Genomic DNA, 56,432 nt, shown 5'->3' with positions numbered 1-56,432 from the left:
CGGCCAGCTGTTGCCCCAAAACAACAGCCAAGCGCTCTTCGGTCGCCGTCACGCGCACCTGGCCCTCGTCGGGCAGGGCGTCGGCGCCCTTGCCGCGGCCGTAACGGTAATTGAGAATACTGAGCAGCACCTTGCGCTCGATGGCGAAGGACAGGTTGCCGGCCGGGGCCGAGAAATTGAGCCAGCGGCGCGCGGCCTCGCTACCGTCGAGACGGCTGAACGCCACGTCGCTGACCTGCATGCTGCCCCAGTAGCGCCGGTTCATGGCCAGGCGCATGGCCTGCACCAGATCCTCGCGCAACTGGCCGGCAAACACGGGCAGGCGGTGGACGGGGCGCCCAAGCAGGCAAGGGTCCAGTACCTGATGTTGCACTGTCGTTTTTGTGTTTGTCATATTCTGGTCAAGTCGGAACTCTGTATGCACCCTGTTTCCCGGCTCGGTCCCCGCCAGCGCAGGCGGATGCGGCCTGCATGCTACATCCTAGCGTAAAAGTCTGGCGGGTAGGACGATCTCGGTAGCGTAGAATACATCATATTCGGTGTTATTGCCATGAATCAATATTCCCTCCCTAAATAAGCCTTTACAGGAAAGTTGCCAACAGGTAAGCTTCAATCTGTTGCGCTGGCCCTGTTGCTGCTGAGCAGCACCATGAAAAGCAAGCGCTTAGTGCATGATTTGTAAGAGCTTTTGTCATTCATGCAGTGTTCCGCGCAGCCCCGTGCCGAGCGGCGCACCGTATCATTTTCTAGCGCAATTAATTTCGTTGAAGTAATATTTCGCGCGGCCGCCTGCGTAAGCGGCCACCGAAAGTTGTCCGGGTTTGACCGACAGCCGCCCCCGCCGCGGCGCCGACAGCCCGGGCGCATAACCAGTATCAACGCTGCATGAAAGTGGAGGTGACAAGATGGCAAATGAAATCGCTGGCCTGATCAAGGCCGATCTGGCGTCGCTGGCCAATGCGGCCGCCGACCTCGCGCACCAGGCCGCGCCCGTGGCGCCGGCCGCCCAATTCGGCCCCGCCGCCGCCCAACCCGCTTCCTTCGCCCAATCGATGCAAGACGCCGTCGCCGGCGTCAATGCGGCCGACCAGGCCGCCGGTGCCGCCATGGCCGACGTCGATGCCGGCCGTTCCAACGATCTGGTGGGCGCCATGCTCGCCAGCCAGGAAGCCAGCCTGTCCTTCTCGATGTTGATGCAAGTGCGCAACAAGGTGATGGGCGCGGTTGATGAACTGATCAAGCTCCCGCTGTAAGCTAGCCTTTCTCCCCGTATCCCGCGAAAGCCCCCAACGTGATCAACACCCTCAAGTCCGCTTTCGGACGCTGGCGCTCCCCTAACCCGGAGGCGGCGCCCGCGCTCTCCCCTGCCCTGCTGAAAACCCTGTATCCGCTGCTGGTCCTGGCCATCGGCATCACCGCCCTGGTCCTGATGTTCCTCTGGAAAGACCAGTCGGCCTACAAGCCCGTCTTCGGCGCGCGCGAAAAGGTGGCGGCGGCCGATATGATGCACGTGCTCGATGCCGAGGCCATCCCCTACCGCGTCCACCCCGACAGCGGCCAGGTGATGGTGCCCGAAGCCATGCTGGGCAAGGTGCGCATGCTGCTCGCCGCCAAGGGCGTGACGGCGCAGCTGCCGGCCGGCCTGGAATTGATGGACAAGAATGACCCGCTGGGCGTCTCCCAGTTCGTCCAGGACGTGCGCTTCCGGCGCGGCCTGGAAGGCGAGCTGGCGCAATCGATCATGACCCTGGACGCCATCGCCCACGCGCGCGTCCACCTGTCGATCGCCAAATCGACCTCCTTCGTCTCCAGCGACGGCGACAAATCCTCCGCTTCGGTGGTGGTGGCCACCAAGCCGGGCCGCCAGCTCAGCCCCGAAACCATCGCCGCCGTCGTGAACATGGTGGCCGGCAGCGTGGCCAGCCTGAACCCGGCGCGCGTGAGCCTGGTCGACCAGGCCGGCAACCTGCTGTCCTCCCACGTCGACCTGGCCGACGGTTACGACGCCAACGCCGCCAATAGCGAAAGCGGCAAGCGCATCCAGGATGAAATCCGCGGCAATATCAAGGGCTTGCTCGGCCCGATCGTGGGCGACGACAATTTCCGCATCAGCGTCACGGCCGCCGTCGACAACGACAAGGTGGAAGAAACGGTGGAGAAATACGGCGAAACGCCGAAAGTCACCAGCGAAGCCATGCGCGACGAGCAGGACCGCAACCGCATGGTGATGGGCGTGCCGGGCACCCTGTCCAACCGGCCGCCGCAGCAAGCCGCCGCCGATGCCGCCAATCCGGCGCCGGCGGCCGCCCCCGGTGCCGCTGGCGCCGCCGGCGCCGCGGCCGGCGCCGCCCTGCCCGACGGCACGGCGCGCAAGAACGCCACCACGCGCCAATACGCGTATGACCGCAGCATCACCCAGACCAAGCGCGCGCGCGGCCGCCTGGAGCGCCAGAGCGTGGCCGTGGTGCTGGCCCACGCCGCGGCGCCGACGCCGAAAACCGGCTGGAGCGCCAATGAGCTGGCCAATATCGACAAGGTGCTGCGCAATGGCCTGGGCATCAACACCGAACGCGGCGACACCCTGGTGGTGACGGCCATGAACTTCCCGCCCAAAGCGGCCGCCGTGCCATGGTGGCAGGAACGCGACAATGTGGTCGACTTCAGCGCCTGGATCGGCTACGCCGTGGCCGCCCTGCTCGGCTATCTGCTGCTGGCCCGTCCACTGCTGCGCCTGCTCAGCGCCCGCTTCGCGCCGGCCAAGCCGCGCACGGCCGCCGAACGCCGCGCCCTCAACGCCACCACCGTGGGCGCCACGGCCGGCGAAGGGGCTGCCCTGCCGGGCGCGGCCGGCGCCGCCAGCGCGCCGGCCGGCGCCGCCGCCCTCGGCGCGCCCGAAGGCGCGGCCGGCGAGAAGGCCGGCGAACTCGACGGCGCCGGCATGCCGGTGGTGCCGCTGCTGGAAAATTACGATCTGCCGCCTACCGGCTCGTCGGTCGACGTCATGGTCGACCACCTGAAGGTGCTGGCAGAGAAAGAGCCCGAACGCGTGGCAGAAGTCGTCAAACAATGGATGCAGAAAAATGGCCGAACTCACTCACCTCAATGATGACGCCGCCGATGGCTTGCTGAGCCCGGTGGAACAGGCAGCCATCGTGCTGCTGAGCATAGGCGAAGAGCCGGCCGCGGCCGTGCTGCGCTGCCTGTCGCGCGAAGAACTGCTGGAAGTGACGCAGGTGATGTCGCGCATGAGCGGCATCAAGGTCGAATCGGTGAAGCTGGCCATGCAGACCTTCTTCGACGATTACCGCCAGCAGTCGGGCGTGCATGGCGCTTCGCGCAGCTACCTCAAGCGCTCGCTCGACCTGGCGCTGGGCGGCGATATCGCGAACACCGTGCTCAACAATATCTACGGCGACGAGCTGCGCCCGAAAATGGCGCGCCTGCAATGGGCCTCGGCCAAATGGCTGGCCGACTACATCGCCAACGAACACGTGCGCATGCAAGCGGTGTTCCTGGCCTTCCTGCCGCCCACCCTGGCCGGCCAGATCCTCGACGCGCTGCCGCTCGAAGGGCGCGACCTGGTGCTGCTGAACCTGGCGCGCCTGGACGAGATCGACCGCGATCTGCTGGCCGAGCTCGACGAACTGGTCAACCGCTGCCTGAGCAGCTTCGACATGCAGAGCACCAGCGTGGAAGGCGTGCGCCAGGTGGCCGAGATCCTCAACCGCCTGCCCGGCAACCGCGCCCAGATCGTCGAACTGCTGCGCGCCCATGATCCGGAAGTGGTGGAACAGATCGAGCTGTCGATGTACGACTTCCTCATCCTCTCGACCCAGACCGAAGTCACGCTCACCCGCATCATCGAGGAAGTGCCGCTCGAGCAGTGGGCCATCGCGCTCAAGGGCGCCGAGCTGTCGATCCGCGACGCCGTGCTGCGCACCATGCCGAAACGCCAGGCCCAGGCCTTCGAGGACATGATGCGGCGCGCCGGTCCGGTGCCGCTGTCGCGCATCGAATCGACGCGCCAGGAAATCATGGCCACCGTCAAGGCCCTGGCCGACGCCGGCGAAGTCGAAGTCCAGCTGTTCGCCGAAACGGTGGTCGAATGAAGCAATTCCGTCCCTACCGCTTCCCGCCGCTGGCCCAGTTCACGCCGCCGCCCTCGCTGCGCAATGGCGCCCATGGCGGCGTGCAAGTCGATTCGGCCCAGTGGCAAGCCTCGCTCAGCGAAGGTTTCGAGCAGGGCCAGCGCGAAGGCTATGAAGCCGGCTTGCAGCGCGGCCAGGACGACGGTTTCGAAGCGGGCCGCAGCGCGGGCACCGAACAGGGCCGCGAAGAAGGCCGGCAGGAAGTGCTGGCCGGCTTCGAACACGCCGCGCGGCCGGTCGACGCCATGCTCAAAAGCCTGAAAAAGCTGCGCGCCGATTACCGCGCCGCCCAGCGCAAGGAAGTGGTGGACCTGGTGGCCAAGGTGGCGCGCCAGGTGATCCGCGCCGAACTGGCGCTGCAGCCGGTGCAGATCATGGCCCTGGTCGACGAGACCCTGGCCTCGATGCCGCCCACGCGCGAAGAAATCGATGTGTTCCTCAATCCAGAAGAGATGCGCCGCATCAACGAACTCGACCCCAAGCGCGCCAAGCGCTGGAACTTGATCGCCGACGCCCGCCTGGAAGTGGGCGAATGCCGCATCAAGGCGGGCGACAGCGAAGTCGATGCCGGATGTCATCAGCGGCTTGCCGCGGTCATGGAACAGGTCGATAATCAACTCCAGGCCGCCGATACCGGCGATGAAGCCGAGAGCGAAGAATGATAGCCGATGCCTTGCGCAAGCTGGAGCTGGACGAAGTCCCGCTGGCGACCCCGACGGGCCGCCTGGTGGGCGCGTCCGGCTTGCTGCTCGAGGCCGTCGGTTGCCCGCTCTACACGGGCCAGCGTTGCCAGATCGAGACAGTCGACGGCAGCTGGCTCGACGCCCAAGTGGTGGGGTTCCGCGACAAGCTCTCGTTCTTAATGCCGTTCAAGAAGGCGGCGGGCCTGACCACCGGCGCCCGCGTGCTGCCCGGCTCGGACAAGCTCAGCCTGCAAATCGGCGCCGGCTGGCTCGGTCGCATGGTCAATGGCCTGGGTGAACCGATCGACGGCCTGGGCAAGCTGGGCGGCGACTTCCCGCTCGAGATGCAACCGCCGCGCGTGCATCCGCTGAAGAAAAAACCCGTCACCGCACCGCTCGACGTGGGCGTGCGCGCCATCAATGCCATGCTGACCCTGGGCCAGGGCCAGCGCGTGGGCTTGATGGCCGGCTCCGGCGTCGGCAAATCCGTCCTGCTGGGCTTGATCACGCGCCAGACCGTGGCCGATGTGGTGGTGGTCGGCCTGATCGGCGAACGGTCGCGCGAGGTGCGCGAATTCGTCGAGATGTCGCTCGGGCCGGACGGCTTGCGCAAGGCCGTGCTGGTGATCGCGCCGGCCGACGAATCGCCGCTGATGCGCATCATGGCCACCGAGTTGTGCCATTCGATCGCGGCCCATTTCCGCGACCAGGGCAAGAATGTCTTGCTGCTGGTCGATTCCCTGACCCGTTACGCCATGGCCTTGCGCGAAGTGGCGCTGGCCCTGGGCGAGCCGCCCGCCACCAAGGGCTATCCGCCCTCGGTGTTTTCCAACCTGCCGCAGCTGGTGGAATCGGCCGGCAACGGCGAAAACCCGGACGGCAGCATGAGCGCCATCTACACCGTGCTGGCCGAAGGCGACGACCAGCAAGACCCGGTGGTCGATACCGCGCGCGCCATCCTCGACGGCCACATCGTGCTCACGCGCGAGCTGGCCGAACGGGGCCACTACCCGGCCATCGACGTCGCCGCCTCGATCAGCCGCTGCATGAACCATGTGATCAGCAAGGAACATATGCAGGCGGCGCGCGCGCTGAAAGCGACGATGGCGCGCCACGAACGGGTGCGCGACCTGATTCCGCTGGGCGCCTACGTGCCCGGCGCCGACCCGGTGACCGACCGGGCCGTCAACCTGCATCCCCACATCGAAGAATTCCTGTGCCAGGGCACCAAGGAAGCGGCGCCCTATCTCCCCTGCGTGGAAGAACTTGAAAGGCTGATGGCATGAAACACCACAACACCATTCGGAGTCTGAATACCCTGGTCTCGCTGCGCAATACGGAAGTGGAAAAGCTGCAGGCGGAAATGGCGGAAAAAAACAGCGTGCGCGAGCGCTACCAGAAGAGCCTGGAGCGTCTGACCAGCCTCTACACCAATAGCGGCGCCAGCGGCAGCCTGCCGCTGGCGCTGTCGGTCAATTGCGGCAATTACAAGGAAGCCGTGATGCAGATGGTCGATACCCACCGCCTCGACCTGTCCATGCATGAAGCCGATATGGCCGTCTCCCAGCGCGCCCTGAACGCGGCCTACGTCAAGCGCGAAGTCTTGGGCCAGGTGCTGGAAAAGACCCAGCAGACCGTGCGCCGCGCGCAAGACCAGCAGGAGCGCAAAAAGAATGATGAACTGGCAACGCAACTGTGGTTGCGCGGGCAAAAAACGCTCTGATACGAAATAAATTTCATAGGAACACTACTTAGGTCGCCCCTTACCAGAGTACACTTCCCATATATTTCCACGGAGCACGAAAATGGCAATCACCAGCCCGGTTTACGATCCAGTCCCCACCGCCACCAAAATGGCGAACAAATACATGGCCGGCGCCGTGGACCGACAGAATGCGGCCGTCAAAGACCTGCAATCGGACTCCACCGGCCTGAGCAAGGTCAGCAGCGCGATCAAGGCCTTCGAGGCCGCCCTGTCCGCGATGAGCACGAAAAAGAGCGTGATCGCCAATGCGGCCACGTTCAGCTCGGCCGTCGGCACCGCCACGGCGAATGCCACCGCCAGCCCGGGCAGCTATTCCTTCTATGTGGAAAAGCTGGCCACGGCCGGCCAGGTGTCTTACGGCGGCATCACCGACACCACGGCCGCGGGCAGCGGCACGCTCAAGCTGGTGCTGGGCGACGGCAGCAATTTCACGGTCGACCTGGCCAGCGCCGACAAGGACATGAACGGCACCCTGACGGCCAAGGAAATCGCGGCCGCGATCAATGTGGCCGCCAGCAATAATTCGCGCATCACGGCCTCGACCCTGACCATCAATGGCCAGTCCACGCTGGTGCTGAGTTCGAACGCCACGGGCGCCGCCAACGGCGTCGCCAGCCTCGACGTCAGCGCCGTCAACGATCCGGCCCTGAAAGCGGCCCTGGGCGCGCCCAAGGTGCTGCAGGGCGCGCAGGACGCCGAAGTCTGGGTCGGCCCCCAGGGCACCGGCCAGAAAATCGTCCAGGCCTCGAATACCTTCAGCGGCATGATCGATGGCGTGACGATGACCTTCACCAAGGCCCAGGGCGCCGGCGAAGCGCCGGTGACGCTGACGGTGGGCAGCGATAGCGCGGGCACCAATGCCAATGTGCAAGCTTTCGTCGATGCCTACAACAAGCTCGACGCGGTGCTGCGCGACGTCACCAATCCGGGCGACCCGAAAAGCGGCCTGCCGGCCGGTCCCTTTGCCGGCGACTCCGGCCTGCTCTCGCTGCGCAACGGCATGAAAGCGGTCATGCGCCAGGCGCTCGGCACGCAAAGCCTGGTCACCTATGGCATCAAGGGCACGCTCAACGGCAGCATCGAACTCGATACCAGCCGCCTGGCCAAGGCGCTGGCCGCCGACCCCACCTCGCTCGACAAGCTGTTCGGCAGCGCCAGCCTGGTCAGCCCGAGCGGCGTGCTCGGCAGCATGGACAAGCTGATGGACCAGTGGACCGATCTGAGCAAGGGCCAGCTGGTCACCCGCCGCGGCGCGCTCGACAAGCTGCAGATCAAGCTCACGGCCAAGCAGGCCGACCTCGACCGGCAGTACGACGGCGTCTACAAACGCTATCTGGACCAGTACACCAAGCTGCAGACCCTGCAGGCCCAGATGACCGGCAGCTCCAGCCTGTTCGATGCGCTGTTCGGCAATAAGAGCAGCAACTGATTTTCAACGCAATTAACGCAAGACGGTGACAATAATGATGAACCAGGATGCCTACAGCAGCTACCACTCGGTCAATCTGGACGCGCAGACGGCCCGCGCCACCCCGGTCGAGCTGGTGCTGGTACTGACCGACGGCCTGCTGGAAGAGCTGGCCCGCGCGCGCGCGCACATCGTGGCGCGCCGCTACGAATTGAAGGCGGCAAGCCTGAACAAGTGCACGCAGATCATCAATGGCATGGCCAGCTCCCTCGACTTCGACCATGGCGGCGAAGTGGTGGTCAATCTGAGCCGTCTCTACGACTACTGCGCCGCCCGCCTGTACCGCGCCGGCATCGATATGAATCCCGACATCATCGATGAAGTCGTGACCCTGCAAACCACCATCAAGCAGGGCTGGCTGGGCGTGCAAGCGAATGGATAGGCAACACACGCTGCTGCAACTGGCGCAGAAGCTCAGCGCCGCCAGCACCGCCGCCGACTGGGACGCCCTGGCGGCGGCGGATGCGCTGCTGGCGGCCAGCTTGCCGGCCCTGGCGCAGCAAGGCCCGTGGACGGCGCCGGAACTGGCGGCGCTGACGGTCCTGCGCCAGCAGCATGGCGCCGCGCTGGCGCGCTGCACGGCGGCCGGCGCGGAACTGGCTGCGCGCATGAGCACTATGAATACCAATAAAGAAGGCTGGTATGCCTACTCCCTCGACAACGAAGTAATCGGACACGAAGCATGAGCATGACATCCATTGGCGCCGCCCCCGCTGCCGCCCCTACCTTACTCGACGTCGCGCCGGCCGCCCCCGAGGCAGTGGCGCTGTTGAGCACGGCGGCGGGCGCCGCGCCCCTGTCCCTCTTTGGTCAACTGCTGGGCCTGGTCGACGCCGGCAGCGCGCCGGACGGCGCCGGCCCGGAACACGACACGGAACACGGCGCCGACGCGAGCGCCGCTACGCTGGACCCGACCGCGACCCCGGCCTTCAGCACCATGCCGCTGCCGGCCATGCTGGCGGCGCTGGCCCCGGCCGCCACCGCGCCCGCCGCCGGTGCCGGTGCCGGCGGCCAGCAGGGCGGCGTGGCCGGCGTGGGCGCCATCGATGGCCGTGCCGCGGCCCCGACCCATCCCGCCCTGCTGGCCGCCCAGGCGGAACCACAGACGCGCGCGCCAGCGCCGCTGGGCGCGGACGCCGCCGCGCGCGGCGCCCTGCCCCTGCCGCCCCAGTTGGCCAGCGGCGGCGCGCCCGCCGCGCCCGCCGCCAGCGGCGCGCGCGCGCCGGCCATCGCACTGCCCGGCGCCGCCGGCGCCGAGGCGCGCGACAATGCCGCCCCCCTGCTGGCCGAGCTGGCCGCCGTACAGAGCGGGCGCAGCGGCGATGCCAAGGCGGCCGTCAAGGACGCCGTCGGCGACGCGGCCCAGGCCGGCGCCGGCTTCAAGACCTTGTTTGCCAACACGGCCCCGCAAACCGGCGCCGCCGGCGACAGCGTGAAACTGGCCGGCGCGCCCGACCAGTGGCAGCAGCCGCTGCGCGCCGCCCTCGGCGACCGCCTGCAGCTGCAATTGCAGCGCAATAACGACCATGCCGTGATCCGCCTCGACCCGCCCAATCTGGGCAGCGTGGAAATCTCGATCCGCCATACGGCCGGCGCCCTGCAGGTGAATTTATCGGCCAGCAATGGCGAAGTGCTGCGCCAACTGAGCACCATCGGCGACACCATGCGCCAAGACTTGTCGCAGCGCCAGTACGGCGAGGTGGCCGTGACCGTCTCGGCCAGCCGCGGCCAGGGCTTTGCCGATGCCGACGGCCGCGGCCGTCAGCCCGAGCGCGACGGCCAAGACGGCCGCCAGCCGGGCCGCGCCCTGTCCGAGGACGGCGCCGCTTCCACCTTTGCCATGCTGAGCGATCTGGAGTAAGACAAGGATGAAGAATATGAAACTGGTAATTGCGTTGGTGGGTGTGGCCGTCCTCGCCGCGGGCGTGGCCGGCGGCGCCGTCTGGTATATGGGCAAGGCTTCGGCCAATGCCGCCGTACCGGCTGCCGCGCATGCCAAGGCGGAAGCGCCGCGCAGCGACGGCAAGCCGCCCAAATACCTGACCGTGGACAAGGTCATCGTCATGCTGCGCAAGGCGCCCGGCGACACGGTGCCGCACTATATGTCGGCCGACCTGGTGGTGGCCACCACGGCGGAAAAGGAAAAGGAAGCCAAGGAACACCTGCCGCTGCTGCGCAGCATCGCCGTCAAGTCCCTGTCGGCGCTGCCGATGGCCAAGGCCGAAACCATGTCGATCGACCAGTTCGCCGAGGAGCTGAACAAGGCCTTCGATGAAACCTATGAAAAGGAAAGACTGGACAAGCCGTTCAATAATGTAATGATCGGCAAGATGATTCTCGAATAATGCCCGACCCCGAAGCCAAGCAGGAGATGGGATTTTCATGGCATATTTAGAACAAGCGGAAGCCTGCGCCGATGGGTATGGCGAAACGGCGGCCGCCGCGCCGACGCTCAGTCCGGCCGCCGAGCAGAAGTGCCTGGTGGATTATGCGCCGCTGGTCAAACGCATCGTGCGCCAGCTCAATTCGCAGGTGGCGGGCGCGATCGACCGCGACGATATGGAGCAGATTGGCCTGATGGGCTTGCTCGAAGCGCTGCGCCGCTATGGCACGCCCGACGCCGCCTTCGGCAGCTACGCCAGCCTGCGCATCCGCGGCGCCATTCTCGACGAGCTGCGGCGCCAGGATTGGCGCCCGCGCGCCGTGCGCCAGCACAGCCACAAGCTGCGCGACGCCATGCGCGCGCTCACGCGCAAGCTCGGGCGCGAACCGGCCGAGCACGAGGCGATCGCCGGCCTCGGCCTGACGCCCGAGGAATACCAGAGCTATCTGCTGGACGAGAACGCCGAGCAGATCGCCAGCTTCGACGACCTGCTGCAAGACACGCTGAGCGACGCGGGCAGCGCGCCCAGTCCGGAAGAGCAGCTGATGGTGCGGCGCAGCCTGGAACAGGCGCTGAACGGCCTGGACGAGCGCGAGCAGCGCGTGGTGCAGATGTATTACGAGTTCGAGCTGAGCTATAAAGAAATTGCCGCCGTGCTGGATTTGACGGACGCCCGCGTCTGCCAGCTCAACAAGGCGGCCCTGGGCAAGATGAAGGCAGTGCTGCAGCGCTAAGCGGCACCAAGATAATGAAATGAAAGGCAAGCAATCATGCAGCAATTAGTCGGTATTCTCATCGTGCTCGGCAGTGTGTTCGGCGGTTTCGCCATGATGGGCGGCACGTTCCACGCCATCTGGCAACCGATCGAGCTGATCATTATCGCCGGCGCCGGCCTCGGCGCTTTCGTGCTGGGCAACCCACGCCATGTGCTGGGCGAAACCGGCGGCCAGCTCAAGAAAATTGTCTTCCGCAAGAAGTACGATTCCGAGTTCCAGCGCCAATTGCTGCTGCTCATGTATGAACTGCTGCAACTGGCGGCTGGCGGCTTGAAAGCGCTCGACGCCCACGTCGAGGCGCCGAAGGAAAGCCCGCTGTTCCAGCGCTACCCGGCCGTGCTGGAAGAGCCGAAGCTGCTCGCCTTCATCGTCGACAACTTCCGCCTGATGGCGATGGGCAAGATCAACGCGCACGAGCTCGAAGGCGTGCTCGAGCAGGAACTGGAAGCCATCCATGAAGAGCTGACCCAGCCGGCCAAATCGCTGCAGAAGATCGGCGAAGCCATGCCCGGCTTCGGTATTCTGGCCGCCGTGCTCGGCATCGTGATGACCATGAACAGCGTGGGCGGCGGCGCCACCTCGGGCGAGATCGCCGAACACGTGGGCGCGGCCATGGTCGGCACCTTCATCGGCATCTTCTTCTGCTACGGCCTGCTCGACCCGCTGTCGAATATGATGAAGCAGCTGGTGGTGCAGGAAGCGTCCACCATGGAATGCGTGAAAGTGGTGCTGGTCACGCACGTCGCCGGCAAGCCGCCGCTGCTGGCCATCGACGCCGGCCGCCGCCTGGTGCAGCTGAACATCAAGCCAAGCTTCGCCCAGCTCGAAGGCTGGATCAACGCCATGGAAGGCCGCGATAGCGAGCCGGATTCTCGCCGTGGAGGTGGCCGTGCTAAAGCCGCATGATAAGCACCACGAAGCGACCATCGTCAAGCGCGGCGGCGGCAAGCACAAGCACGACGAGCACGGCGGCGCCTGGAAAGTCGCGTTCGCCGACTTCTGCCTCGCCCTGATGTGCCTGTTCCTGGTGCTGTGGCTGATGGCCTCGCGCAATACCGAAAGCCTGGAGCAAATCCTGACCGAGGCCGACGGCAACAAGACCGACCAGGGCAAGGGCGTGATGCCGCAGCAGATCGGCGGCCCGCGCGGCAGCCTGATCGAGCGCTTCCCGATGACCCGCACCGGCAATACCGACGCGCCCGGCAACGCCGCGCAAAGCACGCAAACCAATCCCCAAGCCCAGCCCGAGCGCGTCAGCTACGACACGCCCAACGATTTGCAGCAACTGGCCAAGGCCCTGGGCAATATGAGCGAGGAAGCGGGCTTGGCCAGCAACCTCGAATCGGTGGTCACGCCCTATGGCTTGCGCGTGATGCTGCACGATACGGACGAGCAAGGCATGTTCGTGCGCGGCAGCGCCGTGCCGACCGGCAAATTCCAAGCCCTGCTGCGCAAGATGGGGCCGCTGTTTGCCAAGATGGAAAACCAGATGCTGATCGTCGGCCACACCGACTCCCTGCAGTACGCCGACACCGGCCATTCGGCCTTCTCCAACTGGAATCTGTCGTCCAACCGCGCCATGTCGGCGCGCGCCCAGCTGCTGGCCGGCAGCATGCCCACCGACAGCGTGCTGCAAGTGGTCGGCATGGCCGACCGCGCCCCGCTCGATGTCAAAAATGCGACAGCCGGCATCAACCGCCGCATCGAGCTGCTCATTCTCACCAAGGGGCAGGCCGCCGCCATTTCGGCCATGTTCGGCATGCCTGGCAAGAAGAGTCCTTTGACCTTGGATGTGGATTCTGAGTTGCCTGATGTTAATATACTGCAGCAGCTGCGCAATAAGCTGCTGCCGGGTGCAAAGGGCAACGGCAATGGCCATTGAAAACAAGACAAGGGGGCAACGTATGCGTATCACCACCGCCACCCCGGGCGGGGTCAGCGTCCAGCAGGTCAGCGAGGTCACAGCCGCCGACGGCGCCCACGCCGCGGCCGCGCCGTCCGCCCCGGCCGAACTGCAATCGGCCGTGCTGCAACCGGCGCTGCAGGCGCTGCGCGACCTGCCCGATATCGACCACGAGAAAGTGGCCCAGTTGCGCGACGCCCTGGCCAAGGGTGAACTGCCGTTCAACGCCGGCAAGCTCGCCGGCCTGATCCAGCGCTTCCACGGGAGCGAAAAGTGAACCAGATGACGCGCCAGCAAGCCATGCTCGGCCTGCTGCAAGGCGTGGCCGAGGACCAGCAGGCTTACCGCAACCTGATCGAGCTGCTCGAGCAGCAGTTCCAGGCCGCGCTGCGCCACCAGCAGGCGCGTCTGGGCGAGATCGCCGCCGAGATTTCCACCCTGGTCGACAGCATGGAGGTGCGGCGCCGCCTGCGCGTGGAACTGGCCGAACGGCTGGTCGGTGCGCAAGGCGGCATGGCCCAGGTGTTTGCCCTGCTCAAGCATGAGCCGCGCGCCCGCCTCGAAGCCGACTGGGCGGAATTGGAACAAATGGTGCTTGCGGCGAAAGCCAGCGGCAAGCGCAATGGCGACTTGCTCGCCGAGCAATACACCATCATGGAAAAAGTACTCAAGGGCGAGGATCAGATTTATGAACCGGTCTGATTTCTTCGCGCGCACCAGCGCCACGCAAGCGACCGCCGCCACCCAGGCGACGCGCTCGAATATGGGCGCGACCCAAGCCGTGCTGCCGGCCGCCTTCACCAGTGCCGGCGGCGACGCCGGCCAGCGTTTCGGCGCCGCCTTCCGCCAGGTGCAGTCCGAGGTCCAGGATTTCCTGGCCCATGGCGCCGGCTTCAGCGCGCCCGACAACGGCGCCGGCAGCGCCTTGAGCGTGGAAGCGGCCGCCCTGCGCGCCCGTCTGGCCGGCGGCGCCATCGACGGCAATACGCCGGCCGGCGCTGCCAACGGCGTCGATGGCGAAACCCAGGAACAGTTTTTGGCCAACATCAAGCCGTGGGCGGCGGAAGCCGGCGAACGACTGGGCGTGGCACCCGACATCGTGGCCGCCCATGCCGCGCTGGAATCGGGCTGGGGCCAGCGTCCCTTGCGCCTGCCCGGCGGCGCCGACAGCAATAATCTGTTCGGCATCAAGGCCGGCGGCCAGTGGCAGGGCGAAGTCAATCCCGCCCGCACCACCGAGTATGAAGGTGGCGTGGCCATGAAGAAAGTGGAACGTTTCCGCAGCTACCCCGACCAGGGCGCCGCCTTCCGCGACTATGCCAGCCTGCTGCTGGACAATCCGCGTTATCAAAAAGCTTTGCATGCGGGTAATAACGCCCGTGCCTTCGCCCAGGGTCTGGTCCAGGGCGGGTATGCCACCGATCCCGGCTACGCCGAGAAACTCACGCGCCTGGCGGCGCGCATCGCCCAGCGCCCGGAGGATTAATTGGCCCCCGGCAGGTCAGCAGGCTCCACCGTCCCAGCGTCGATGACGCGGGCGCGGATGGTGGTGCCGCTGGCATTGCGCACCCGCACGATGGCGCCGCGCGCGCCGGCATCGAGCGCCTCGCCCGCCATGCTCACTTCGATCTGCTCGCGCTTGGCCACGATGCGCACCATCTCGCCGCGTTTCACCAGCAGGGCCGCGATCAGCATATTCGGCCGCAGCACTTCGCCGGCGCGCAGGCTGCGCCGCGCCGACATGCCGTCGACGGCGGCCAGGTCGGCCAGCGCATCCGGCACCGTGGTGATGTCGTTGCGTTCGAGCGACACGTCGGCCAGGCCAAGCGGCTTGCCCGCCGCCACATCGGCCGCCAGCACCGCCACCTTGGCCGAGAGCTTGCCACGCACCACGAAATCGTACCGCCAGCCCTCCGCTCCCGGACAGGCGGCCACAAAGCGCATGCGCGCCGGCGCCCGCGTGTCGACCCCGTCCACCGTCACCGGCGTGCGGCAAGCGGGCAGCGGCCGACTGCCGCGCACCACCTCGGCCTCGGCTTTCACCGCCGTCCAGCCGGCCCGTTCCGCCTGGCGCTGCAATTGCTCCAGCGCCGCCTGGTGTACCTGGGCTATCACCTGTTCCGGTAAAGTGTCGGCCAAAGCCGACATATTTGTGATTCCGGTAAGCAATAAAATCGCCAAACGGGGTACAATAGGATTGTTGAACATGGGCAATACCTTTACTATAGCGTAGCGGCTGGGCTCCCCGGTAGGGCAGCCGTGGCCGCAATTGTACATGGCAGCCTGGTACCGTGTTTCAGAATAGCGACAGTTTTATCTCAGGAGACAGAAAATGGGCATCAATTTCAAGGACGCGGTCGGCCTGCACAGCGACGCGCTGCAGCTGCGGGCAGAACGCACCCGCGTCCTGGCCTCCAATATTGCCAATGAGAACACACCGGGCTTCCAGGCCCAGGACATGGACTTCGCCGCCGCCCTCGCCCGCGTCCAGGCCGAGGCGGACGGCGAGCTGAGCCTGGCCGGCGACGACGCGCCGCTGTACCGCGTGCCCTACCACCCGACCAAGGATGGCAACACGGTCGAGATCGGCGTCGAACAAGCCGCCTTCTCGCAAAACGCCACCGAGTTCCAGACCAGCCTGACCTTCGTCAATATGAAGCTGCGCGGCCTGGCCAAAGCCATCAACGGACAAGGATAATCATGAGCTTCAAGGACATTTCCCAGATCGCCGGCTCGGCCATGGCGGCCCAGACCGTGCGCCTGAACACGGTCGCTTCCAATCTGGCCAATGCCGATTCGGTGGCCGGCAGCGAAGCTGAAACCTACCGCGCGCGCAAGCCCGTGTTTGCCGCCGTCATGAACGAGGGCTTCAACGGCGCCGCCGGCGGCCGCGTCCAGGTGCTCGACGTGGTGGAAAGCGCGGAAGCCCTGCGCAAGGTGCACGAGCCGGGCAATCCGCTCGCCAATGCCGAGGGCATGGTGTTCTACCCCAACGTCAACCAGGTGGCCGAGATGACCGACATGATGTCGGCCTCGCGCGCTTTCGAGACCAATGTCGAAGTGCTGGGCCGCATCCGCGGCATGCAGCAATCCCTGCTCAAACTCGGCGAAGGCTAATCCATGGAAACCAATCTGTTTACCAACACGGCCAGCTCGGCCGCCAACGGCCAGCAGGGCGGCGGCGCGCCCGCGGCCGCCTCCGGCATGAGCGCCAACCAGGAAATGTTCACCAAGCTGCTGGTGGCCCAGATCAAGAACCAGGACCCGCTCTCGCCCAGCGACCCGGCCCAGTTCGTGCAGCAGCTGACCCAGCTGTCGCAGACCGAGGCCTTGAACAATATGGCCAAGCTCACCAGCGCCAATGCCAGCGTGCTGCAAAGCATGCAGGTGCTGGCCCTGGGCGGCCAGGTCGGCTCGGACGTGATGGTCAACAGCGATAGCGTCAAGCTCGATGGCGCCAAGGTCAAGGGCGAAGTGACGCTGGAAAACGCCAGCAGCAAGACCACCCTGATCCTGACCGGCAGCGACGGCATCGAACGCTCCGTCGTCCTCGGTCCGCTGGGCGTCGGCGTGGCGCCGTTCGCGATCGACCCGACCGCGCTGGGCCTGCCGGCCGGCACCTATAAGATGAAAGTTGTCACCAGCAGCGGCGAACAGCCGCCGCTCGACGTCGCCGGCCGCTTGAACAGCGTGCGCCTGGGCGCCAACGGCAATGTTGTGCTGAATGTCGGCAATGTGGGCGAGGTTGCCTCCACGGCCATTACCGCGTTTAACGGCAAGTCCGCCACCACTTCCGCTAGCAAGATTTAAGAAAGGTTACCGTCATGAGCTTCGATATCGCACTGTCTGGCATTCAAGCCATCAACGAACAGCTGAGCACCATCAGCAACAACGTCGCCAATGCGGGCACCCTCGGCTTCAAATCGAGCCGCGCCAACTTCGCCGCCATGTATGCCGGCGAGCGCCCGACCGGCACGCGCATCGGCTCGACCAGCCAATCCATCACCCAGAACGGCGGCGTGCTGACCACCAACCGCGGCCTGGACGCCCTGATCAACGGCCGCGGCTTCTTCGTGGCCAAGGATTCCACCGGCCAGATGAACTACACCCGCGTCGGCCTGTTCGAGAAGGCCGCCGACAATTTCATCGTCGACGCCTCCGGCCGCCGCGTGCAAGGCTATGCCATGACCCCGCCGTCGACCGTGCGCGGCGCCATGGGCGATATCGCCGTGCCGACCGGCACCCAGTTGGGCAAGGCGTCCACCAAGGTCGACTTCCAGGCCAATATGTCGGCCGACTGGAAAGTGCCGGCCAGCCCCTGGCCGGCCGCCGCCCCCGCCAGCGGCGTGGTCGATCCCGCCACCTACAATATGTCCAAGGTGTCGGTGATTTACGACTCCCTGGGCAAACAGCATTCGATCACCCAGTATTTCCGCAAGACCGCCACCGTCACCCCTTCCGAGGTCGCGGTGTATGTCAGCGTCGACGGCGCCTTCCCCACCGCCGCCGCGACCAATCTGCAATTTGACGTCAACGGCAAGCTGACGGCGCCGGCGCCGGCCAATTACACGGTGGCCATTCCGGCCGGCGCGGCCGCCGCGATGAATGTGGTGATCGGCTATACCGGCACCACCTTCCAGGCCGGCGAGGCCAACACCTCGGTCAATGCCGCCGACGGCAACGCGCCCGGCACCTTCGTCGGCGTGGAACTGAACAAGGATGGCGGCGTGATCGCCAAGTATTCCAACGGCCTGAAGCAGCAGATCGCCGTCGTGGCCCTGGCCACCTTCCCCAATGACGAAGGCTTGATCCCGGCCGACAACACCAGCTGGATCGCCGGCGGCGAGTCGGGCGTGGCCAACTATGCCGAACCGGGCCAGGGCGTGGCCGGTTCCCTCAACACCGGTTCGCTGGAACAGTCGAACGTGGACGTGACGACCGAGCTGGTCAGCCTGATGACCTCGCAGCGCAATTACCAGGCCAACTCCAAGGTCATCTCGACCGAGAACGCGATGCTGCAATCGCTGATGCAAGCCCTGTAAGGACTGACCCAGCATGGACGCGCTGATCTATACCGCGATGAGCGGCGCCGAGCGGGCGCTGCGGGGCCAACAGGTCCACGCCAACAACCTGGCCAACCTCGATACCTCGGGCTTCCGCGCCAACCTCGAGCTGGCCACGGCCGCCGCCCTGCCCGGCTACGGCTATGACGACCGCCATATGTCGCGCATGCAGGCGAATGCCGTCAACGGCCGCCAGGGCGCGCTGAAGCCGACCGGGCGCGAACTCGATGTCGCCATTTCCGGCGCCGGCATGTTCGCCGTGCAAGGCCCGACGGGCGAGGCGTATACGCGCGCCGGCGGCATCACGCTCGACGCCGACGGCACCATGACCGTGAACGGCATGCCGCTGCTGGGCGAAGGCGGCGCGCTGACCCTGCCCATCCACACCCGCGTCGAGATCGGCCAGGATGGCACGGTGTCGATCCAGGTGCCGGGCCAGGCCCAGATGCAGGTGATCGACAAGCTCAAACTGGTGAAGGCGGAAACGGCGGAACTGACCAAGAACGAAGCGGGCCTGCTGGTCGCGCGCGACGGCCAGTTGCTCAACACCGACAACACCGTGCAGGTCCGCTCCGGCCACCTCGAAGGCAGCAACGTCTCGGCCGTCGAGGAAATGGTCGCCGTGATGAGCCTGAACCGCACGTTTGAAATCCAGATGAAATTATTCAAGGCCAGCGACAGCATGAACGAGGCAGGCAACCGCCTGCTCGGCGCTTAAGCCCCGACAAGGAGAAACTGATGAATCCAGCAATGTGGATCGCCAAAACCGGCGTGCAGGCGCAAGACGCGAAGCTGCAAACCATCGCCAACAACCTGGCCAATGCCAATACCGTCGGCTACAAGCGCGACCGCGCCGTGTTCGAAGACCTGTTCTATTCGATCGAAGCGCAGCCGGGCGCCCAACGCGCCGACAACAATACCCTGAGCCCGTCCGGCGTACAGCTGGGCAACGGCACCCACCTGGTGGGCACGCAGAAAGTCTTCACCAACGGCAATCTGCAAACCACCAACAACACCTTCGACGTGGCCATCACCGGCAACGGCTTCCTGCAGGTGCGCCGGCCGAACGGCGAAGCCGCGTTCACGCGCGCCGGCCAGCTGCAGATGGACAGCAACGGCATCCTGACCACGGCCCAGGGCTTGCCCATCGTGCCGCAGATTACCATCCCGAACAACGCGACCCGCATCACCATCGGCGAAAACGGCACCGTCTCGGCCACCCTGCCCGGCAATACCGCGCCGACCGAACTGGGCCAGCTGACCCTGACCAGCTTCATCAACCCGACCGGCCTGCTGGCCCTGGGCGAGAACCTGTTCCAGGAAACGGCCTCGAGCGGCGCGCCGACCGAAGGCCGTCCCGGCGACGCCCAGTTCGGCAAGCTCAAGCAAGGCTCGCTGGAAGGCTCGAACGTCCAGGTGGTCGAAGAGATGGTCGACATGATCGCGGCCCAGCGCACCTATGAGATGAATACCAAGGTGCTGTCGGCGGCCGACAATATGCTGCAATACCTGGCCCAGGCGGCAAGATAATGAAAGCCGTCCTGAGCACGCTGGTCCTGGCATCGCTGGTGGCCGGCTGCGCCCAGCCGCCCGTGCGGCCGGCGCCCTTCGACGAGCCGCCGCCGGTGGCCCGCGTGGCGCCGTCGCGCGGCAGCTCGGGCGGCGTCTTCGATCCCGAGGGCGGCGTCTCGCTGACCTCGGACAGCCGCGCCTTCCGCGTCGGCGACCTGGTCACCGTGCTGCTGCAGGAAACCACGCAGGCCTCGAAGAGCGCGGGCACCAAGCTGAGCAAGGACTCCAGCACCGCCATCGCCGCGCCCGGCCTGCTCGGCAAGACCTTCCCCAAGGCCGGCGTCGACCTGTCCGGCAAGAACGGCTTTGCCGGCGACTCCTCGAGCACCCAGCAAAACACGCTGAACGGCGCCATCACCGTCATCGTGCAGGAAGTGCTGCCCAACGGCCTGCTGCGCGTGGCCGGCGAAAAGAATCTGACGCTGAACCAGGGCGAGGAATTCCTGCGCCTGCGCGGCTACCTGCGCGCCGCCGACATCGACGCCAACAACCAGGTGTCCTCGCTGCGCATCGCCAATGCGCGCATCGCCTATTCGGCCAACGGCACCCTGGCCGATGTGCAACAGCCGGGCTGGCTGACCCGTTTCTTCGTCGGCCCCTGGATGCCCTTCTAAGGTGATTACATGAAACTCCGCTGGATTCTCCCTGCCCTGTGCGCCAGCGCCGCCCTGCTGGCCTTCAGCCAGCCGGCCTCGGCGGCGCAAACCCTGCGCAACCTCGTCAGCATCGAGGGCGTGCGCGAAAATCCGCTGGTGGGCTACGGCCTGGTGGTGGGCCTGAACGGCAGCGGCGACTCGACCCAGGTCAAGTTCGCCAGCCAGTCCGTGGTCAATATGCTCAAGCAGTTCGGCGTCAAGATGCCGGACGGCTCGGACGCCAAAAGCAAGAACGTCGCCACCGTCATGGTCAGCGCCGTCTTCCCGCCCGGCTACCGCCGCGGCCAGCCGATCGACATCACCGTCTCCTCGCTGGGCGACGCCAAGAGCCTGCGCGGCGGCGCCCTGCTCCTGACCCCGCTGCGCGCGGCCGACAATGAGGTGTACGCCCTGGCCCAGGGCAATGTCGTGGTCGGCGGCCTGAACGCGGCCGGCAAGAGCGGCTCGTCGGTCACCGTGAATACCCCGACCTCGGGCCGCATTCCCAACGGCGCCGTGATCGAACGCGAAATCGCCACCGATTTCTCGAGCAAGCCGACGGTGCGCCTGTCGCTGCGCCATCCGCACTTCCAGACCGCGACCAATATCGTGGAAACGATCAACCGCCGCTTCGGCCAGATCGCCAGCACCAGCGACGCCACCAGCATCGACGTCATCGCGCCGGAAAATCCGACCCAGCGCGTGGCCTTCGTCGCCAAGCTCGAAGGCTTGCCCATCGACGTCGGCAATGAAAACCCGAAAGTGGTGTTCAATTCGCGCACCGGCACCGTCGTCATCGCCGACGGTCTGCGCGTGCGCGCCGCCGCCGTCACCCACGGCTCGCTCAAGGTGGTGATCTCGGAAAGCGCGAAAGTGAGCCAGCCGAACGCCTTCGCCCAGGGCCAGACCACGGTCACGCCGCAATCGAACGTCAGCGTCGACCAGGGTTCGGGCCAGATGTTCAAGTGGCCGGCCGGCGCCAAGCTGCAATCGATCATCGACGTGGTCAACAGCCTGGGCGCCTCGCCCGACGATATCATGGCGATCCTGCAAGCCCTGGACCAGGCCGGCGCGATCGAAGGCGAACTGGTGGTGATCTGATGGACAACCGCATCTCCCCCCTGCACCATCCCGCCCTGGCCGCCGAGGAACAGGAACGCATCGCCGCCGCCCAGCCGACGGTCGATGGCGTCGACCCGGCCTACCGCGCCAAGGCCACCGAGGCCGCCACCAAGTTCGAAAGCTTCTTCATCAGCCATCTGCTGCACCAGATGCGCAGCTCGACGCGCGAAATGGCCGGCGAGGACAGCATTTACAAGGACGAGGTAAACCAGGACATGCTCGACATGGCCGACAACCTCGTGGCCGACAGCCTGGCCAACCGCCGCGCCTTCGGCGTGGCCGACGCCATTTTGCGCCAGCTGCTGCCGGCCGCGCCCGCAGCCCCCCAACAGCCTGGCAACATTGCCACTGAGAAAAAACCTCCCGCTGCCGCTTAATACAATTCCGTAAGCGGTCGCCTTAGTTTAGTAACGGATCATGGCGCCCTCCTGGCGCCGGTCCCTCGCCCCACTCCAGGAAAGAACCGTCACAATGACCGCCATCAGGAATGCACTTAGCGGCGCCCTCGCCGCCCAGGCCGCGATCAACGCCACCAGCCAGAACACGGCCAATATGAAAACCCGTGGCTATACCCGCCAGGGCGTGTTGTTGACGGCGCTGGGCCCTTCCCAGGGCATGAACGGTCCCGGCCTGGGCGTCCAGGTCAGCGCCCTGTTGCGTTTCAGCGACGCCTATAAGAGCCAGCAACTGTGGCGCGCCAATTCCGAACTGGGCATGCGGACCCAGAGCCAGCCGTATCTGAGCCAGCTCGAACGCATCATGGGCGACGACAAGACCAGCATCAGCAATGGCATCGACCAATTCTTCCAAGCCCTGAACGCGGCCGGCGTCGACCCCATCTCCACGCCGCTGCGCGGCCAGGTGGTGACGGCCGCCGGCGCCATGGCGCAGGCCTTCAACAGCATTTACTCGGTGACGCGCAATCAGCAGCTGTCGGTGCAGCAGCAGCGCGAATCGATGTTGCCACAGGCCAATACCCTGATCGCCAATATCGCCGACCTGAACGACCGCATCACCCAGGCCGGCGCCTTGGGCACCAACACCTCGGCCCTGGTCGATGAGCGTGACCTGGCCATCGACGACCTGTCCAAAATGATGGCCATCGAAGTGCTGCAGCAGCCAGACGGCAGCAGCAGCGTCTCGCTGAAAAGCGGGCAGCCGCTGGTGACCGGCAAGCTGGCCGCCCAGTTGCAACTGGTGACCACCCCGCCGGCGACCACGGCCGAACTGCGCCTGAGCTTCGCCGGTTCCGTCTTCGGCCTAGACGCCACCCGCATCGGCGGCTCGATGGGCGGCCTGGCCGACTTCGAACAAAATACCCTGGCTCCGCTGCAAACCTCGATCATGGAACTGGCCAAGGGCTTGTCGGACAAGATCAACGCGCAGCAAGCCTTGGGCCAGAACGGGCGCACGCCGCCGACCGCCGGCACCGACCTGTTCGTGTACAACGCCTCCGGCACCGGCGGCCTGCTGAATCTGGCCAGCAACTTCAAAAGCGAAGACCTGGCCTTCTCCGCCAATGGCCAGCCCGGCGACAGCGGCAATCTGCAAAAGCTGATCGCCATCAAAAACGCCTCTATCAGCCTGACCTCGATCGGCAACGTGCAGATCGGCGACGCCGACACCCAGCTGGTCGGCAAGCTCGGTATCGACAGCAAGCAAAACCAGTCCCTGCTGAAGAACGCCACCACCATCCGCGAGCAGGCCGAGGAGGATTGGGCCTCCACCAGCAGCGTGAATGAAGACGAGGAAGCGATCAATCTGGTCGAGTTCCAAAAAATGTATCAGGCGAACATGAAAGCCATTGCCGTGGCCAACAGCCTGTTCGATTCCACCCTGGCCATGTTCAACTAAGGATTTATCATGCGTATCGCCAGCAACCAGTTCCAGGCCAGTATGAACCGCTCCCTCGGCCTCAACCAGGAAGCCCTGTCCAAGCTGACGGCAAAGATGGCCAGCGGCAGCAAGCTGCTGGTGCCGTCCGACGACCCGATCGCCAACGTGCGCATTTCGCGTCTGCTGCGCGAGGAATCCATTGTCAACCAGTACCGCGACAATATCTCGGCCGTCAAGATCCGTCTGGCGCACAATGAAACCTTTATGCAAGGCATGGTCAACGACCTCAACGAGGCACGCGACCTGATGGTGCTGGCGCTCGACGCGCACAACACCCCGTCCGACTTGAACGCCATCGCCACGCCGATGCGCGCCCTGCTCGACAGTATTTATTACAACGGCAACACGCGCGACCAGGAAGGCAAATACATCTTCTCCGGCACCGCCACTGCCACCGCGCCGCTGGCCGATACCGGCGCCGTGGGCAGCGGCACCCGCTTCAGCTTCCAGGGCAATACCGACAAACAGGAAGTCGTGGTCGGCAATGGCGTGGTGCAGGCGGCCAACGTCGACGTCAAAGGCGTGGACCTGGTGCTCAACAAGATGGACGCCGCCGCCGCCGCCCTCATCGCGCCGGGCGCCTCGGCCACCAATGTGGCCACGCGCGCCGCGCTGACCGCCAATCTGAACGCCATCGACGACGCCATCGCCCTGGTGGCCGGCCGCATCGCCGAATTCGGCGGCGCGCAGAATGTGATTACGACGCTGAGCAACAACCACGCCAACGTCAGTCTGTCGAACCAGAGTGCGCTCAACGATCTGAGCCAGCTGGACTACGGCATCGCCGCCACTGATCTGAACGGTTACAATATTGCCTTGCAGGCTACCTACAAGGCCTATACCAAGATCAGCGACCTGTCCCTCTTCAAGCTTCTGTAAACGACCATCATGCAAATCGTCCAGCGCTCCAGCCCCAATGGAATCGCCGCCGGCCAAAGCGGTTCCACCAGCCAGGTCGACGCCACCGGGCTGAAGACCGCGGCCGATACCGCCGCCGCGCCCGTCACGGGCAGCGGCAGCGCCGCCCCGTTGCGCCGCGGCCTCAGCAACCTGGATCAACCGTTGCAAAACGATATCTCCGGAGCCCAGCAAGCCGTGGATTTCCTGGAACAAAGCGCCGCCCAGCTGCGCGCCCTGAAAACGGAACTGGCCGGCCGCCTGGCCAGCCGCCAGCAGCGTGACGGCCAAGTCGAAGCGCGTCTGCGCCAATTCAACGACACCTGGCGCAGCCGCAGCGAAGCGGCCGGCGGCACGCTCGATCCCCAGCTCGAATTCAGCAGCAGCGAACCGGCCGTGCAGCGTTTCACCGTGCGCGGCATGAGCATGGCCAATCTGCGCAGCGGCGCGCGCGAAACCCTGGCCATTTCGCTCAACGGCAGCGCGCAGAACCTGCGCTCGCTGACCCTGACGCCGGGCTTGAGCGACGGCGAAATCGTGGCCCGCTTCAACCAGACACTGGCGCCGGCCGGCATGAGCGTGTCGGTCAACGATGCCGGCGAACTGATCTTCGTGGCCGAAGAGGCCCTGTTCCCGGCCATCCGCGAAGGCTTTTCCGTGCAGGGCGGCGGCATCCGCTTCCCGGCCGGCCAGCTCAACCGCATCAAAACCGAAGAACAAGCGCCCATCATCACGCCGGAAGGCTGGGGCGCCTCCGACGTCGAATCCATCCGCCGCACGCTGCAGCAAGTCATGCAAGCGCTGTCCCACGTCGAAGCGGCGCTGGCCAAGGTCAATACCGCGCTGTACGAAGCGAGCCACCGCGCCGCCGCCGCCATGGCTGAAATCGACGTCGCCGGCATCGACGAAGCCGCGCTGCGCTTTGCCGACGTCGCCAAGGAGCCCAGCTACAGCAATCTGCTGGCGCTGAACTCCGCCCTGGTCGGCATCAGCCGCGACCGCGTCGTCTCCCTCCTGCGCCTGAGCGCCTAATCCCTCCCCTTTGATCTAAATCAGCAAATGTCCCACCCTGGTGTCAGGCACCAGGGTTAGACATTGTTTGCGGCAGATCAAACGGCCTTGCTGGCGCCGTCGTTGGCGGCGTCGCGCCGGATCATGGCGGCCAAGTCGTCGGGCGGCAGAGCATGGGCGTAGACGAAACCTTGGGCATAATCGCAGCCGGCCGCTTTAAGCAGGGCCAGCTGGACCTCGCTTTCCACGCCTTCGGCTACTACCTGCAGCCCCAGCTTGTGGGCCATGACGATGATGGCTTCGCACAGGGCCAGGCCGCCACTGTCGCCGCTTAGGCCTTGCACGAAGCTGCGGTCGATTTTCAGGTAGTCGAGTTCGAACTGTTTGAGGTGGGCCAGCGAGCCATGGCCGGTGCCGAAGTCGTCGAGCGCGACCTGCAGCCCCATGGCGCGGAACTGGCGCAGCCGTTCGAGCACGGCGCCGGCCGCTTCGGTCAGGATGCTTTCCGTGATTTCGATGACGATGCTGCGCGGCGCCAATTGCAATTGATTGACGTAGTCGAGCCAGCCCTGGCAGAAGCCGGGGTCGCCGCGAAATTGCACGGGCGACTGGTTGACGCTGATTTGCAGCGGCCAGCCCAGCTCGCGCTGCCAGGCCTGGGCCTGGTCGGCCGCCTGGCGGAAGACCCAGTCGCCGATGTCCACGATCAGCCCGCTCGCCTCGGCGTTGCCGATGAATTCGGGCGGATGCAGCGTGCCGCGCTGCGGATGGTGCCAGCGCAGCAGCGCTTCGGCGCGTTCGATGCGGCCACTGCGCAGATTGACGATGGGTTGGTAATACAGCTGGAATTCGCCGGCGTCGAGCGCGCGCCGCAAATCGCCCGACAGGCGCAGGCGCTGCTGGGCCGCCGCCTGCATATCGGCCGTGAAATAGCAGTAGCGGTTGCGCCCGCCCGACTTGGCCGCGTACATGGCCTGGTCGGCATGGCTCAAGAGGTCGGCCGGCTCGGCGGCGTCGCTCGGGAACAGGGCGATGCCGACGCTGGCCGAGACCCGGCCCTGCTCGCGCGCCAGCTGGAACGGTTGGTTCAAGGCGCTGAGGATGTTCTGCGCCACGCGCTCGACGCTGGCCGCGTGTTCCAGGCCGGGCAGGATCACGACGAATTCGTCGCCGCCCAGGCGCGCCAGCGTGTCGGAGGCGCGCACGCAGGCGGCGATGCGCCCGGCCGCTTCGGCCAGCAGGCGGTCGCCCATGGCGTGGCCGAGGCGGTCGTTGACTTCCTTGAACTGGTCGAGGTCGATGAACAGCAGGGCCAGGAACATATTGTCGCGCTTGGCCTTCTTCATTTCCTGACCGAGCCGGTCCTGGAACATATGGCGGTTGGGCAGGCCGGTCAGGGCATCGAAATTGGCTTGGCGCCACACTTCCTCGCTGGAATGGCGCTGCGCCGTGATGTCCGTGACCAGGGCCAGCGCGCCCAGATACACGCCGTCGCCATCGAAGATGGGATTGGTCGACAGGCTGGCCCACAGCTCCTCGCCATTCTTGCGCCGGAATTTGAAATCGTGACGCTCGGCCACGCCCTGCAGCCGGCTGGCGATATTGTGCTCGAACAGGGTACGGCCTTCCTCGTCCATGAAGTGCTGCAGCGGCTGCTCCAGCATTTCCTCGATGGTATAGCCCAGCATCTGCGCCATCTTGGGATTGACGAAGCTGGTGCGCGCGGCGGCGTCGACTTCCCAGATGCCCTCCTCGGCGTTGTGGACGATGCGGCGGAAGCGTTCCTCGCTGCGCTCGAGCGCCGCCAGCTTGCCCTCGGCCAGTTCCAGCACCACGCGGAAGCTTTGGCCGTCGCCGCTGCCGCTGGCCAGCAGCGTCACCGGGAAGCCGCGGTCGCCGCGGCCGCGCGTCATCTGCACCTGGCAGCGCTGCGCTTCGCGGCTGTTCAGGGCGGCGCTGACGAAGGCGTCGAAATCGGGCAGGAAGCGCTGGGCGATAAAGCCGCGCAGGCGCAGGCGCTGGGGATTGGCGCGCGGGATGCCGAGCAGGTCGGCGCCCACCAGGTTCATCAGCAGCACCGTGGTGTCCAGCGCCAGCACGAAGTAGCCGACCGGGGCCAGCAGATAGATATCGTTGAAATAATCTTGCTCGCGCTCGGCGCGCGCCCGCACCGTGTTCGCCGCGTAGTCGGCCGTGGCCAGCGGCAGGCGGCCGGGGCTGTCGGCCAGCAAGGCGTAGGGATCCAGGTCGGGTATCGGGCTCAGCTCCGGCCCGGCATAGACCGCCGCCGGCCGCAGCCCGTCCGGCGCTGCTTGCTGCTCTTCGTCCATAAGCCCTCGTTCATGCAATGGTCTTTCGGCAAGCCTAGACTACCATGCGCATGGGGCGATGTCGAGCACGCTCAGGGCTGGCGGTGGGCGCGGTTCAGACGCCGTTCGGCCACGCCCTGCAAGACTTCAAAGAGCAGGCTCAAGGCCCAGTAAATCGCGGCCGCCGCCAGGTATAGCGGCAGGGGACGGAAGCTGGTGGCGATCGCTTCCTTGGTCGAGAGCATCAACTCGGTCACGGTGATGACCGAGACCAGCGAGGTATCCTTGATCAGGCTGATCAGGGTATTGCTCATGGACGGCACGGCCACGCGCAAGGCTTGCGGCAGCACCACATGGCGCAGGGTCTGGCCGTAACCCAGGCCCAGGCTGAAACTGGCCGCCCACTGCCCCTTGGCGATGCTCAGGATGGCGCCGCGCAAGCTTTCCGACAGATACGCGCCGGCATTCAGGCTCAGCGCCAGCACGCCGGCCGTCAGCGGCGCGAACTCGATGCCGATGCTGGGCAGGCCGTAATAGATGACGAACATCTGCACCAGCAGCGGCGTGCCGCGCATCAGGCTGACATACACGGCGGCCGGCCAGCGCAACAGGCGCCACGGCAGGATGCGCAGCACGGCCACGGGAAAGCCGATCAGCAAGCCGCCCAGCATGGCGGCCACGGCGAACGCCAGGGTATAGGCCGCGCCCTGGCCCAGGGCCGGCGCCGCCTCCTGCAGCAGGGCCAGCAGATCGGGCAGCTGGTCCAGACCGGGCAAGGCCATCGCTTAAGGCGCCTTGCTCACATCGGCGTCGAACCACTTCCTGGAAATGGCGCTCAGGCTGCCGTCGGCCGCCGCCTCGGCCAGCGCCTTGTCGATGGCCGCCTTGAACTGCGGATTATTCTTCTGGAACGGAATGCCCATGCGCTCCACCTTGCCGACGCGCGCCCCGGCGCGCAACGGCAGCTTGCTGGTCTTCACCAGCCAGGCCACCATCAGGCTGTCGTTGAGGGCGGCGTCGATGCGGCCCACGGCCAGGTCTTGCAGGTATTCCGGCGCGCCCGGATAGCTGCGCACGTCGATGCCCGGCACCGTCTTGGCCTGCTGCTCGAACACGCTGCCCTGGCCGACGCCCACGCGCCGGCCGCGCAGATCGGTCAGCACGGCATACACCGCCTTATCTTGCTGGCGCTGCAGCAGCTGCGGCGTGGAATAGGTATACGGCTGGGAGAAATCGAAAGCCTGCTCGCGCTTCGGATTGATGCCGACCTGGTTGACGATGATGTCGTATTTGCCGCTGGCCAGGCCGGCCAGGATGGCGCTCCATTCGGTGGCGACAAATTCCGGCTTCAAGCCCAGCTTGCTCGCCAGCAGGCGCGCCACGTCCACGTCGTAGCCGCTCAATTCGCCGGTTTTCGGGTCTTTGTAGTTGAAGGGCGGATAGGTGCCTTCCAGCGCGATTTTCAGCGTGCCGCGCGCGCGCGCCGTGGCCAGCAGGTCGGCGGCGCTGGCGGGCAGCGTGGCGCCGGCCAGCAGGCTGGCGGCAATCAGGGTGAGGACGGTTCTGCGCATGGGATATCCCTTCTTGGCGTGGTTTACAAGGAGCGGCGGCCGGCGCGGCCGAAACGGTGCCCGACCACCAGGGTGGTGCTGGCGATCAGGCTGCTCAAGCCGATCAGCAGCTGCACCAGCTTATCGTCGGGCAGCAGCCACAGCGCGCCTTGCGGCGGCGCGGCCTGGGCCACGGCGGCGATCAGGGGCGCCACCCATTCGGCTTCCGGCGTAAGATCGAGAATCAGGGCGCCGTCGACGGTCTGCATGAACAGATCGCCGCCCTCGGCCAGCGTGAAGCAGACGCCGTAGCCCGTTTCATTGGGCGCGATATGTTCCTGCAAGGCGAGATTGTGCTCGGCGATCCACAGCTCGGCATCGGCCGGGGTTTCCAGCGCCGTCCACGGCACGGGGCGGAAGCGCGGCTTGGCCGCATCGTGATTGTCCTGCATGGCTTTTCTATGACTGATGGCTATTCGAGCCCGCCAGTGTAACCGAAGACAGGAGGAAAGATGAAAGCAGCTGAAAGCCAGCCGTGGCGGCCTTTCCACCAGGGCTATGTGTCGGAATTCGAGCATTTCATGCACGGCTATCTGGACCAGCATCCGGCCGCCGTCGCCGAGCAGCGGCGCGGCTGGTATATCTGGTGGGACCGGCGCCAGGATTTCGACGCGCGGGAGCGGGCGCGGCACGACGCCGTGCCGACCCGGCCGTATTACTATCGCTGAGACTAGCGCTGGGACCGGGCCGCGCCCTGGCCTCAGCCCTTCCAGGTGCGCTTCAGGCCGGTATCGGCGTGGATCCAGCCGCCACGCGGTCCTTCGCGGTAATAGAAGCCCACCCCGCCCTGGCCGAAACTCTTGACCAGGCCGCCCAGCACCTCGGCGTTCAAGTTCGGGATGCGGATATCGGCCGCCTTGCCTTCCATATGCAGCGATTGGCGCGCGGCCGGAATGCCCTGCTCGATCAGGCGCTTGTTGGAACTGGGCGTGCGGTAGCCGGACAGGATTTCGACCGGGCTTTCGATGCCATAGCGCGCCACGAAGGCTTGCGCCCCCCACAGCGTTTCCAGCAGCTTGGGATCGATCTGGGCCGTTTCGCGGCCATTGACATCGCGCAGCAGATGGCACAGCTCCTGGTAAGCCGTGTCGATCACCTCGCCATCGCGCCAGTACAGCAGCTTGCTCTTCTCGCCGCTGGCGGGCCGGATCACGTGCAGGGTGCGCGGCTTGAGCCAGAATTCCAGGTCGAGCGCCTGGGCGTCGAAAATATCGGGTGGCGGCGCCAGCTCGGCCGGCGCCAGCGGCGCGGCCTGGGCCAGTTGGGTCGGTTTGGCGGCGCTGCGCGGCGCGGCCGCGCTGGCCTGGCGGCTCGGACGCGTACCGGCCGTGTCGGCGGCGCGGCTGGAAGCGCAGCCGATCAGCGGCACGCCGATGCAGCTGGCCGCCGTCAGGCCCAGCCCTTTCTGTAAAAAATCTCTGCGCGTTGCCATAGCATGTCCAATCAAACAATGCGGATACTATAGCGTATAGCGGGGGGAGTTGAGAAATTCCTTTAACTTCGTGCGCCAACTACGGTGCTTTCCTTAAGCCAAGTTTAAGTCTTCGGACCGGCTCAGGCCGCCAACTGGCGCGGCGCCGCCGCTTCCAGCAGGGCCGGACGCGGATTGTCCAGCAGATAGCCCTGGCCCAGCACCGGCAAGCCGGCCAGTTCACCAATGCGGCGCACCGCCGACAGCACTTGCGGCTCTTCCAGGCGCTTGAAGACCAGTTGCGCGCCCACCGAGGCGCTGCGCAGCAGCAATTCGACCAGGGCCGCCTCGTCGTGCAAGGCGCGCGCATCGACCTTCACCACATCGGGCCGCACCCGCTCCAGCAGGTTCAAGCCCTCGCGTCCGCCCGAGACATTGACGGCGAAGCGGAAGCCGTTGCGGCGGTAATTGTCGGACACATAATTGAGCAGCCAGCCCTGCTGCGCATTCACTTGCGGCAATTGCAACACCACGCGGCCGATCGGCAAGCCGAGCGCATCGAGAATGCGCTGGAAGGCATAACCATGGTTGCTGCTGACCGCGCTCAACAGCCGGTCATGCACATTCAGGTACAGGTCGGCCCCGCCGTTCACGGCGTCGCCGCTCTCGTTCTGGCGGAAGAAATTGATCGCATGCAGCATGCGGCACAGCCGGTCCAGTTCCACCGACTCGTCGTCGCTGGCGGCGTGGTCGAGCAGCTTCCACAGCGACAAGCCCTCGTCGGCCGTCGACACGCTGCGCGCCAAGCCCTCGTAGGCGAAGACGCGGCCGGTATCGAGCTGGCGCACCGGTTGGAAGGCGCTGGTCATGGTGCAGTTGAAGAAGCGGCCCAGGGCGCGGCCCTCGCTGTCGAGCCAGATGGTCGAGGCCGTGGCGGCCGGATCGGACAGGCGCGCCAGATAGTTTTGCAGGACAGGGAATTTCATAGTGCTCCTTCACGCGCCCATGGCGCCAGAACCCCTAGCCTACGCGCTCGGCCGGCAAAACCGAAAGAATGCTTTTTCCCTAGCTTATAACTCACACACATAAAGGATAGGTGAAGCCCGGTGAATATGCATATAAGAATTGATTCGTTCCTGCTGGGCCAGTTCCTCGGTATCTTGGGACCGTCAGCAACAATCTCGCCTCCATACCATGTGCCAGCTCCTCGCAATGAACAGCAGCAAGCCCGCCAACCTGGGATTTTCCTTTTCCGGTTTTGCCGAGCGCGGTGGCCGCACGGGCGAGCACAAGGATGGCTGGGGCATCGCCTTCCACACCAAGGACGAGTGCCAGATTTTTGCCGACCACCTGCCCTGCATCGCTTCGCCGCTGGCGGCCAGCATCAAACAGCAGCCGCTCAAAGCCAGCAATGTGATCGCCCATATCCGCAAAGCCACGCAAGGCCGCATCGCCCGCGAAAACTGCCATCCTTTCAAGCGCCAGCTGTGGGGCCGCACCTGGACCTTCGCCCATAACGGCGACCTCAAGGCATTCGCCCCGGCCGCCGGCGCCTACACGCCGGAAGGCGACACCGATAGCGAGCGCGCCTTCTGCTACCTGCTGTCGCGCCTGGGCCAGCGCTTCGCCGTCCAGCCCTCGCGCGACCGGCTGTATGCCGAGCTGAGCCTGCTGGCCGAGGAAATCGCCACCCATGGCACCTTCAACTTCATCCTGTCCGACGGCGACACCCTGTTTGCCCATTGCAGCACCCAGCTGCACTATGTGCTGCGCGCCTATCCCTTCTCGGTGGCCAAGCTCATCGACTGCGACCTGAGCATCGACTTCAGCCAGCACAACCACCTGGACGACCGCATCGCCGTCATCGCCACCGAGCCGCTGACCTCGAACGAAGCCTGGACCGCCTTCCAGCCCGGCGAACTGAAAATGTTCGGCGCCGGCCAGGTCCAGTTCGAAGCGGCGCCGCTGCCGCTGGCCGTCGGCTTCTAAGCCCGGCTTTGCGGGCCGTGGCGGCTCGGACTATCATGAAGCATGCACAGCATTTGCCGTCCCCACGGCTGCGTTCATGCCCACTGCCATTGCCCTTATTGCCGATTGCCCCAGCACGCGCCAGCATCTGCACAGCCTGATCGCGGCCGACTCCGGCATGCTGCCGCTCGGCTATGCCGCCAGCGCGGCCGCCGCTGAAACCCTGATCAGCCGCAGCAGCGCCAATGTCTACCTGATTCTCTGCCACCTGGCCGATCGCCAGGCGCCACGGCTGACGCGGCTGGCGCTCGATAGCCATCCGGGCTGCGCCGTGGCCATCGTGGCCAAGAGCGGCGCTGACGCCCTGCTCTACGCCTGCCTGCAGGCCGGCGCCAACGCCTGCCTGCAAACCGAATGCAGCGCCGCCGAGCTGCGCGACTGCCTGCGCGCACTGCGCAACGGCAGCGCCTTCCTGTGCCCGACCAGCGCCCACCAGCTGCTGCGCCGGCTGCAGGCGAACGCGCCGGCGCCGCTGGCCACGCCGCTGACCGGCCGCGAAAGCGATATCCTGCGCGCCCTGGGCAAGGGTTTGACCATGAACGAAATCGGCGGCCTGCACGGCATCTCGCCGCACACGGCGGCCCACCACGTCAAGCGCATTTACCGCAAGCTGGGCGTGCACACGCGCGGCGAAGCCGTCTACGAGGCCGCGCAGATGGGTTTGCTGTAAGAAAGGGTCAGGTCGAGCCGCAGCCGCAAAAGCGCTTGCGCCCAGCTTCCGGCGGACAACTTTCCGCCCCCAACTGCTTCCAGAAGAAGACGGTATCGACCCCATACGGCGAACGCACATTGCCGGAACGGATATAGCCCTGGCGCGCGAAGAATTCCTCGCCGCTGGCCGTGCTGTGCAGCTGCAGCGCTTTCACGCCCCAGCTCGCGGCCTGCGCCTCAATGCGGGCCAGCAAGGCCTTGCCCGCGCCTTTATAGCGCGCCTCCGGCAGCAGATAGCACAGCGCCAGCTTGCCGGCCGCCGTGAGCAGCGCGACACCGACCACCGCGCCGTTTTCCACGGCAACCAGGGAAAAATTGGTGGGGGATTCGAACCAGCTGGCCACGGTCTGCGTGTTTTTATTGCCCAGCCAGGCATCCAGAATGGCGGGATCGTTATTGTGGTCCGCGATGCAACATTCCGTAATTGAACGGCGCAGTACCTGGCACGCTGCCAGGGCGTCGGCCGATGCTGCAATACGAATTTCAAGACTCATGCGTACTCACAAAAATTCCATCCACAAGCCGACTATACACCAGCTCGAAAAAAGGCGTTGATCCCTTACTGTCTAAGCATATTACGAAAAATTCGTATCTTTTCGGCGCCGAATTTTAGACCATTGATATCTGTTTTCACAATAAGAGCCCACCATGCAAACAGCAAAAAACGCATTTAGCCGCAAACGCCGTCACATCAGCACCCTGTTCGCCACCGCCGTTGCCGCCTTCGCCCTGCCCCTGGGCGCCGCCGCCGCCGACCCCACCCTGCTCAACGTCTCCTACGACGTGACGCGCGAACTGTTCAAGGACATCAACCCCGCCTTCATCGCCGACTACAAGAAACGCAGCGGCGAAACCGTGGCGGTCAACCAATCGCATGGCGGCTCGTCCAAGCAGGCGCGCTCCGTGGCCGACGGCCTGGAAGCGTCGGTGGTGACGATGAACCAGGCCAACGACATCGACCTGCTGGCCGACCGCGGCCTGGTGGTGGCCGACTGGAGCAAGAAATTCCCGCACGGCGCGGCGCCGTTCTACTCGACCGTCGTATATCTGGTGCGCAAGGGCAATCCGAAAGCCATCAAGGACTGGACCGACCTGGCCAAGCCGGGCGTGCAGGTGATCATTCCCAACCCCAAAACCTCGGGCAACGGCCGCTACACCTATCTGGCGGCCTGGGGCTCGGTGCTCAAAAAAGGCGGCAATGAAGCCCAGGCGCGCGAGCTGGTGGGCAAGATCTTCAAGAATGTGCCGATTCTCGACACCGGCGGCCGCGCCGCCACCACCACCTTCACCCAGCGCCAGATCGGCGACGTGCTGGTGACCTTCGAAAACGAGGTGCAACTCGTGCGCGGCGAGTTCGGCGATAATTTCGAAGTGGTCTACCCGTCCACCTCGATCCTGGCCGAATCGCCGGTGGCCGTGGTCGACAAGGTGGTCGACCGCCGCAATCTGCGCAAGCAGGCGACGGCTTATCTGAACTTCCTGTACTCCGACGCCGGCCAGGACATCATCGCCAAGCATTTCCTGCGTCCGCGCTCGGAAGCGGTGGCCAAGAAATACGCGGCCAGCTTCAAGCCGATCACCCTGCTCAGCGTGGATGAGGTCTTTGGCGGCTGGCGCGCGGCCCAGAAGAAGCACTTCGACGACGGCGGCGAGTTCGACAAGATCTACGGCAGCAAATAAGCCAGCCGCCGCCGGCTAGCCGCGGTTGACGTCGGCGGCAGCGGGTTGGTAGTGTTTTTTGGCGACAATGCAAACGCGCTGCAGCTGGGGCAAGTCACGCAGCAGCCCCAGCTGGCCGTCGGCGATGCTGGTGTTGCCCAGGATATTCAATTCACGGAGTTGGCGGCAGGCCGACAGCGGCTGCAGCGACTCCAACCGGCCGCAGTCGTACAGCCACAGCGTTTCGAGGCGGGACAGGGAGGCCAGCGCTGCCAGCGAGCCGATCTGCGGGCAGGACTCCAGGGTCAAGTGGCGCAAGGCGCTCGCCCCGGCCAGGCCGGCCAGCGACGCCAGGCTGCGGTCACCGCTGATGCTCAGGCGCTCGAGTGCCTTGAACCCCGCCAGGGCATCGAGTTCCGGCAGCACCAGCGCGCTCAGCCACAACTCCTCCAAGCCCGCCAAGGGCGCCAGCATGGCGCTCGTCATCTTGCCGGGAAAATGCGCCAGCGCCAGCCGGCGCAGGCCGGTACAGCCGAACAGGCTTTCCATGCCGCTAAACCGTGACAACAAGGTGAGCCGTTCAAGCCGGGGCAAGCGCTGCAGATCGATGCCGCGCCGTATCTTGCCCGTGAACGAGAGGTCGAGCGCGCGCAGCGCCGGCTGCGCGGCCAAAAAATCCAGGTCTTCCAGCAGGGGGTCCAGCACTTTCAAGCCCAGCAGGCCGGGCCAGTCGGCCAGAAATCCATAGCTGCCGGTCGACTGGTAACCCTTGGCGTGGTTGAAATGCAGCTCATGGATCTGCCGTTCCATGCAATAGGCCTGCTGCCGCGCCTCCCAGTGTCCCTTCGGCACGGCGCGCAGGCCAAACTCGCCAGGTTCGAGTTCCATGGAAGCACGAACACTGGCGGACAAGGACTTCAAACGATCCAATAAACGCAATTTTTCCAAGGTTTATTTACTGCAGCTGAGCGCATTGTCCGCGGCACCGACGCCCGCGCCGATCCCAGCCGACAAGCCCTTGCCGATATTCGGTACAAAGATACCATCAATCACACCGAGGCTGGGGTTATTCAGCAACCAGGGACGGCCGCCCACCGGATTGGCCCGGTTCAGCACGCCCGGCGTATTCGGCCCGCCCATCGCGTTCAGCACGCGCTGCTCGGCCACTTCGCGCGAGGTCTTGCCGCCGCCGACCGCCAGCCGGACGGCGTCATCGGCCGCTTCGGCGCTGCCGGCGCCGAAGCGCGACTTGGCCACGTGCTGCTCCAGGCGGGTCGTGATCTGGCCGGACTGGCCGACATATTTGCCGGCATTCGACTCGGCCAGGTACAGGCCCTGCTCGAATTTGGTCGAGCCTTGGGCGCTCAATTTGGTACCCAGCGAAACCGGCACATCCTTGAGCCGGCGCAGCTGGTTGACCTTGTTGGCCAGACCGGCACCGGCCGCGCCCAGGGCCGCGTCCACCAGCACGGCCTTGGGATCGAGCACGGCGCTCCAGTTGCCGCCCGACGTCACGTAGCGGATGGCGCCGCCCATCAGCACGCTGGTGACGCCGCCGATGCACCAGGGGCAATGGCCGGTCGGGTCGGTCTGATTCAGGGGATTGCTGCCGACATAGCCGTACAGATTCATATCATCGGCATAGCCGATCGAATCGGTCTGCAGGAAGCGGCCCAGCGCCGGCGAGTAGAAGCGCGCCTTGTAGTAAGACAGTCCCAGCTCGCCGAGATACTGTTGGCCGGTGTAGCCGAAACGGCCGCCCGGGGCACCGCCCGGCTCGCCGTACGGGCCATAGGTCTGGGTCGCCGTGCTGTTGCCCGCGCCATCCGCCAGCGCCACCACCGAACCGAGGTGGTCGGCGTACAACCAGGTTTTGCCAGCCGTGCCGGCGCCCGCGTAGCTGACCAGCGGTTCATCCGTACCCGGACCGTGCACGTGGCGGCGCTGCAGATTGCCGGCGCCGTCATACTCTGCCAGCAATTCCGTGCCCACATACAGCAGGTTGCTGGTCGCGCCGCCGATCACGCTCTGGCGCAGGCGGCCCGCCGCATCGTATTCCAGCGTTGCCGCCAGGCCGCTCTTGCTGGCGCTGCGCAGGCGGTTTTCCGCGTCGTAGGCATAGGTCCAGACGCCGTCGCCGCTGATATTGCCGTTGCCATCGTGGCTGATAGTGCTGCCGGCCGCGCTGGTGTACTGGTTCAGGCCGTTGGCGGCATAGCTGCGGCTGCCGTTGCGGTAGCCGGTCCACTGGTAGATGTCATTGCTCCAGGCATGGGCAATGATGTCCTGGGCCTGGTTACGGTTGAAGGTCCAGCTGATGTCCTGGGCCGTGCCCGCCAGATTGTGGGTCAGGCTGACCAGCTTGTCCTGGGCCGAGTAGCCATAGCTGGTGCTGGTGCCGTTGCCCAGGGTGACCGTGCTGCGCCGCGACAGCTCGTCATAGGCATAGCTGGCCAGCAGCACGCTGCCCTGCTCCTTGATCGCGGTCGGCCGGTTCAAGGCATCGTACTCGGTGGTCACGTAGAACGGGGTCGCCTCCGGCCAGGTGGTGCGGATACGGTTGCCATGCGCGTCGTATTGGAAGCTCAGGGTCTTGCCGCCAGCGCTGGTGCTCACCAGGCGGCCCGCGTTGTCATAGGCGGACACCACGCCGTGGCTGCCGTTGACGTACTGGGCGCCGATCTGGCGCGACAGCAGGTCATAGGTATAGCTGGTGTTGTCGGCCGCTTGCGGGTAGCTGCGGCCGACCACGCGGCCCAGATTGTCGTAGCTGGCCGTGATCAGCTGGCCGTTACGCTTGGTGAAGGAGACCAGATTGCTGTTATTGTCATAGCCATACAGCTCGACATCGGTGGCCGACGAGGTATTGGCTGCCACCTTGTCGGGGAACTGGGTCTTGCTGCGGCGATCGTGGCCGTCGTACAAGTAGCTGGTCAGGTTATTGCGCGCATCCTTGACGCTGGCCAGATTGCCGTTTGGCGTGTAGGTATAACTGGCATACACCTGGGCGTCGGCGCTGCCGACGGCCCGGCTCACGCTCTGCACCGCGCTATCCGGATAGTAGGCCGTTTCGGTGATGCGGTTGCCGCCTTCGGCCGCCGTCAGGTTGGCAATGACCCGCGTTTGCCGGTCCAGATCGTCATACGCGTAATCGATCACCGTCACCGGTGCGGCCGCGGCCGGGCACACGGTGTCGGACGTGGTCTGGGCCGGTCCCCAGGACTTCAGCAGGCGGCCACTGACCGTGTAGCTGTTGCAGCTGACCAGCCACTGGCCGCCGATCTGGGCTGCCGTGCGCAGCAGGCGGCCGTCGGCATCGTAGGCATTCCGGCTCACCTTGCCCAAGGCGTCGCTCACTTGCAGCGGGCGGCGCTCAGCGTCATAGCTGGAGGCCACGGTGTCGCTCACGTCCGTGCGCGGCCCATCGACCAGGATCACATTGCCGACCGCGTCATAGGTGAAGGTCGACGTCAGGTTCAGGCCGCCGGCGTCGAGCACCGTCGTCTGCGGCACGAATTTATTGCCGGCGTTGTAGCTATAGCTGGTGACGGTGGTGGCCGACGGCGAAATCTTGCTGCTCACCGAGGTTTGCAGCGTGAAGGCCGGGAAGCCGCTTGGACTATAACTGCCGTAAGCATAGCTCGTCACCGGCTGCACGCCCTGGGCGTCGGCCGGCGCCGTCACGCTCAGCGGATGGCCATCGGCCGTGTAGGTGAAGCTGGTGGTCTGCAGGCGCGGGTCGGTGGAGCTGGCCACGCGGTTGAAATTGCTCTCGTAGGTAAAGCTGCTGACCAGGGGCGCCAGACCGCTGCCGGGCTTGGCCAGACGGCGGATGGTCTTCACATTGTGCGTGCAGCGCAACTGCGCCGCGCAGGGCGCGTCGTCGTACTCGTACTCGATGGCGTTGCCTTCCGGCAGGACCGAACGCACCAGGCGCGAGTGGCCGTCATAGCTGTTGACCGTGGCGCGACCGAGCGGATCGAGCGATTTCAGGATCTTGCCCTGCGCGTCGACATAGGACACCAGGCTCTGGTTGTACGGCCCCACCTCCTCCGAGCGCGAGCCGGCGAAGTAATAGGTGTACAGCTTGCCGTTGGCATTGGTCTGGCTCTGCACCCGGCCCAGGCTGTCGTACACATTGTTGACCACGGCGACGCTGGGCGCGCCCGGGTTGAAGTTCTTGGTCATCCGCCCCGGCAAATCGTACTGGTAGCTGGTCACCTGGCTCAGCGCATTGGTATAGGTGCTCAGATTGCCGTTGCCATCATAGGCAAAGCTGACCGTGCGGCTGCCGTCCGATACCGAGCTGATGCGACCACCGGTGTTGTTAAAGCTCAGGACCCGGCCCAGGCTGTTGCTCACCTGGCTCAGCAGATTGCCGCTGTAGCTGAAGCGCACCTGCACCCCGCCCGGATGGCGGTAGGTGGCCAGCTTGCCGGCGCTGTTGAAGCTCAGATTGGCCTTGTTCACCGTTTCATAGTTGTACGTGCCGTCGCCGTTCAGGCTCAGCCGGGAAGAGCTGCCGGGCGGCGCGCTATACGAGCCATCGGCCAACTTGACGAAGACTTCGCCGTTCATGCCCTGCTTCACCACCACGGTATTACCGGTGATTTGCTCGCCGAACCACCGCTGGGCCAAGGTCGCGATCACCATATTGCTGACCGGCTTGGCCACATCGCCCATCAGGTCCAGCGAGACCATTTTTTCGGCGACGGCCTGCACCGCATCCAGGCCCGCATCCTCGCCCATGCCCTGGAAACCGTCGGAAGCAACGCTGACGGTGGAATCGAAATTGCTGGTCCATCCCAGGCCCAGGCCGCTGTCCTGGGTCCGGCTGGCCGAAGTGTAGGCGCGGGTAAAGGCCAGGCTCATCGGGAATTCGCCGACGCCGCTGCTCAAGTCCGTATGCGTATACAGGTAATGGCCCTTGGTCATATCGATCGGATCGCCGAAGCTCGAACCGGTGTAGGGCAGCAGCACGCTCGGGCTTTGGGTATTGCGCACCGTATTGCTGTTGGTGGTGGCGGGCGGCTGCGGGCTGGTCGAGAAACCGCCGGCCAGGCCGCCGCTGATGATGGCGCCGATGCTGGAACTGTTGGCGCTGACCAGGATGCTGTAATAGCCGCCGCCGGTCCAGCTGCCCTCGTTCAAGGTGCAGCGCGCCGGCAGGATCAGGCGCCGGCCGCTGTTGACCGCGCTCTGGAAGCCGGCCTGCCAGGCCGTGCAACCGACCAGATTGGGTTGCACGGCCGCGGCGTAGTTGGCGGCCTTGGCGTCATAGATGCGGTCGTTGGCGGCCACAGCCAGGTCGATCAGCTTGACCGTCGAGACCGCGCTGCCGCCGGTGGTCTGCTGCACCGCCGTCGACTCGAAAATGCTCGAGTGCATGGAAGCGCTGAAGAAGACGGCCGCTTCCTTGTCCTTATTGCCGTCCAGGCTGACCACGCTCAGCATATTGCCCGGCAAATCGACGAAGGCGGCCGTGTTGTAGCCGGCAATGCCGATCTGGTGGTGGAACAGCGTCTTGGTGCGCGCCAGGCGGTCGGTGATGTAGTTTGAATGGTTGACCTGGGCGATCCAGCTCGACGACAGCACGGCCAGGCTGGAACCGAGGGCCGGCTCCGAGCCGGCCGCCGCGCCGCCGGCCACGGCCTGCTCCAGCCGGCTGCGGTGCAGGTCGACGATGCCGCGTCCGGCGCTGCCCCAGCCGTTGCCGATCAGGAAGGTGCCGCCCGCCTTGACCTGCTGGCTGAACGCCTGGTTGGCAAAGGCATTGGCATAGGCGCCGTGGGTCACGGTCAGGGCCACCGCGCCATAAGTGCCCGGGGTGGTCGCCGTGCCGGTGGCCAGCACCGCGCCGTCCAGCGAGAGCAGCGGCTGGTTCGAGGCGTTATAACTGATCGTCAGACGGCGGCCGTAAATGGCGTCCGAGCTGAACGTCTGGTCGATGCCCTGGTATTGCACGCGCAAGGTGGGCTTGTAGTTGGCCGGCACATCGGTCCACTCAGTCAGCGCCACCGAGCTGTCCTGGTACGGCAGGCTGGTCTGGCGCAGTGCGGCGCCCTCATAGGGCGTGATGCGCGCGCCGCCGATCACGTCGTCGAGCGTGGCGGCGGGCTTGTTGCTGCGCAGATAGCTGGCCAGATTATTGGCATAGGTGCTCAGGCTGTTGCGCACATTGCTGCGGTTAATGCCCTGCACATAGTCGCCGGTGATGGTGGCGCCGGCCGTGGCGGCGCTCATGAAGCTGGCCGCGTTGTAGCCGCTGGCCGTCGCCACATTGATGCCGCTGACCTCCGCGTGCGGCTTGAAGCTCGGATCGAAGTAATAGCTGGTGCCGCCGATGACCGCCTTCACCCAGACGTGGTCGACCTTCAAACTCACCAGCGCCGCGCTCGACCCCGGACAGCTGCCGGCGGCGGTCGCAATCACGGATGAGGTGGGGATCTGGCCGCTGCCCAACTGGTTCAGCACGGCGCAAATCTTGCTCGGATCGGCGCCGATCCAATCGCGCAACTGGGCTGCGGTCAGGCTGATGCGGCCTTTCACGAAGCTCGCGGTATAGCCGGACTGGCGCAACAGGGCGATCATCAGGGCGGCCTGGTCGAAGGCCGTGCCCTGGTTGTCCAGCAGCGCGCCAAACTCGCCTTTCTGGATGCCCCAGGTCGGCAGATACTCGATATTGTTGCGCACATATTCGTAGATCAAGTCCGGATTGCCGCGCAGCGCCCGCGCCAGCTCGGCAATCGAGGCCGGACCGGTGGGCGCGGTGTCGCCCGCGACCCGGGCGGCGCTCACCTTGGCGCCCTTGGCACTGCGCAGCAGGGGCGCAACGCCCTGGTTCATGCGCCCGATCTGGCGCGACCAGATGGCTTTTTCCGACTCCTCCGGCGACACCGGCGGCAGGACGGCGCGGTTAAAGCCGGGCTGCTGGCCGGACTTGCCCGCCTCCTCGGCGGCCGTCCCCTTTTGTTCATAGGCAATGGCGGGCGTGCCGCCAAAGCGGATATTCCCGTCGGCATGGGCGCTGCCCCAGCCAAGGGCCGCCAGCACGCCTATGCCTAGGCATTTGAATTTCGACATTCTTATCCCCTGTATCTCGTGGTAGTTCGGTGCGCGCCGAGGCCTGCCGCGCAGCGGCATGCCGTGGCCTCATGAATTGAACTCAGGATGGAGCGCCGGTCACCACATACGTGCTGCGGTTGCCAGCGGCGTCATAGGTATAGGTGATGACCACGCCATTGCTGTAGACGATCTTGGTGACGCGTCCCAGGCTGTCGTAAGTGTAGGTGGCCGACCCGGCGAAGACGGCCGTGGCGGCCAGGGCAGCCAGCAGGCCGACCAGGCATTTGCGGAAGGTAGCGAGGTGATGCACAGGGCTTACCGACTTCATTGACGTCTCCCAGTGAGATGGTGCATGTTGCCAGCTTAGAATTAACTACTGGTTAAGTATTTCAAAAACACTGGGCGTGGTGAACTACCAAGCTTAATAGCCGGGCAAGAAAGCGACAGCGGAAGCGTGGCGGGAAACGGGACAGGAATTTCGCACCGGCAGCGGCCGGCATCTAGACTAGAAATCACTTTAATGTTATCGTCTAAGTCGCACAAATATTGCCTCATAGACAGAATTTCGCGTGGCGTCCGTTTCCGGGCGCCTTTGTTTTGCCGCTTCCCCGAATACATATCAAATGATCAAGAAAATTACCGCAGCCCTGCTGCTGTCATTCTCTGCCGCCGCTATGGCTGTGCCGCTGGGTTCACAGTCCGTGCTGGTGGTGGAAGAAGGCACCGGCAAAGTCCTGCTGGAAAAGAACGCCAACGTCGTCGTGCCCATCGCCTCGCTGACCAAACTGATGACCGCCATGGTGGTGCTCGACTCCAAGCTCGACATGGAAGAACCCATCAGCATCGACAAGGACGACGTCGACAACATCAAGCACAGCACCTCGCGCGTGCCGGTCGGCGCCACCATTGCGCGCGGCGACGTGCTGCAGCTGGCCCTGATGTCCTCCGACAACCGTGCCGCCGCCTCGCTGGCACGTACCTACCCGGGCGGCCCGACCGCCTTCAAGGCCGCCGTCAACGCCAAGATCCGCACGCTCGGCCTGAGCAACACCCGCATCGAAGAGCCGACCGGCCTGTCGCCGAACAATACCTCGACCGCCGCCGACCTGGTCAAAATGGCCGAAGCGGCCGCCAACTACCCGACGATACGGCGCTACACCACCGACACCAAGGAAGTCATCGACATCAAGGGACGCAAGGTGGAATATCACAACACCAACCGCCTGGTCGGCGCCAAAGGCTGGGACATCGACCTGTCCAAGACCGGCTACACCGAAGAAGCCGGACGCTGCCTGATCATGCGCATCAAGGCCGCCGGCAAGAACGCCACCCTGGTGCTGCTGAACGCCAAGGCCAACTCCGCGCGCGTCATGGACGCCCTGAACATCCGCCGCCTGCTGACCGGCGCCGACGAACCGAAAGTGCTCAAAGCCAGCACTGGCCGCAAAAAAGCCGCCCGCAGCACCCCGCGCCGCCGCCGCGCCGCCATGTAAGGCGGGACTGGGGCTTAGCCGGCGATCTGGGCGCGCAGGCCGCTGGCGCGGTGGGTGCGCTCGGCGATGGCTTCGGCCAGGATGTGGGCGCTGGGCGTTGCCAGGGTGAAGTATTCGCGGGCGCGCGTAATGCCGGTGTAAATCAGCTCGCGCGCCAGGACCGAGCCGCCTTCGCGCGGCAGCACCAGCACCGTGTGGCGGAATTCGGAGCCTTGCGATTTGTGTACCGTCATCGCGAACGCGGTTTCGACATTGCGCAGGCGCGTCGCCAGCACGCTGCGCACGGCTTCGCCTTCGGAGAAATAGACGCGCAGGGAACCGGGACGCAGCGGATCGGGCAGCGCCAAGCCGATATCGCCATTGAAAACGCCGGCGCCGTAATCGTTGCGCGTGACCATGACCGGCCGTCCCACATACCATTCGCCGCGACGGCGTATCAGGCCCGCCGCTTCCAGCCGCTGTTCGATCGCTTCGTTCAAGCCCGTCACGCCCCACTCGCCTTCGCGCACGGCGCACAGCAGGCGGAAGGCTTCGAAGCTCTTGAGCACGTCGCGCGCCCAGGCTTCATGCACATCGGGACCGCCTTCCATGGCCGCCGTCTGGCCGGCCTGCAGCAGCCGCAGATACTGTTGGTAGCCGCTGCCCGCGCCTTCGCGGCCTTGCACGGCCAGCTTCAGCACCTCGGGCAGCTGCGCCGCTTCCATCCACAGCAGTTGTCCGCCGCTGTCGCCGCGCAGGACGCTGCGCGCCGCTTCGGCGTCGCCCTGGTTGACGGCCGTGGCCAAGGCGCCGATCGGGCCGCCGAAACGGCGGCTCTGGCGCAGCATCACGGTTTGCTGGGCCAGTGCGCCGCCGGCGGCATCGAGGAAGGCGGCGGGAATCTGCTGGCCGCTGGCGGCGGCCACATAATCCAGCGTGGCGGCGCTGTAGCGGCCCGCTTCCGCGTCGTGGCATAAGTCGCCCAGCACCGCGCCTGCTTCGACCGAGGCCAATTGGTCTTTGTCGCCCAGCAGGATCAGGCGCGCGTGCGGCGGCAGCGCCGCCAGCAGCGCCGCCATCATCTCCAGATGCACCATCGAGGCTTCGTCGACGATCAGCACGTCCACATCGAGCGGATTGCCGGCGTGGTGCTGGAAGCTGCGCGTGTCGGGCCGCGCGCCGAGCAGACTATGCAAGGTGCGCGCCGCACCCATGCGCCCGGCCAGCTCGCGCAGCGGCAGCGCGGCGCCGACCTTGCCCGCCAGGGTGTCGAGGGCGTGGTCGATGGATTGCTTCAGGCGCGCCGCCGCCTTGCCGGTCGGCGCGGCCAAGGCGATGCGCAGCCCGCCCGCCTGCGCTCCCGCCATCGCGAACAGCAGGGCCAGAAGACGGGCCACGGTATAGGTCTTGCCGGTGCCGGGACCGCCCGTGATGACGGCCAGATTGCCGCGCAAGGCGGTGGCGCAGGCGATTTTCTGCCAGTCCGGGCCACCCTCGCGCGTGGCGTGGTCGAACAGGATGTCCAGCCAGTGCCGCGCCTCGGCCGTGTCCACCGGCAGCGGCTGGCCGGCGCGGCTGCGCACCGCGCCCGCCACCGCCGTCTCGTCGCTCCAGTAGCGGCGCAGGTAGAGCCGCTCGCCATCGAGCACCAGCGGCTGTTTGAAATCCAGGTCGCCCACTGGCCACACCTGTTCGCAGGAATACAGCATGGCGCGCCAGGCCATCGCATTGCGCGGCAAGGTGCCGGCCGCGTCGCGCAGCGCGTTCCACTCCTCCGGCGTCCAGCCCAGCAAGGCAGATGGGTCTTGCGCCAGATCGTTCAGCATCAGGCAGCTATGCCCCCTGCCCTCCAGCTCCGACAGCAGCAGGCAGGCCAGCATCAGCGGCGCTTCCGCCCCGCCGGTGGGCCGGTTGGACGGCATGCCCAGCGTGGCGACAAAGCGCGCGAAGGCGCCGCTCAGGCGGCGCAGCTTGCCCGCCTCGGTCAAGGCTTCGATCTGGGCGTCCAGCGGCGTGCCGATGACGCTTTCCCTGCTCTCGTTCATAGTGCTTCTCCGGCGGCGGCCCTGGACGCGGCGCTGCCGCTCACGCTATTCATCATACTCTCGCTCCGTTTCCACCTTGTCGCCCAGCAGCGCTTCCAGCCCGTCGAGCAGGCCGGCCTGCGCTTCCAGCACATAGCAGCCGCGCGTCTGCGGATTGCCTATGCCGCGCAGGAAGTAGAAGATGGCCCCGCCCAGCTGCGACGCCGGATCGTAGGACTCGCCCAGGCGGCTGCGCAGCAGGCGGTGCAGGGCCAGCAGATAGATCGCGCCCTGGATATCGTAGCGGTGCTCGGCCATGCCCACGGCCAACGCCTGCTTGTGGTAGGCCGCGTCGCCGCTGCCCAGCGCATTCGACTTGTAATCGAGCAGCCAGTAACGGCCCTCATGTTCGAACACCAGATCGCAGAAGCCTTTCAGCATGCCATGCAGCTCGCGCTCGGGCAGCGCAGGACGCGCCAGCCCATCCAGCAAGTGGGCGCGGCACAGGCGGTCCAGCGCCCCGGTGCGCAAGCGCTCGCTGGGGAACCAGAATTCCATCTCCGACAGCACGGGGCCGATGCCGTCCAGCGCCGCGCCCAAAGGCGGCAGCGGGGTGGTGACGGCGCTGCGCAGCCAGGCCAGCGCATCGTCCAGGCGGTTGCCCCAGCCGGCGCGCTCGATGCGCTTGCCGAGGCGGGTCTCGAACGTGGCGTGATGGACGCTGCCGAAACCTTCCTGGCCTATCCATTCCAGCTGCTCGTGCAGGAAATTGCCTGGCACCGAGCCGCGCGGGAAGCGGTGCCAAGGCGCGTCTTCGGCGCGCAGCGCGGCGACGCCGCCCCCGCCCAAGGCCTGCTCGTCGTCCTGTTCAAGCAGCTTTTCCTGCAAGGCGTCGCGCGGCACGGGCGCCGCCGCTTGCGCCGCCGCCCCGTATCCGGGACCGGAAGTACGTCGCGCCAGCGAGGTAAAACTGCCCACGCTCCAATCGCGCTCGAAGCTGCCGCTGAAGGGTCGCGGCTCGATCAGGGGCGGCGCCTGCTCCACCCGGCCGAACAGGGTCAAGCCCTGCTGCGGCTCCAGCATGCGCAGGCCGATATGCGCGCAATCGCCGCGCAGCTGCTGCCAATACTCGCCCAGCCGGCTGGCCGGCAGCGCGGCGCCGCCCGCCAGCAGATAGCCCAGCGCCGATTCGTGCAACGTGCTTTCGCCGGCCTTGCGCGCCGCCAGGGCGGCCACGCCCAGCCACAGGAAATGGCGGGCGCGGGTCAGCGCCACGTACATCAGACGCAGGTCTTCGGCCAGGCGCGATTCGTCGGCGGCCGCCAGGGCGGCGTCGGAACGGCCCAGGTCCAGATGGCGCACGCCTTCCTCATCGGTGTATTCGAGGAAGCTGCGGTTGCGCTTTTCCACCTTGCGCGCGGTCACGGCGAACGGCAGGTATACCAGCGGATACTCCAGCCCTTTCGATTTGTGCACAGTGACGACCTTGACCAGTTCCGCGTCCGACTCCAGCCGCAGCACGCGCTCATCGCCGCCTTCGCTCTCGCTGTCGATCTGTTCGGCCAACCAGCGGATCAGGGCCTGCTCGCCGTCGAGCTGGCGGCTGGCGCTTTGCAACAGCTCGGCCAGATGCAGCAGATTGGTCAGGCGCCGCTCGCCGCCGGACTGGGCCAGCATCGCCGCCGGCAGGCGCAATTCGTGGATGAAGCGGCGCAGCATGGCCAGTACGCCTTGGCGCTGCCACACCACGTGCAGGGACTTCAACTGCTCCACGCGCTTTTCCCACGCCACCTCGTCGGCCGACAGGCGCGCCAGCTCGGCCAGCGGCAGATTCACGGTGCGGGTGGCGAAAGCGGCGCGCGCCAGCGCACCATCGAGCGGATTGGCCAGCGCCGTCAGCCAGCGCAGCACATCGGCCGCCTCGTCGCTATCGAGCACCGAATCCTTGTCCGACAGGTAGACGCTCGGTACTTTGCGCCGCAGCAGCGCCTGGCGGATGGCCGCCGCCTCGCGCCGGTCGCGCACCAGCACGGCGATATCGGCCGGCTGCAGGCGCCGCCAGCCTTGCGCATCCTCGAAACCGGCGCGGCCATCGTTGAGCAGATTGGCGATATGTTCGGCGCAGTGCTGAGCGAAGAAATCGCGGTAGCCGTCGGCGCGCAGATCATCGGCCGGATTGCAGGCCACCGTCAGGGCCGGCAAGGCGCCCTGGCTGTCGACCAGCACCTCCTTGCGGCCAGCCGCCGCCACCGCGTCGAAGGGCAGCGGATTGGCACCGTCGCGGCGGAAGCGGAAAGCGCCGCGCGGGAAGCCGGCGGACGCCTCCGGCGCTCCTTCCGGCCCGCCCTCGGCATGCAGGAAGATGCGGTTCACGGCCTGCACCACGGCGGCGCTGGAACGGTAGTTGGTGCCAAGCTGGTAATGCCGTCCCGTGGTGGCGCGCCGCGCCGCCAGATAACTGTGGATGTCGGCGCCGCGGAAACCGTAAATCGACTGCTTCGGATCGCCGATCAGGAACAGGCCCAGCGTGGGATCGTTCTCCGCCACGCGGTACAGCAGGTCGAAGATGCGGTACTGGCTGGGCGCCGTATCCTGGAATTCGTCCACCATGGCGACCGGATACTGCTCGGTGATGCGCTTGCGCAGCGCCGCGCCATTGCCGCCTTCCAGCGCCTGCTTGAGGCGCTCCAGCATGTCGGCGAAGCCGAACTGGCGGTTGCGCCGTTTCAGTTCGCTCATGCGCAGGGCGATGCTGGCCGCCGCGTGGCGGTACAGCGCATGGGACAGCGGCTCGATCGCGGCCAGCGCCTCTTCCAGCGCCGCCACCGCATCGAAATCGTCCGGAACGATGGGGCTGAAACCCTTGGCGCAGGCGTCGGCGATGCCGTCCGGCCGCAGGCGGCGCCATGCCGTGTCGTTCAATTCCGGCCGCAGCTGGCGCGCATCGATGGCCCAGTTGCGCAGCGCCTCGAACCATTTCGCCACCGACTCCGGCTTCATCTTGACGCCGTTGAAGCATTTCGGCGCGTCGGCGCGCTGCGCCAGAATCCATTGCTCCATGCGGTTGGCGCGCTCGTACCAATCTTCCTTCAAGCCGGCCAGCTTAAGCATCTGCTCGTTCTGTTCGCGCCGGATCAGCGCCGCCAGCGTTTCGCCGCCGGCCGCGCCCACCGCCGCCACGCGCCGCACCAGCTCGCGCACCGAGCGCTTCAGCGCATCGACATCGGACCAGCATTCGAGCAGCGATTGCAGCACGTCCGCACCCAGCGGATAGACTTGCTGGCGCCAGTAGTCGTGCACCGCGTCCTCGAACAGGGCCGCCTCGTCGCTGACCAGTTCCTCGTCGAACAGGTTGGCGCTGTCGAAAGCATGTTCGCGCAGCATGCGCTGGCACCAGGCGTCGATGGTGAAGATGGCCGCTTCGTCCATCGTCTCGGCGGCCAGCGTCAGGCGGTGCGCGGCCTGCTGGCGCGCGCTGTCGCCGGCGCAGGAGGCGAGCAGCTCGTCCAGATAGGGATCGCTGCCCTCTGCCTGGCCACGGAAATAGGCCGCCGCCTCCACCAGGCGCTCGCGCACGCGGTTGGACAGCTCGCGCGTGGCGGCGCGGGTAAAGGTCATCACCAGGATTTGCGAGGGCAGCAGCGGGCGCGCATAGGCGTCGGCGCCGCCATGGCCCAGCACCAGGCGCAAGTACAGGGCGGCGATGGTCCAGGTCTTGCCGGTGCCGGCGCTGGCCTCGATCAGGCGCGAGCCGTGCAGGGGGAAGCTGGCGGGCAACAGTTGCTGGCTCATGCCGCGCCCTCCTCTTGCATCGGGTCGACGGTCACCGCATGCTGCAGCCAGTCGGCCAGCGGGCCATACAGCTCGCGCGAGCAGTCGGCGAATTCCGCCACCGAGGCCAGGGCCGCGAAATCGGGCCATAGGCGCGCCAGGCACAAGTCCTCGTTCTCGCCCATCACTTCGAAGCCGCCGTCGTATACGGCGCGCGGATCGCCTTCGCGCACCAGGGCCAGCGCCGTCTTGCAGGCCGTGGGCAGGGGCGCATCCATGCCGGCGCGCCACAGCGCGGCCAGCGCCGCCAGCTGATCGCGCGCCTGGGCCGGATCGAGCGGCGCCATGGTGATGATGGCGTCGCGCGCCACCAGGAAGCCGGTGACGGGCATGCCTTGCGCGGCGGCGGCCAGCTGGCGCAGCCACATGGGGATCAGCTTTTCGCCGCGCGGCCAGCCGTCCTTGTCGCAGGCCTTGGACGACATCTGCGCCAGCCATACCGTGGTGGAACCGTCGTGGCGCAGCTGGTCGACCCAGTCCTCCAGCACCAGGCCGGCCAGTTCCAGCTTGACCGGCAGCTTGGGCGCGGCCAGCGGATAGCGCGCGCGCAGCGCCAGCCAGGCGTAGCGCACCGGCTCCAGCGCATCGACCAATTGCTCCTGCCACTGCTCGCCGATCAGGCCGATCGGCAGCACGCCCTCGCGCCGCAGCCGCGCGGCGCGTTGTTCCAGGCCGCCGCGCACATCGGCGATGTCTTCGTCGGCGCCGCCGTCATCGAGCATGGTGTCTTCCAGCAGATAGCGTTCCAGCGCGTTCAGCGAAAACGGCTCCTCGTCCTCGCCCACCAGGGCCGATTCGCCGAACACCACGCCCAGGCGCTGGCGGAAGAAGTATTTGACCGGCTGGCGGATGAAGCTGGCCAGGCTGTTCAGCTTGAGACGGAAACTGTCGTCGATTTCGAAAGGCGGCAACTGGCCATCCGCTTCCGGGGTCTGCGTCTCGTCGGCCGTGTGGGCGGCGCGCCATTCGCCGGCGTAGGTGAGCAGGCCGCCGGCCTCGAAATAGCGGCGACTGAAGGGCTGCAAAGCGTGTTCGGTGGTGCGCGCGCCCAGGTCCAGCTGCCAGCCCGCCTTCAGGTAATCGAAGAGCTGGGACAGCAGCACCGACGGCGGCTGCTCGCTGTTGTCGCGCACATTGCGCCCCACCCAGCTGATATACAGCTTGTCGCGCGCGGCCAGGACGGCTTCCAGCATCAGATAGCGGTCGTCGTCGCGGCGCGAGCGGTCGCCCGGACGCGCCATGCCGGGCAAGGCCAGCAGGTCGAAGTCCGCCTTGCTGGCGCGGCGCGGGAAGTCGCCATCGTTCATGCCCAGCAGGCACACCACGCGGAAAGGCACGGCGCGCATCGGCATCAGGGTGCAGAAGGTGACGCCGCCGGACACGAACTGGTGTTCCAGCGACGGCTCGTCCAATCCCCCCAGCCAGGCTTCGCGCAGCACGGCCAACGGCACGGCTTCCTCGAAGCCGGCGCCGGCGCTGGTTTCCAGCCAGCGGTTCAGGGTTTCGTCCAGCTGCGCCAGCATCAGGCGGTCGCCTTCGTCGCTGGCCTTGAAGAAGGCCGCCAGCAGGGCGCGCGCCTGCACGCCCCATTCTTCCGGGGTGCGCGGCTGGGCCAGCAGCGCGCGCCAGTGCAGCAGGGCTTCGACCAGCTGGGCCAGCGAGCCGGCCAGCGCCGCATCCAGTCCGCCCACTTCGCCATACGGTTCGATGCCCTTGAAGGCCGCGCCATGGCCGCTGGCATAGCCCAGCAGCATGCGGCGCACGCCGAAAATCCAGGCATTCTGCTCGCCGGCCGGTCCCAGGCCCAGACCCTCGCGGTGCTGGCGGTCCAGACCCCAGCGCACGCCGGCGCCTTCGATCCACAGCCCCAGCGTCGGCAGGTCGTCGGCCGCCAGGCCGAAGCGCGCCGCCAGCGCCGGCACGTCCAGCAGGTCGCGCACCTCGCTCTGGCGGCAGCGCTGCTGCGGCAGGCGCAGCAGCCATTCCAGCGCCACCAGCAGCGGATTCACGCTGCGGTCGTTGACGTCACCGATTTCAAACGGGATATAGCGCGCGTCGCTGCGCTTGTGCTGGCCGAAGACGGCGTGGATGGCGGCGGTGAACACGTCGATGTCCGGCACCATCACCACCACGTCGCGCGGCCGCAGCGCCGGGCCGTCGTCCGCCTCCGAGGCGGCGAACATGGAGAGCAGTTGGTCGTGCAGCACCTCGACTTCGCGCTGCACGCTGTGCGCCACATGGAATTCGATGGAGCGGTCGCTGTCCGGCGGCGGCGCCTGCGGATGCTCGGACAGCGGCAGCAGGTCGCGCACCGCCGCCTGCACCTGGGCCAGCAGGGTGGCGCCCTCGCCTTCGCTGAACAGGTCCACGCGCAGGCTGTCGCCGCGCCCTTCGGCCGCGGCGGCGCTGTCGAATTCGTCCAGCATGCGGATAAAGTCGCGGCCCTGGCGCCCCCAGCCCGCCAGCAGCGGATGGCTGTGGGCATGCAGCTCCTCCAGCGGAATCTGGCCCAGGTCGACGCCATTGCGCAGGCCTTGGCGACGGTGGGCGGCGCGCAGCAGGTCGCGCCCTTCGATGATGTCGCCCCAGTAGAACTGGCAGGGATTGGGCACGGCCAGCATCACCTGGGTGAAGCGGGCCAGCGCGGCCAGCGCCTGCAAGGTCTGGAACGGCAGGGCCGAAACGCCGAACAGCACGATGCGGCGCGGCAGGCGGCCCAGCGGCTGCGCCCCGCCGGCGACGGCGCGCAGGAATTCGGTGTGCACGGAAGCCCGGCCCAGCTCACGCTCGTGTTCCGGCACGCTGGCGATCACGGCGCGCCACAAGGCGCCCTGCCAACGCTGGTCCTCGGCCAGCGGCGCCAGCTCGCCGCGCGCGCTGCGCAGCAGGTCGCGCCCGGCCGCCCAGTCTTCCAGCCAGTCGGCGCGGTACACCTGGTATTGGTCGAACAAGTCGGCCAGGCGCTCGGCCAGCTGCAGGCGGCGCTCCGGGTCGCCGTCGCCGAGGAAATGGCGCAGCGGCGCGAAGACCGGATCGGCCAGCAGCACCGGCAACAGGCGCATCAGCCGCCAGGTCAGCGGCACCTTGTCGAAGGCGGAAATGGGCGGCACCCGCTCGCGTCCCAGCATGCCGCGGTAAGTCTCCCACAGGAAGCGGGCCGGCAAGGCCACGCGGGTGGCGGCGCACACGCCGGCATCCTCGGCCAGCGCGATCTTCAGCCACTCGGCCACGCCGTTCGATTGCACAAGGAAGGTCTCGGTCTCCAGCGGCGCCAGCGGGTGCGCGCGCAGCCACTGGAACACCGCGGCGCGCAGCTGCTCCAGCTGATTGCCGTGCAAGATCAGAAGTCCGGGAGTAACGCTCGCGTGCATAGTGCCGTGGAAGTGGATGCCAGCCGCTATTATCGCCTGTCGCGCGCCGAATACAAACCCTGGACCACGCGCGCGGCTCGCATGCCGCTAGCCTGGCACGCTGGCCGCCAGTTCCTGCGCCACATGTTCTTTCAAGCGCGCCAACAAGGGTTGCATGCGGACCACGATGGCGCGCGCCTGCTCCAGGCCATCCTCCGGCTTCAAACGCTCCAGGCTCAGACACAGGTCGGCGAAACTCATGGCGCCCACGGCGCGCGCCGAGGACTTGATGCGGTGCCCCAGCTCGGACAGGCGCTTCATATCGCCCAGTTGCAGCGCCTCGTCCACTTCCACCATGCTGTCGCGCGCCGAGTCGAGGAACATCAGGGCGTACTTGCGCATTTTGTCCGGCTTGTTGCCGAAGGTCTGGGCCAAGGCGCGCAGATCGAATAGTTCGGCCTCGCCGGCGAGCGCCATATCGGCCGCGCCATCGTCGTCCGGCGCAGGCGAAGGCGAAGGCGCAGGTGAAGGCGAAGCCGCTGGCAACGCCGCCGGCGCCGGTATCGCAATCTTGGGCGCCAAGGCGGCGGGCGCGGCTTCCGCCACGCTGGCGATGGGCGGCGCATTTTCCAGCGACGCGGCCTCGCGCGGCGGCGGCCTTGGCCGCGCCGTGCGCGAGGCGCCATCGGAGGCACGCTGCCCCAGCCACTTGGCCAGCACGGCGAACAGCAGTTGCGGCGCGATCGGCTTGGTCACGAATTCGTCCATGCCCGCCTCCAGGCAGCGCGCCTGGTCTTCGCGGCCGGCATTGGCCGTCATCGCGATCACCGGCGTGCCGGACAGCTTGGGATGGAGACGGATCAGGCGCGTCGCCTCGAAACCGTCCATCACCGGCATCTGCACATCCATCAGCACGCAGTCGAAATGCTCTTTTAGCAGCAGGTCGATGGCTTCCTTGCCGTTGTTGGCCACCACCACGGTGGCGCCGGCATCCTCCAGCAGTTCCTGGCCCACCTGCTGGCTGAAGATATTGTCCTCCACCAGCAGGATGGAGGCGCCGCGCAGCGAGGCCGCCACCTCCCCCTGCAGCGCGTCGCTCTGCGGCTCCTGCAGGAAATTGGTGCTCTTCATCAGGCGCGCGGTGAACCAGAAGGTGCTGCCGTGTCCCGGCTCGCTGTCCACCCCCACGCCGCCGCCCATCAGCTCCGCCAGCTGCTTGCTGATGACCAGGCCCAGGCCCGTGCCGCCGTATTTGCGCGTGGTCGAGGTATCGGCCTGGTGGAAGGACTGGAACAGTTTTTCCACCTGCTGCGGGCTCATGCCGATGCCGTTGTCCTGCACTTCGAAGCGCACCATGGTGTAGTTGTCGCGGTCTTCCACCGGCCGGGCCCGGATATAGATGCGGCCATTTTCCGAGAACTTGATGGCGTTGCTGGTGAAGTTCAGCAGCACCTGCTCCAGGCGCAGCGGATCGCCGCGCATCTGGCGCGACAAGCCCGGCCAGATTTCGAACACCAGTTCCAGCTCCTTGCGCGAAGCCGACTCGCCCAGCTGGTTCGAGATATTCGACAGCAGCGACTCCAGCGTGAAGTCCAGCATTTCCAGATCCAGCTTGCCCGCCTCGATCTTGGAGAAGTCGAGGATGTCGTTGATGATGCCCAGCAGGTGCTGACCCGAGTGGTAAATCTTTTGCAGATAGTCGCGCTGCTTGGGATTGGTGACGGACTTCAGCGCCAGATGGGCCATGCCGATCACGCTATTCATCGGCGTGCGGATCTCATGGCTCATATTCGACAGGAAGTCGCTCTTGGCCTGGTTGGCCGCCTGCGCCTGCTCCTTCAAATTGTGCAGCTCCGTCACGTCGGTGGACAGCGCAATGACCGCGCTCACGCCCTGCTCCCCCTCCACCGGCGCTTTCACCGTCCACAGATGGTGGATCACGCCGTGGCGGTCCACATACTTGCCCTCGCCCGAACGTTTCAGGCTATCGGCAAACACGGCGCGGTCTTCGTTCCAGGCCTGCTCGGCATCGCGCAGCGGCATCACCTCGCGGTCCAGGCGGCCGATGATCTGCTCCACCGGCAGGCCCATGGCCTCGGCCATCTTCGCGTTCACATAAATGAAGCGGCGGCCCTGGTCCTTCATATACACATGGGCATCCACATTATTCAGCACGCTGTCCAGCAGGCGGCGCTGCTCCTGGGCGCTGCGGCGCTGCCAGTACAGGCTGAAGAAGAACAGGTAGATCAGCAGGGTGCCCGCAAAGCCCGTGCCCAGCGCCACCAGCGGAAACCAGCGGTCGAAGCCCAGCACCATATCGGTCTTGCGCGCGTGAAAGCGCGCCTTCCACAAGGTGCCGTTGAAATCGATGGGCAGCACGGTCAGGAAGTAGTCGTCCGAATTGCCCGGCAAGACCGGCGGCGCATCGATGGAACCGTTATCGTTGAACAGCAGGCGGTCTTCCTTGCCGATGCTCAGGCTGCGCTTTTCCGGATCGCTGGCGCCGTCGGCGTACAGGATCATATGCACCTGGCGGTCGGCCATTTCGTCGATCGCGCCCTGCACCAGCTTGGCCACGGAAAAACCGATGCCGACCGATCCCAGATAGGCGGCGCGGCGGCTCTCCACATCGTGCACCGGCAGGCCGCGCCGGTAGACCGGCAGGCGCATGCCCAAGCCGATATGCGGCGCCGGTTTTTTCAGCAGCACCGGCTGGCCCGAGGCGCTGATCTGGCCCGTATCGCGCGACAGCTCCATGGCGCGGTCGATGGCGGGATTGGCCGTGATGTCGACGCCGAAGCGCTCCATCAGCATATCCATCGGTTCCAGGTAGGTCAGCGGCGCGTAGTGCCCGCGCTGGCCCGGCGGCTTGATGTCGAACTTGGGGTAGCCGGCCGGATTGATGCTGCGGTCGGCGCGCACGGCGGCCACGAAGTCCTCGCGCTCGGCGGCGGGAATATAGGGGGCGTAATTGATGGCCTGGATCGCCGGAAAATGCAGCGGCATATTCAGGCTGTTGACATACTGCCGGAATTGCAGCCGCGTCAGGGAGTCCGTGGTCTGGAACAGGGCCACCAGACCGCGCACCACATCCGAATAGGATTTCACGCGGGCCGAGATGCTGTACTGGGTGGCGCGCGTCAGGTTGTCGAAGCGCAGTTGGGCATCGTCTTCCACCGTTTTGGCAGCGGTGGCATACAGCATCATTCCGACGGCGCCAGCCAAGGCCAGGCCCGCGCCCCACAGCAGCAAGCGCGTACTGACCAGACTATTCCCAAGCTCATTGAGTTTGCGCATCGATCCGCCGGAATTTTCCTCTTGCATTGCAGCAGCATACTATTAAACGCCAGTGCGAACCATTTTTCGCCCGCCCGCTCCAAGCAGCAAAGGGGGGAAGAAAAAATGGTGTCGCTTCGATCCGACATATTTACCGCCAGTATCATTTCAGTGCAAGAAACCGGTGCGGCCAAGCCGCTTTTGGCCGCCCTGCTCGCTTGCAGCTTGCTGGCGCCAGCCGCCGCCCAGCAAGGCGCGGCCGACCACCATGAATTCGAGGCGGCGCTCGACGCGCCCTTCCTCGGCGGCGAAACCGGCGCACGGCCGCTGCATCTGCGCTTCCGCTATCCCGGCGCCGCATCCG

General features: G+C 66.1%; 51 protein-coding genes (2 of these 51 only partly in view). 35 read left to right on the top strand and 16 right to left on the bottom strand.

Annotated features, from left to right (window positions below; translation table 11 throughout):
* Window positions 1-373, bottom strand: partial view of a FliM/FliN family flagellar motor switch protein gene (locus FHS03_RS19395; protein ID WP_371871740.1) — the beginning only. 458 nt of this gene lie to the left of the window's left edge; only the first 373 of its 831 coding nucleotides appear in the window; its start codon is at window positions 371-373; the stop codon falls past the left edge of the window.
* Window positions 374-905: 532 nt separating this feature from the next.
* On the opposite strand from FHS03_RS19395, the gene fliE reads away from it, so the two are divergent.
* The 17 genes from fliE (at window position 906) to FHS03_RS19310 (ending at window position 14,612) form a co-directional block, all read left to right on the top strand.
* Window positions 906-1,253: a flagellar hook-basal body complex protein FliE gene (gene fliE / locus FHS03_RS19390; RefSeq protein ID WP_183442587.1), complete on the top strand. Its 348-nt coding sequence runs from the start codon at window positions 906-908 to the stop codon at window positions 1,251-1,253.
* 38 nt (window positions 1,254-1,291) lie between these two features.
* Window positions 1,292-3,106 carry a flagellar basal-body MS-ring/collar protein FliF gene (gene fliF, locus FHS03_RS19385; RefSeq protein ID WP_183442586.1) on the top strand — a complete coding sequence of 605 codons (1,815 nt, stop codon included), beginning with the start codon at window positions 1,292-1,294 and terminating at the stop codon, window positions 3,104-3,106.
* Window positions 3,081-4,109, top strand: a complete 1,029-nt coding sequence (locus FHS03_RS19380; RefSeq protein WP_176347743.1) for a flagellar motor switch protein FliG — start codon at window positions 3,081-3,083, stop codon at window positions 4,107-4,109. Before fliF ends, FHS03_RS19380 begins: the two co-directional genes overlap by 26 nt.
* Window positions 4,106-4,810, top strand: coding sequence for a flagellar assembly protein FliH (fliH, locus tag FHS03_RS19375; protein ID WP_050407368.1), 705 nt, complete (start codon window positions 4,106-4,108; stop codon window positions 4,808-4,810). The genes FHS03_RS19380 and fliH overlap by 4 nt, the downstream gene beginning before the upstream one ends.
* Window positions 4,807-6,117 carry a flagellar protein export ATPase FliI gene (fliI, locus tag FHS03_RS19370; protein ID WP_183442585.1) on the top strand — a complete coding sequence of 437 codons (1,311 nt, stop codon included), beginning with the start codon at window positions 4,807-4,809 and terminating at the stop codon, window positions 6,115-6,117. Before fliH ends, fliI begins: the two co-directional genes overlap by 4 nt.
* The gene (fliJ, locus tag FHS03_RS19365; protein ID WP_183442584.1) at window positions 6,114-6,554 is read left to right on the top strand and encodes a flagellar export protein FliJ; all 441 of its coding nucleotides are present in this window, start codon (window positions 6,114-6,116) and stop codon (window positions 6,552-6,554) included. The genes fliI and fliJ overlap by 4 nt, the downstream gene beginning before the upstream one ends.
* Window positions 6,555-6,636: 82 nt before the next feature.
* On the top strand, window positions 6,637-8,025 hold the full coding sequence (fliD, locus tag FHS03_RS19360; protein WP_183442583.1) for a flagellar filament capping protein FliD: 1,389 nt from the start codon (window positions 6,637-6,639) through the stop codon (window positions 8,023-8,025).
* Window positions 8,026-8,059: 34 nt separating this feature from the next.
* The gene (gene fliS / locus FHS03_RS19355) at window positions 8,060-8,446 is read left to right on the top strand and encodes a flagellar export chaperone FliS (RefSeq protein WP_183442582.1); all 387 of its coding nucleotides are present in this window, start codon (window positions 8,060-8,062) and stop codon (window positions 8,444-8,446) included.
* The gene (locus FHS03_RS19350; protein ID WP_183442581.1) at window positions 8,439-8,750 is read left to right on the top strand and encodes a hypothetical protein; all 312 of its coding nucleotides are present in this window, start codon (window positions 8,439-8,441) and stop codon (window positions 8,748-8,750) included. The genes fliS and FHS03_RS19350 overlap by 8 nt, the downstream gene beginning before the upstream one ends.
* Window positions 8,747-9,925 carry a flagellar hook-length control protein FliK gene (locus FHS03_RS19345; protein ID WP_183442580.1) on the top strand — a complete coding sequence of 393 codons (1,179 nt, stop codon included), beginning with the start codon at window positions 8,747-8,749 and terminating at the stop codon, window positions 9,923-9,925. The genes FHS03_RS19350 and FHS03_RS19345 overlap by 4 nt, the downstream gene beginning before the upstream one ends.
* Before the next feature lie 16 nt (window positions 9,926-9,941).
* Window positions 9,942-10,409, top strand: a complete 468-nt coding sequence (locus tag FHS03_RS19340) for a flagellar basal body-associated FliL family protein (RefSeq protein ID WP_307729557.1) — start codon at window positions 9,942-9,944, stop codon at window positions 10,407-10,409.
* 37 nt (window positions 10,410-10,446) lie between these two features.
* Complete coding sequence (locus FHS03_RS19335) at window positions 10,447-11,181, top strand: FliA/WhiG family RNA polymerase sigma factor (RefSeq protein ID WP_183442578.1); 735 nt, start codon at window positions 10,447-10,449, stop codon at window positions 11,179-11,181.
* A gap of 36 nt (window positions 11,182-11,217) precedes the next feature.
* Window positions 11,218-12,129 (top strand): flagellar motor stator protein MotA, encoded by a 912-nt coding sequence (motA, locus tag FHS03_RS19330; RefSeq protein ID WP_050407359.1) that lies wholly within the window; start codon window positions 11,218-11,220, stop codon window positions 12,127-12,129.
* The gene (locus FHS03_RS19325; protein WP_183442577.1) at window positions 12,113-13,105 is read left to right on the top strand and encodes a flagellar motor protein MotB; all 993 of its coding nucleotides are present in this window, start codon (window positions 12,113-12,115) and stop codon (window positions 13,103-13,105) included. The genes motA and FHS03_RS19325 overlap by 17 nt, the downstream gene beginning before the upstream one ends.
* Window positions 13,106-13,127: 22 nt before the next feature.
* Complete coding sequence (gene flgM / locus FHS03_RS19320; protein ID WP_229426291.1) at window positions 13,128-13,403, top strand: flagellar biosynthesis anti-sigma factor FlgM; 276 nt, start codon at window positions 13,128-13,130, stop codon at window positions 13,401-13,403.
* Between the two features lie 5 nt (window positions 13,404-13,408).
* Window positions 13,409-13,828, top strand: a complete 420-nt coding sequence (gene flgN, locus FHS03_RS19315) for a flagellar export chaperone FlgN (RefSeq protein ID WP_183442645.1) — start codon at window positions 13,409-13,411, stop codon at window positions 13,826-13,828.
* Entirely contained in the window at window positions 13,815-14,612 is a 798-nt protein-coding gene (locus FHS03_RS19310) for a glycoside hydrolase family 73 protein (RefSeq protein ID WP_229426290.1), read from the top strand. Before flgN ends, FHS03_RS19310 begins: the two co-directional genes overlap by 14 nt.
* On the opposite strand, the gene flgA is transcribed toward FHS03_RS19310, so the two are convergent.
* The gene (flgA, locus tag FHS03_RS19305; protein ID WP_229426289.1) at window positions 14,609-15,274 is read right to left on the bottom strand and encodes a flagellar basal body P-ring formation chaperone FlgA; all 666 of its coding nucleotides are present in this window, start codon (window positions 15,272-15,274) and stop codon (window positions 14,609-14,611) included. The two genes, FHS03_RS19310 and flgA, sit on opposite strands and share 4 nt — an antisense overlap.
* A gap of 184 nt (window positions 15,275-15,458) precedes the next feature.
* On the opposite strand from flgA, the gene flgB reads away from it, so the two are divergent.
* The 12 genes from flgB to FHS03_RS19245 all read left to right on the top strand — a co-directional run bounded on the left by flgB (window position 15,459) and on the right by FHS03_RS19245 (window position 25,343).
* Window positions 15,459-15,824: a flagellar basal body rod protein FlgB gene (gene flgB, locus FHS03_RS19300; RefSeq protein ID WP_183442574.1), complete on the top strand. Its 366-nt coding sequence runs from the start codon at window positions 15,459-15,461 to the stop codon at window positions 15,822-15,824.
* Window positions 15,825-15,826: 2 nt separating this feature from the next.
* The gene (gene flgC / locus FHS03_RS19295; RefSeq protein ID WP_183442573.1) at window positions 15,827-16,243 is read left to right on the top strand and encodes a flagellar basal body rod protein FlgC; all 417 of its coding nucleotides are present in this window, start codon (window positions 15,827-15,829) and stop codon (window positions 16,241-16,243) included.
* A gap of 3 nt (window positions 16,244-16,246) precedes the next feature.
* Complete coding sequence (locus tag FHS03_RS19290) at window positions 16,247-16,936, top strand: flagellar hook capping FlgD N-terminal domain-containing protein (RefSeq protein WP_183442572.1); 690 nt, start codon at window positions 16,247-16,249, stop codon at window positions 16,934-16,936.
* Window positions 16,937-16,950: 14 nt separating this feature from the next.
* Complete coding sequence (locus FHS03_RS19285; protein ID WP_183442571.1) at window positions 16,951-18,168, top strand: flagellar hook protein FlgE; 1,218 nt, start codon at window positions 16,951-16,953, stop codon at window positions 18,166-18,168.
* Window positions 18,169-18,181: 13 nt separating this feature from the next.
* The gene (locus FHS03_RS19280; protein ID WP_183442570.1) at window positions 18,182-18,907 is read left to right on the top strand and encodes a flagellar basal body rod protein FlgF; all 726 of its coding nucleotides are present in this window, start codon (window positions 18,182-18,184) and stop codon (window positions 18,905-18,907) included.
* 20 nt (window positions 18,908-18,927) lie between these two features.
* A complete protein-coding gene (flgG, locus tag FHS03_RS19275) occupies window positions 18,928-19,719 on the top strand; it encodes a flagellar basal-body rod protein FlgG (protein WP_183442569.1) in 792 nt (263 codons plus the stop codon).
* Window positions 19,719-20,375, top strand: coding sequence for a flagellar basal body L-ring protein FlgH (gene flgH, locus FHS03_RS19270; protein ID WP_183442568.1), 657 nt, complete (start codon window positions 19,719-19,721; stop codon window positions 20,373-20,375). The genes flgG and flgH overlap by 1 nt, the downstream gene beginning before the upstream one ends.
* Window positions 20,376-20,384: 9 nt before the next feature.
* Window positions 20,385-21,497, top strand: coding sequence for a flagellar basal body P-ring protein FlgI (locus FHS03_RS19265; protein WP_183442567.1), 1,113 nt, complete (start codon window positions 20,385-20,387; stop codon window positions 21,495-21,497).
* A complete protein-coding gene (locus tag FHS03_RS19260) occupies window positions 21,497-21,895 on the top strand; it encodes a rod-binding protein (protein ID WP_183442566.1) in 399 nt (132 codons plus the stop codon). Before FHS03_RS19265 ends, FHS03_RS19260 begins: the two co-directional genes overlap by 1 nt.
* Before the next feature lie 94 nt (window positions 21,896-21,989).
* Window positions 21,990-23,372, top strand: coding sequence for a flagellar hook-associated protein FlgK (gene flgK, locus FHS03_RS19255; protein WP_183442565.1), 1,383 nt, complete (start codon window positions 21,990-21,992; stop codon window positions 23,370-23,372).
* Window positions 23,373-23,381: 9 nt separating this feature from the next.
* A complete protein-coding gene (gene flgL, locus FHS03_RS19250; RefSeq protein WP_183442564.1) occupies window positions 23,382-24,293 on the top strand; it encodes a flagellar hook-associated protein FlgL in 912 nt (303 codons plus the stop codon).
* A gap of 9 nt (window positions 24,294-24,302) precedes the next feature.
* Entirely contained in the window at window positions 24,303-25,343 is a 1,041-nt protein-coding gene (locus FHS03_RS19245; protein WP_183442563.1) for a hypothetical protein, read from the top strand.
* Between the two features lie 77 nt (window positions 25,344-25,420).
* On the opposite strand, the gene FHS03_RS19240 is transcribed toward FHS03_RS19245, so the two are convergent.
* The 4 genes from FHS03_RS19240 to FHS03_RS19225 form a co-directional block, all read right to left on the bottom strand.
* Window positions 25,421-27,652 carry a putative bifunctional diguanylate cyclase/phosphodiesterase gene (locus FHS03_RS19240; protein ID WP_183442562.1) on the bottom strand — a complete coding sequence of 744 codons (2,232 nt, stop codon included), beginning with the start codon at window positions 27,650-27,652 and terminating at the stop codon, window positions 25,421-25,423.
* A gap of 71 nt (window positions 27,653-27,723) precedes the next feature.
* On the bottom strand, window positions 27,724-28,413 hold the full coding sequence (locus FHS03_RS19235; protein ID WP_183442561.1) for an amino acid ABC transporter permease: 690 nt from the start codon (window positions 28,411-28,413) through the stop codon (window positions 27,724-27,726).
* A gap of 3 nt (window positions 28,414-28,416) precedes the next feature.
* Window positions 28,417-29,202: a transporter substrate-binding domain-containing protein gene (locus FHS03_RS19230; protein ID WP_183442560.1), complete on the bottom strand. Its 786-nt coding sequence runs from the start codon at window positions 29,200-29,202 to the stop codon at window positions 28,417-28,419.
* A 23-nt stretch (window positions 29,203-29,225) separates the two neighbouring features.
* The gene (locus tag FHS03_RS19225; protein ID WP_183442559.1) at window positions 29,226-29,633 is read right to left on the bottom strand and encodes a hypothetical protein; all 408 of its coding nucleotides are present in this window, start codon (window positions 29,631-29,633) and stop codon (window positions 29,226-29,228) included.
* 60 nt (window positions 29,634-29,693) lie between these two features.
* Between FHS03_RS19225 and FHS03_RS19220 the strand changes: the two genes are divergently transcribed.
* Window positions 29,694-29,909 (top strand): DUF3460 family protein, encoded by a 216-nt coding sequence (locus FHS03_RS19220; protein WP_183442558.1) that lies wholly within the window; start codon window positions 29,694-29,696, stop codon window positions 29,907-29,909.
* A 32-nt stretch (window positions 29,910-29,941) separates the two neighbouring features.
* On the opposite strand, the gene FHS03_RS19215 is transcribed toward FHS03_RS19220, so the two are convergent.
* Both FHS03_RS19215 and FHS03_RS19210 read right to left on the bottom strand, forming a co-directional pair.
* The gene (locus FHS03_RS19215; RefSeq protein ID WP_371871739.1) at window positions 29,942-30,673 is read right to left on the bottom strand and encodes a YcbK family protein; all 732 of its coding nucleotides are present in this window, start codon (window positions 30,671-30,673) and stop codon (window positions 29,942-29,944) included.
* A gap of 122 nt (window positions 30,674-30,795) precedes the next feature.
* Window positions 30,796-31,638, bottom strand: a complete 843-nt coding sequence (locus FHS03_RS19210) for an EAL domain-containing protein (protein ID WP_183442557.1) — start codon at window positions 31,636-31,638, stop codon at window positions 30,796-30,798.
* A gap of 208 nt (window positions 31,639-31,846) precedes the next feature.
* Between FHS03_RS19210 and FHS03_RS19205 the strand changes: the two genes are divergently transcribed.
* On the top strand, window positions 31,847-32,641 hold the full coding sequence (locus tag FHS03_RS19205; RefSeq protein WP_183442556.1) for a class II glutamine amidotransferase: 795 nt from the start codon (window positions 31,847-31,849) through the stop codon (window positions 32,639-32,641).
* 76 nt (window positions 32,642-32,717) lie between these two features.
* A complete protein-coding gene (locus tag FHS03_RS19200) occupies window positions 32,718-33,350 on the top strand; it encodes a helix-turn-helix transcriptional regulator (RefSeq protein WP_183442555.1) in 633 nt (210 codons plus the stop codon).
* A 7-nt stretch (window positions 33,351-33,357) separates the two neighbouring features.
* On the opposite strand, the gene FHS03_RS19195 is transcribed toward FHS03_RS19200, so the two are convergent.
* Entirely contained in the window at window positions 33,358-33,885 is a 528-nt protein-coding gene (locus FHS03_RS19195) for a GNAT family N-acetyltransferase (protein ID WP_183442554.1), read from the bottom strand.
* A 154-nt stretch (window positions 33,886-34,039) separates the two neighbouring features.
* Between FHS03_RS19195 and FHS03_RS19190 the strand changes: the two genes are divergently transcribed.
* The gene (locus FHS03_RS19190) at window positions 34,040-35,071 is read left to right on the top strand and encodes a sulfate ABC transporter substrate-binding protein (protein WP_183442553.1); all 1,032 of its coding nucleotides are present in this window, start codon (window positions 34,040-34,042) and stop codon (window positions 35,069-35,071) included.
* Between the two features lie 15 nt (window positions 35,072-35,086).
* On the opposite strand, the gene FHS03_RS19185 is transcribed toward FHS03_RS19190, so the two are convergent.
* The 3 genes from FHS03_RS19185 to FHS03_RS19175 form a co-directional block, all read right to left on the bottom strand.
* A complete protein-coding gene (locus FHS03_RS19185; protein WP_183442552.1) occupies window positions 35,087-35,938 on the bottom strand; it encodes a leucine-rich repeat domain-containing protein in 852 nt (283 codons plus the stop codon).
* A gap of 63 nt (window positions 35,939-36,001) precedes the next feature.
* Window positions 36,002-42,133, bottom strand: coding sequence for an RHS repeat-associated core domain-containing protein (locus tag FHS03_RS19180; RefSeq protein WP_183442551.1), 6,132 nt, complete (start codon window positions 42,131-42,133; stop codon window positions 36,002-36,004).
* An 82-nt stretch (window positions 42,134-42,215) separates the two neighbouring features.
* The gene (locus FHS03_RS19175; protein ID WP_183442550.1) at window positions 42,216-42,443 is read right to left on the bottom strand and encodes an RHS repeat domain-containing protein; all 228 of its coding nucleotides are present in this window, start codon (window positions 42,441-42,443) and stop codon (window positions 42,216-42,218) included.
* A gap of 295 nt (window positions 42,444-42,738) precedes the next feature.
* Here FHS03_RS19175 and FHS03_RS19170 point away from each other — a divergent pair, with 295 nt between their 5' ends.
* Window positions 42,739-43,608 (top strand): serine hydrolase, encoded by an 870-nt coding sequence (locus FHS03_RS19170; protein ID WP_183442549.1) that lies wholly within the window; start codon window positions 42,739-42,741, stop codon window positions 43,606-43,608.
* A gap of 14 nt (window positions 43,609-43,622) precedes the next feature.
* Here the strand turns inward: FHS03_RS19170 and recD are convergent, their stop codons facing one another.
* The 4 genes from recD to FHS03_RS19150 all read right to left on the bottom strand — a co-directional run bounded on the left by recD (window position 43,623) and on the right by FHS03_RS19150 (window position 56,089).
* Window positions 43,623-45,632 carry an exodeoxyribonuclease V subunit alpha gene (gene recD, locus FHS03_RS19165; protein WP_183442548.1) on the bottom strand — a complete coding sequence of 670 codons (2,010 nt, stop codon included), beginning with the start codon at window positions 45,630-45,632 and terminating at the stop codon, window positions 43,623-43,625.
* Between the two features lie 45 nt (window positions 45,633-45,677).
* Window positions 45,678-49,403: an exodeoxyribonuclease V subunit beta gene (gene recB, locus FHS03_RS19160; protein WP_183442547.1), complete on the bottom strand. Its 3,726-nt coding sequence runs from the start codon at window positions 49,401-49,403 to the stop codon at window positions 45,678-45,680.
* On the bottom strand, window positions 49,400-52,813 hold the full coding sequence (gene recC / locus FHS03_RS19155; protein WP_183442546.1) for an exodeoxyribonuclease V subunit gamma: 3,414 nt from the start codon (window positions 52,811-52,813) through the stop codon (window positions 49,400-49,402). Before recC ends, recB begins: the two co-directional genes overlap by 4 nt.
* A gap of 87 nt (window positions 52,814-52,900) precedes the next feature.
* Entirely contained in the window at window positions 52,901-56,089 is a 3,189-nt protein-coding gene (locus FHS03_RS19150; RefSeq protein WP_183442545.1) for a CHASE domain-containing protein, read from the bottom strand.
* A 150-nt stretch (window positions 56,090-56,239) separates the two neighbouring features.
* Here FHS03_RS19150 and FHS03_RS19145 point away from each other — a divergent pair, with 150 nt between their 5' ends.
* On the top strand, window positions 56,240-56,432 hold the 5' end (the start) of the coding sequence (locus FHS03_RS19145; RefSeq protein ID WP_371871738.1) for a CehA/McbA family metallohydrolase. 1,544 nt of this gene lie beyond the right edge of the window; only the first 193 of its 1,737 coding nucleotides appear in the window; its start codon is at window positions 56,240-56,242; its stop codon lies off the right edge, out of view.

This window comes from Pseudoduganella violacea, assembly GCF_014191875.1.
Lineage (GTDB): Bacteria > Pseudomonadota > Gammaproteobacteria > Burkholderiales > Burkholderiaceae_D > Rugamonas > Rugamonas violacea_A.
Note: the sequence above shows the minus strand (reverse complement) of the source record. Positions and strands in the feature narration are given on the sequence as shown.

Excerpts from the sequence above, each read along its gene's own strand:
- FHS03_RS19150 (WP_183442545.1), bottom strand. The coding sequence starts at position 56,089 with ATGCGCAAACTCAATGAGCTTGGGAATAGTCTGGTCAGTACGCGCTTG.
- FHS03_RS19175 (WP_183442550.1), bottom strand. The coding sequence starts at position 42,443 with ATGAAGTCGGTAAGCCCTGTGCATCACCTCGCTACCTTCCGCAAATGC.
- FHS03_RS19170 (WP_183442549.1), top strand. The coding sequence starts at position 42,739 with ATGATCAAGAAAATTACCGCAGCCCTGCTGCTGTCATTCTCTGCCGCC.
- FHS03_RS19285 (WP_183442571.1), top strand. The coding sequence starts at position 16,951 with ATGAGCTTCGATATCGCACTGTCTGGCATTCAAGCCATCAACGAACAG.
- FHS03_RS19350 (WP_183442581.1), top strand. The coding sequence starts at position 8,439 with ATGGATAGGCAACACACGCTGCTGCAACTGGCGCAGAAGCTCAGCGCC.
- flgH (WP_183442568.1), top strand. The coding sequence starts at position 19,719 with ATGAAAGCCGTCCTGAGCACGCTGGTCCTGGCATCGCTGGTGGCCGGC.
- FHS03_RS19230 (WP_183442560.1), bottom strand. The coding sequence starts at position 29,202 with ATGCGCAGAACCGTCCTCACCCTGATTGCCGCCAGCCTGCTGGCCGGC.
- recC (WP_183442546.1), bottom strand. The coding sequence starts at position 52,813 with ATGCACGCGAGCGTTACTCCCGGACTTCTGATCTTGCACGGCAATCAG.
- FHS03_RS19185 (WP_183442552.1), bottom strand. The coding sequence starts at position 35,938 with ATGGAACTCGAACCTGGCGAGTTTGGCCTGCGCGCCGTGCCGAAGGGA.
- recB (WP_183442547.1), bottom strand. The coding sequence starts at position 49,403 with ATGAGCCAGCAACTGTTGCCCGCCAGCTTCCCCCTGCACGGCTCGCGC.
- motA (WP_050407359.1), top strand. The coding sequence starts at position 11,218 with ATGCAGCAATTAGTCGGTATTCTCATCGTGCTCGGCAGTGTGTTCGGC.
- FHS03_RS19290 (WP_183442572.1), top strand. The coding sequence starts at position 16,247 with ATGGAAACCAATCTGTTTACCAACACGGCCAGCTCGGCCGCCAACGGC.
- fliD (WP_183442583.1), top strand. The coding sequence starts at position 6,637 with ATGGCAATCACCAGCCCGGTTTACGATCCAGTCCCCACCGCCACCAAA.
- flgB (WP_183442574.1), top strand. The coding sequence starts at position 15,459 with ATGGGCATCAATTTCAAGGACGCGGTCGGCCTGCACAGCGACGCGCTG.
- FHS03_RS19260 (WP_183442566.1), top strand. The coding sequence starts at position 21,497 with ATGGACAACCGCATCTCCCCCCTGCACCATCCCGCCCTGGCCGCCGAG.
- fliH (WP_050407368.1), top strand. The coding sequence starts at position 4,106 with ATGAAGCAATTCCGTCCCTACCGCTTCCCGCCGCTGGCCCAGTTCACG.
- fliS (WP_183442582.1), top strand. The coding sequence starts at position 8,060 with ATGATGAACCAGGATGCCTACAGCAGCTACCACTCGGTCAATCTGGAC.
- FHS03_RS19190 (WP_183442553.1), top strand. The coding sequence starts at position 34,040 with ATGCAAACAGCAAAAAACGCATTTAGCCGCAAACGCCGTCACATCAGC.
- flgG (WP_183442569.1), top strand. The coding sequence starts at position 18,928 with ATGAATCCAGCAATGTGGATCGCCAAAACCGGCGTGCAGGCGCAAGAC.
- FHS03_RS19235 (WP_183442561.1), bottom strand. The coding sequence starts at position 28,413 with ATGGCCTTGCCCGGTCTGGACCAGCTGCCCGATCTGCTGGCCCTGCTG.
- FHS03_RS19180 (WP_183442551.1), bottom strand. The coding sequence starts at position 42,133 with ATGTCGAAATTCAAATGCCTAGGCATAGGCGTGCTGGCGGCCCTTGGC.
- flgL (WP_183442564.1), top strand. The coding sequence starts at position 23,382 with ATGCGTATCGCCAGCAACCAGTTCCAGGCCAGTATGAACCGCTCCCTC.
- fliE (WP_183442587.1), top strand. The coding sequence starts at position 906 with ATGGCAAATGAAATCGCTGGCCTGATCAAGGCCGATCTGGCGTCGCTG.
- flgN (WP_183442645.1), top strand. The coding sequence starts at position 13,409 with ATGACGCGCCAGCAAGCCATGCTCGGCCTGCTGCAAGGCGTGGCCGAG.
- FHS03_RS19210 (WP_183442557.1), bottom strand. The coding sequence starts at position 31,638 with ATGAAATTCCCTGTCCTGCAAAACTATCTGGCGCGCCTGTCCGATCCG.
- FHS03_RS19335 (WP_183442578.1), top strand. The coding sequence starts at position 10,447 with ATGGCATATTTAGAACAAGCGGAAGCCTGCGCCGATGGGTATGGCGAA.
- FHS03_RS19380 (WP_176347743.1), top strand. The coding sequence starts at position 3,081 with ATGGCCGAACTCACTCACCTCAATGATGACGCCGCCGATGGCTTGCTG.
- FHS03_RS19225 (WP_183442559.1), bottom strand. The coding sequence starts at position 29,633 with ATGCAGGACAATCACGATGCGGCCAAGCCGCGCTTCCGCCCCGTGCCG.
- FHS03_RS19280 (WP_183442570.1), top strand. The coding sequence starts at position 18,182 with ATGGACGCGCTGATCTATACCGCGATGAGCGGCGCCGAGCGGGCGCTG.
- FHS03_RS19200 (WP_183442555.1), top strand. The coding sequence starts at position 32,718 with ATGCCCACTGCCATTGCCCTTATTGCCGATTGCCCCAGCACGCGCCAG.
- recD (WP_183442548.1), bottom strand. The coding sequence starts at position 45,632 with ATGAACGAGAGCAGGGAAAGCGTCATCGGCACGCCGCTGGACGCCCAG.
- FHS03_RS19245 (WP_183442563.1), top strand. The coding sequence starts at position 24,303 with ATGCAAATCGTCCAGCGCTCCAGCCCCAATGGAATCGCCGCCGGCCAA.
- FHS03_RS19205 (WP_183442556.1), top strand. The coding sequence starts at position 31,847 with ATGTGCCAGCTCCTCGCAATGAACAGCAGCAAGCCCGCCAACCTGGGA.
- flgC (WP_183442573.1), top strand. The coding sequence starts at position 15,827 with ATGAGCTTCAAGGACATTTCCCAGATCGCCGGCTCGGCCATGGCGGCC.
- FHS03_RS19215 (WP_371871739.1), bottom strand. The coding sequence starts at position 30,673 with ATGGCAACGCGCAGAGATTTTTTACAGAAAGGGCTGGGCCTGACGGCG.
- FHS03_RS19310 (WP_229426290.1), top strand. The coding sequence starts at position 13,815 with ATGAACCGGTCTGATTTCTTCGCGCGCACCAGCGCCACGCAAGCGACC.
- fliI (WP_183442585.1), top strand. The coding sequence starts at position 4,807 with ATGATAGCCGATGCCTTGCGCAAGCTGGAGCTGGACGAAGTCCCGCTG.
- FHS03_RS19340 (WP_307729557.1), top strand. The coding sequence starts at position 9,942 with ATGAAACTGGTAATTGCGTTGGTGGGTGTGGCCGTCCTCGCCGCGGGC.
- FHS03_RS19265 (WP_183442567.1), top strand. The coding sequence starts at position 20,385 with ATGAAACTCCGCTGGATTCTCCCTGCCCTGTGCGCCAGCGCCGCCCTG.
- FHS03_RS19345 (WP_183442580.1), top strand. The coding sequence starts at position 8,747 with ATGAGCATGACATCCATTGGCGCCGCCCCCGCTGCCGCCCCTACCTTA.
- flgA (WP_229426289.1), bottom strand. The coding sequence starts at position 15,274 with ATGTCGGCTTTGGCCGACACTTTACCGGAACAGGTGATAGCCCAGGTA.
- FHS03_RS19195 (WP_183442554.1), bottom strand. The coding sequence starts at position 33,885 with ATGAGTCTTGAAATTCGTATTGCAGCATCGGCCGACGCCCTGGCAGCG.
- FHS03_RS19220 (WP_183442558.1), top strand. The coding sequence starts at position 29,694 with ATGAAAGCAGCTGAAAGCCAGCCGTGGCGGCCTTTCCACCAGGGCTAT.
- flgM (WP_229426291.1), top strand. The coding sequence starts at position 13,128 with ATGCGTATCACCACCGCCACCCCGGGCGGGGTCAGCGTCCAGCAGGTC.
- fliJ (WP_183442584.1), top strand. The coding sequence starts at position 6,114 with ATGAAACACCACAACACCATTCGGAGTCTGAATACCCTGGTCTCGCTG.
- FHS03_RS19240 (WP_183442562.1), bottom strand. The coding sequence starts at position 27,652 with ATGGACGAAGAGCAGCAAGCAGCGCCGGACGGGCTGCGGCCGGCGGCG.
- flgK (WP_183442565.1), top strand. The coding sequence starts at position 21,990 with ATGACCGCCATCAGGAATGCACTTAGCGGCGCCCTCGCCGCCCAGGCC.